Origin of the sequence: Lysinibacillus boronitolerans JCM 21713 = 10a = NBRC 103108 (genome assembly GCF_000772935.1) — a bacterium.
Taxonomy (GTDB): Bacteria; Bacillota; Bacilli; order Bacillales_A; family Planococcaceae; genus Lysinibacillus; species Lysinibacillus boronitolerans.
In genome coordinates this window covers 1-51,239 of sequence record NZ_JPVR01000053.1, presented here as the reverse complement: position 1 = coordinate 51,239, position 51,239 = coordinate 1, and the positions used below count along the sequence as shown (strand labels likewise).

The 51,239-nt window shown below is 37.1% G+C and carries 50 protein-coding genes and 1 pseudogene; 35 read left to right on the top strand and 16 right to left on the bottom strand.

Annotated features, from left to right (window positions below; all coding sequences use genetic code 11):
- Positions 1–132: 132 nt before the first annotated feature.
- On the bottom strand, positions 133–804 hold the full coding sequence (locus tag CD31_RS01870) for a LytTR family DNA-binding domain-containing protein (RefSeq protein WP_036075349.1): 672 nt from the start codon (positions 802–804) through the stop codon (positions 133–135).
- A 214-nt stretch (positions 805–1,018) separates the two neighbouring features.
- On the opposite strand from CD31_RS01870, the gene aceA reads away from it, so the two are divergent.
- Positions 1,019–2,302, top strand: a complete 1,284-nt coding sequence (gene aceA / locus CD31_RS01865) for an isocitrate lyase (RefSeq protein ID WP_004233046.1) — start codon at positions 1,019–1,021, stop codon at positions 2,300–2,302.
- A 113-nt stretch (positions 2,303–2,415) separates the two neighbouring features.
- The gene (gene aceB, locus CD31_RS01860; protein WP_036075357.1) at positions 2,416–4,014 is read left to right on the top strand and encodes a malate synthase A; all 1,599 of its coding nucleotides are present in this window, start codon (positions 2,416–2,418) and stop codon (positions 4,012–4,014) included.
- 274 nt (positions 4,015–4,288) lie between these two features.
- Here the strand turns inward: aceB and CD31_RS01855 are convergent, their stop codons facing one another.
- Positions 4,289–4,954 carry an O-methyltransferase gene (locus CD31_RS01855; protein ID WP_036075347.1) on the bottom strand — a complete coding sequence of 222 codons (666 nt, stop codon included), beginning with the start codon at positions 4,952–4,954 and terminating at the stop codon, positions 4,289–4,291.
- A 129-nt stretch (positions 4,955–5,083) separates the two neighbouring features.
- Between CD31_RS01855 and CD31_RS01850 the strand changes: the two are divergent.
- From CD31_RS01850 to CD31_RS01825, 6 genes and pseudogenes are all read left to right on the top strand, one after another.
- Positions 5,084–5,976 (top strand): annotated as a pseudogene (locus tag CD31_RS01850) (LysR family transcriptional regulator).
- A 72-nt stretch (positions 5,977–6,048) separates the two neighbouring features.
- The gene (locus tag CD31_RS01845; protein ID WP_036075346.1) at positions 6,049–6,444 is read left to right on the top strand and encodes a GntR family transcriptional regulator; all 396 of its coding nucleotides are present in this window, start codon (positions 6,049–6,051) and stop codon (positions 6,442–6,444) included.
- Positions 6,445–6,448: 4 nt separating this feature from the next.
- The gene (locus CD31_RS01840; protein ID WP_036075345.1) at positions 6,449–7,546 is read left to right on the top strand and encodes a DUF1648 domain-containing protein; all 1,098 of its coding nucleotides are present in this window, start codon (positions 6,449–6,451) and stop codon (positions 7,544–7,546) included.
- 73 nt (positions 7,547–7,619) lie between these two features.
- Entirely contained in the window at positions 7,620–8,291 is a 672-nt protein-coding gene (locus CD31_RS01835) for a response regulator transcription factor (RefSeq protein WP_036075344.1), read from the top strand.
- Positions 8,288–9,661 (top strand): HAMP domain-containing sensor histidine kinase, encoded by a 1,374-nt coding sequence (locus CD31_RS01830; protein ID WP_036075343.1) that lies wholly within the window; start codon positions 8,288–8,290, stop codon positions 9,659–9,661. The genes CD31_RS01835 and CD31_RS01830 overlap by 4 nt, the downstream gene beginning before the upstream one ends.
- A 73-nt stretch (positions 9,662–9,734) precedes the next feature.
- On the top strand, positions 9,735–10,142 hold the full coding sequence (locus CD31_RS01825; RefSeq protein WP_036075342.1) for a hypothetical protein: 408 nt from the start codon (positions 9,735–9,737) through the stop codon (positions 10,140–10,142).
- 44 nt (positions 10,143–10,186) lie between these two features.
- Here CD31_RS01825 and CD31_RS01820 read toward each other — a convergent pair whose 3' ends face one another.
- Entirely contained in the window at positions 10,187–12,127 is a 1,941-nt protein-coding gene (locus CD31_RS01820; RefSeq protein WP_244905108.1) for an SEL1-like repeat protein, read from the bottom strand.
- 238 nt (positions 12,128–12,365) lie between these two features.
- On the opposite strand from CD31_RS01820, the gene CD31_RS01815 reads away from it, so the two are divergent.
- The 3 genes from CD31_RS01815 to CD31_RS01805 all read left to right on the top strand — a co-directional run bounded on the left by CD31_RS01815 (position 12,366) and on the right by CD31_RS01805 (position 14,873).
- The gene (locus CD31_RS01815) at positions 12,366–13,079 is read left to right on the top strand and encodes a glycosyltransferase family 2 protein (RefSeq protein ID WP_016992413.1); all 714 of its coding nucleotides are present in this window, start codon (positions 12,366–12,368) and stop codon (positions 13,077–13,079) included.
- 84 nt (positions 13,080–13,163) lie between these two features.
- The gene (locus CD31_RS01810) at positions 13,164–13,424 is read left to right on the top strand and encodes a metal-sensitive transcriptional regulator (RefSeq protein ID WP_004233098.1); all 261 of its coding nucleotides are present in this window, start codon (positions 13,164–13,166) and stop codon (positions 13,422–13,424) included.
- 153 nt (positions 13,425–13,577) lie between these two features.
- A complete protein-coding gene (locus tag CD31_RS01805; RefSeq protein WP_036075340.1) occupies positions 13,578–14,873 on the top strand; it encodes a transglutaminase domain-containing protein in 1,296 nt (431 codons plus the stop codon).
- Positions 14,874–14,893: 20 nt separating this feature from the next.
- Here CD31_RS01805 and CD31_RS01800 read toward each other — a convergent pair whose 3' ends face one another.
- The 7 genes from CD31_RS01800 to CD31_RS01770 all read right to left on the bottom strand — a co-directional run bounded on the left by CD31_RS01800 (position 14,894) and on the right by CD31_RS01770 (position 23,059).
- Entirely contained in the window at positions 14,894–15,841 is a 948-nt protein-coding gene (locus CD31_RS01800) for an N-acetylglucosamine kinase (protein WP_036075338.1), read from the bottom strand.
- Complete coding sequence (gene argH / locus CD31_RS01795) at positions 15,838–17,352, bottom strand: argininosuccinate lyase (RefSeq protein ID WP_036075335.1); 1,515 nt, start codon at positions 17,350–17,352, stop codon at positions 15,838–15,840. The genes CD31_RS01800 and argH overlap by 4 nt, the downstream gene beginning before the upstream one ends.
- Positions 17,353–17,379: 27 nt before the next feature.
- Positions 17,380–19,086, bottom strand: a complete 1,707-nt coding sequence (locus CD31_RS01790; RefSeq protein ID WP_036075333.1) for an ABC transporter permease — start codon at positions 19,084–19,086, stop codon at positions 17,380–17,382.
- A 12-nt stretch (positions 19,087–19,098) separates the two neighbouring features.
- Entirely contained in the window at positions 19,099–20,169 is a 1,071-nt protein-coding gene (locus CD31_RS01785; protein ID WP_036075331.1) for an ABC transporter ATP-binding protein, read from the bottom strand.
- 83 nt (positions 20,170–20,252) lie between these two features.
- Positions 20,253–21,359, bottom strand: coding sequence for an extracellular solute-binding protein (locus CD31_RS01780; protein ID WP_036075329.1), 1,107 nt, complete (start codon positions 21,357–21,359; stop codon positions 20,253–20,255).
- 198 nt (positions 21,360–21,557) lie between these two features.
- Positions 21,558–22,472, bottom strand: a complete 915-nt coding sequence (locus tag CD31_RS01775; RefSeq protein ID WP_016992408.1) for an EamA family transporter — start codon at positions 22,470–22,472, stop codon at positions 21,558–21,560.
- 23 nt (positions 22,473–22,495) lie between these two features.
- Positions 22,496–23,059, bottom strand: coding sequence for a GNAT family N-acetyltransferase (locus tag CD31_RS01770; protein WP_036075326.1), 564 nt, complete (start codon positions 23,057–23,059; stop codon positions 22,496–22,498).
- A 156-nt stretch (positions 23,060–23,215) separates the two neighbouring features.
- Here CD31_RS01770 and CD31_RS01765 point away from each other — a divergent pair, with 156 nt between their 5' ends.
- From CD31_RS01765 to CD31_RS01745, 5 genes are all read left to right on the top strand, one after another.
- Positions 23,216–24,163: a carbohydrate kinase family protein gene (locus CD31_RS01765; RefSeq protein ID WP_016992406.1), complete on the top strand. Its 948-nt coding sequence runs from the start codon at positions 23,216–23,218 to the stop codon at positions 24,161–24,163.
- 20 nt (positions 24,164–24,183) lie between these two features.
- Complete coding sequence (locus CD31_RS01760) at positions 24,184–24,615, top strand: protein-tyrosine phosphatase family protein (RefSeq protein ID WP_036075324.1); 432 nt, start codon at positions 24,184–24,186, stop codon at positions 24,613–24,615.
- A 117-nt stretch (positions 24,616–24,732) separates the two neighbouring features.
- Positions 24,733–24,936 carry a PLDc N-terminal domain-containing protein gene (locus CD31_RS01755; RefSeq protein WP_016992404.1) on the top strand — a complete coding sequence of 68 codons (204 nt, stop codon included), beginning with the start codon at positions 24,733–24,735 and terminating at the stop codon, positions 24,934–24,936.
- Positions 24,933–25,817 (top strand): ABC transporter ATP-binding protein, encoded by an 885-nt coding sequence (locus CD31_RS01750; protein WP_036075321.1) that lies wholly within the window; start codon positions 24,933–24,935, stop codon positions 25,815–25,817. Before CD31_RS01755 ends, CD31_RS01750 begins: the two co-directional genes overlap by 4 nt.
- On the top strand, positions 25,814–26,596 hold the full coding sequence (locus CD31_RS01745; protein WP_036075318.1) for an ABC transporter permease: 783 nt from the start codon (positions 25,814–25,816) through the stop codon (positions 26,594–26,596). Before CD31_RS01750 ends, CD31_RS01745 begins: the two co-directional genes overlap by 4 nt.
- A gap of 51 nt (positions 26,597–26,647) precedes the next feature.
- On the opposite strand, the gene CD31_RS01740 is transcribed toward CD31_RS01745, so the two are convergent.
- A complete protein-coding gene (locus tag CD31_RS01740) occupies positions 26,648–27,301 on the bottom strand; it encodes a GAP family protein (RefSeq protein WP_036075315.1) in 654 nt (217 codons plus the stop codon).
- Positions 27,298–28,068 (bottom strand): MerR family transcriptional regulator, encoded by a 771-nt coding sequence (locus CD31_RS01735; protein ID WP_312124578.1) that lies wholly within the window; start codon positions 28,066–28,068, stop codon positions 27,298–27,300. Before CD31_RS01735 ends, CD31_RS01740 begins: the two co-directional genes overlap by 4 nt.
- A 174-nt stretch (positions 28,069–28,242) precedes the next feature.
- Between CD31_RS01735 and CD31_RS01730 the strand changes: the two genes are divergently transcribed.
- Positions 28,243–28,947: a CBS domain-containing protein gene (locus CD31_RS01730; protein ID WP_016992401.1), complete on the top strand. Its 705-nt coding sequence runs from the start codon at positions 28,243–28,245 to the stop codon at positions 28,945–28,947.
- Between the two features lie 25 nt (positions 28,948–28,972).
- Here CD31_RS01730 and CD31_RS01725 read toward each other — a convergent pair whose 3' ends face one another.
- Positions 28,973–29,692, bottom strand: a complete 720-nt coding sequence (locus tag CD31_RS01725; RefSeq protein ID WP_016992400.1) for a DUF421 domain-containing protein — start codon at positions 29,690–29,692, stop codon at positions 28,973–28,975.
- A 101-nt stretch (positions 29,693–29,793) separates the two neighbouring features.
- On the opposite strand from CD31_RS01725, the gene CD31_RS01720 reads away from it, so the two are divergent.
- On the top strand, positions 29,794–30,999 hold the full coding sequence (locus CD31_RS01720) for an MFS transporter (protein ID WP_036075309.1): 1,206 nt from the start codon (positions 29,794–29,796) through the stop codon (positions 30,997–30,999).
- Positions 31,000–31,027: 28 nt separating this feature from the next.
- On the opposite strand, the gene CD31_RS01715 is transcribed toward CD31_RS01720, so the two are convergent.
- Positions 31,028–31,714: an adenine nucleotide alpha hydrolase family protein gene (locus CD31_RS01715; RefSeq protein WP_036075307.1), complete on the bottom strand. Its 687-nt coding sequence runs from the start codon at positions 31,712–31,714 to the stop codon at positions 31,028–31,030.
- A 564-nt stretch (positions 31,715–32,278) separates the two neighbouring features.
- On the opposite strand from CD31_RS01715, the gene CD31_RS01710 reads away from it, so the two are divergent.
- Genes CD31_RS01710 through CD31_RS01680 form a run of 7 tightly spaced genes read left to right on the top strand, consistent with a single transcriptional unit; the run spans position 32,279 to position 38,054 of the window.
- On the top strand, positions 32,279–34,690 hold the full coding sequence (locus tag CD31_RS01710; protein ID WP_176408540.1) for a Na+/H+ antiporter subunit A: 2,412 nt from the start codon (positions 32,279–32,281) through the stop codon (positions 34,688–34,690).
- Positions 34,680–35,102, top strand: coding sequence for a Na(+)/H(+) antiporter subunit B (locus CD31_RS01705; RefSeq protein WP_016992399.1), 423 nt, complete (start codon positions 34,680–34,682; stop codon positions 35,100–35,102). The genes CD31_RS01710 and CD31_RS01705 overlap by 11 nt, the downstream gene beginning before the upstream one ends.
- 3 nt (positions 35,103–35,105) lie before the next feature.
- A complete protein-coding gene (locus CD31_RS01700) occupies positions 35,106–35,444 on the top strand; it encodes a Na(+)/H(+) antiporter subunit C (protein ID WP_004233143.1) in 339 nt (112 codons plus the stop codon).
- Entirely contained in the window at positions 35,437–36,942 is a 1,506-nt protein-coding gene (locus CD31_RS01695) for a Na+/H+ antiporter subunit D (protein WP_036075303.1), read from the top strand. The genes CD31_RS01700 and CD31_RS01695 overlap by 8 nt, the downstream gene beginning before the upstream one ends.
- Positions 36,942–37,424, top strand: a complete 483-nt coding sequence (locus tag CD31_RS01690; RefSeq protein WP_016992398.1) for a Na+/H+ antiporter subunit E — start codon at positions 36,942–36,944, stop codon at positions 37,422–37,424. The genes CD31_RS01695 and CD31_RS01690 overlap by 1 nt, the downstream gene beginning before the upstream one ends.
- Complete coding sequence (locus CD31_RS01685) at positions 37,424–37,708, top strand: Na(+)/H(+) antiporter subunit F1 (protein ID WP_004233151.1); 285 nt, start codon at positions 37,424–37,426, stop codon at positions 37,706–37,708. Before CD31_RS01690 ends, CD31_RS01685 begins: the two co-directional genes overlap by 1 nt.
- Positions 37,686–38,054 (top strand): Na+/H+ antiporter subunit G, encoded by a 369-nt coding sequence (locus CD31_RS01680; protein WP_016992397.1) that lies wholly within the window; start codon positions 37,686–37,688, stop codon positions 38,052–38,054. The genes CD31_RS01685 and CD31_RS01680 overlap by 23 nt, the downstream gene beginning before the upstream one ends.
- 231 nt (positions 38,055–38,285) lie before the next feature.
- Here CD31_RS01680 and CD31_RS01675 read toward each other — a convergent pair whose 3' ends face one another.
- Both CD31_RS01675 and CD31_RS01670 read right to left on the bottom strand, forming a co-directional pair.
- Positions 38,286–39,008, bottom strand: a complete 723-nt coding sequence (locus CD31_RS01675; protein WP_244905107.1) for a DNA-binding response regulator — start codon at positions 39,006–39,008, stop codon at positions 38,286–38,288.
- Between the two features lie 5 nt (positions 39,009–39,013).
- Entirely contained in the window at positions 39,014–42,022 is a 3,009-nt protein-coding gene (locus CD31_RS01670; protein WP_036075295.1) for an ATP-binding protein, read from the bottom strand.
- Positions 42,023–42,445: 423 nt separating this feature from the next.
- On the opposite strand from CD31_RS01670, the gene CD31_RS01665 reads away from it, so the two are divergent.
- From CD31_RS01665 to CD31_RS01620, 10 genes are all read left to right on the top strand, one after another.
- A complete protein-coding gene (locus CD31_RS01665; protein ID WP_036075293.1) occupies positions 42,446–43,240 on the top strand; it encodes a transporter substrate-binding domain-containing protein in 795 nt (264 codons plus the stop codon).
- A gap of 131 nt (positions 43,241–43,371) precedes the next feature.
- The gene (locus tag CD31_RS01660; protein ID WP_036075291.1) at positions 43,372–44,031 is read left to right on the top strand and encodes an amino acid ABC transporter permease; all 660 of its coding nucleotides are present in this window, start codon (positions 43,372–43,374) and stop codon (positions 44,029–44,031) included.
- Positions 44,024–44,746 carry an amino acid ABC transporter ATP-binding protein gene (locus CD31_RS01655; protein ID WP_036075289.1) on the top strand — a complete coding sequence of 241 codons (723 nt, stop codon included), beginning with the start codon at positions 44,024–44,026 and terminating at the stop codon, positions 44,744–44,746. Before CD31_RS01660 ends, CD31_RS01655 begins: the two co-directional genes overlap by 8 nt.
- Before the next feature lie 605 nt (positions 44,747–45,351).
- Complete coding sequence (locus tag CD31_RS01650; protein ID WP_016992394.1) at positions 45,352–45,585, top strand: GNAT family N-acetyltransferase; 234 nt, start codon at positions 45,352–45,354, stop codon at positions 45,583–45,585.
- Positions 45,586–45,650: 65 nt separating this feature from the next.
- Positions 45,651–46,715 carry a hypothetical protein gene (locus CD31_RS01645; protein ID WP_036075287.1) on the top strand — a complete coding sequence of 355 codons (1,065 nt, stop codon included), beginning with the start codon at positions 45,651–45,653 and terminating at the stop codon, positions 46,713–46,715.
- A 19-nt stretch (positions 46,716–46,734) separates the two neighbouring features.
- On the top strand, positions 46,735–47,847 hold the full coding sequence (locus CD31_RS01640) for a hypothetical protein (RefSeq protein WP_036075285.1): 1,113 nt from the start codon (positions 46,735–46,737) through the stop codon (positions 47,845–47,847).
- Positions 47,848–47,874: 27 nt separating this feature from the next.
- Positions 47,875–48,993: a hypothetical protein gene (locus CD31_RS01635; protein WP_036075283.1), complete on the top strand. Its 1,119-nt coding sequence runs from the start codon at positions 47,875–47,877 to the stop codon at positions 48,991–48,993.
- A gap of 45 nt (positions 48,994–49,038) precedes the next feature.
- The gene (locus tag CD31_RS01630; protein ID WP_036075281.1) at positions 49,039–49,515 is read left to right on the top strand and encodes a GNAT family N-acetyltransferase; all 477 of its coding nucleotides are present in this window, start codon (positions 49,039–49,041) and stop codon (positions 49,513–49,515) included.
- 94 nt (positions 49,516–49,609) lie between these two features.
- On the top strand, positions 49,610–50,305 hold the full coding sequence (locus tag CD31_RS01625; RefSeq protein WP_036075279.1) for a phage tail protein: 696 nt from the start codon (positions 49,610–49,612) through the stop codon (positions 50,303–50,305).
- A 239-nt stretch (positions 50,306–50,544) separates the two neighbouring features.
- A partial coding sequence (locus CD31_RS01620; protein WP_036075278.1) for a discoidin domain-containing protein occupies positions 50,545–51,239 on the top strand: 695 nt, incomplete at its 3' end.

Here is a 51,239-nt window from a genome sequence, read left to right as displayed (position 1 = left end):
AGTTGGGGGCTTCCCCCTGTGAGAGTAGGACGTCGCTAGGCAAATGAAAGACCAGAGAATTTCTTCTCTGGTCTTTTTTGTTGTACTGAAATTAAGAAAGTAGGCTGTTCCCGGAAAAGGACAGCCTTATACTTAAAACTCAAGAGCATTCCGAAGATCATTTAGATAAGATTGACTCACTGGTAACTCACTTCCATCAATTAAAGTGACAATAAAATTTGATGTTAAATCGCGTGCCATTTTTTTTATGAAATGTATATTTACAATGTAAGATCTATGGATACGAATAAAATATGATGGTAATCGTAATTGAAGTTCTTTAAGTGTAATACTCGTTTTATACTGATCACCCTCTACATAAAACCATGTTTTTTTCTGTAGGCTTTCAATATGAGATATTTTATTAATTGCTACAGGATTCCATTCCTCCTCTTGCTTTCCAGTTAAAAATTGATATGGTTCGGCTCTTTTTGTTGTAAATGATGACGGTAGGACAATGACAAGAGCAGCAGGCTTATTTTGAATGTATATGGGATAACCAATGCCGTAATATGGCGTATCAAATAGGGAATTATCTAAAATAGCATCTGTTTTTTTTTGAGTCTGTAACACTTGGTCCGCAATACTCCCAGGTAATACTTGTTGCCCTATCTCTAAATGAATACTTTGGTGACCAGAGTGAAAATAAACATAAGAATGTTCAACAGCAATCGCAATGGATGAATCAGCAGGTATCCAGTCTTTTAACATAAAAATATATTGTTGTGAAATATCTTTTACGAAAGAATTTAACTCATTGTTCATTGTGAATATCCCCCTTGTTTGTAAACAGTCTTCCAAATTTCATCCTTAAAAAAGGTAGTTTTATCCTTAAAATTTGATCTTTTATCGAAAAATAATGAAAATTCAAATAGTCTGTTATATATTAATTTACAACAAATAAACCTGTTATGGAACAGATAATTAAAAGTTTTTTAACAGAGTATATTGTACACAAAGGGGAAGGTGGAATTTCAATATGTCAACTCGTCAAGAAAGAATCGAAGCTTTAGAAAAACAATGGGCTGAAAACCCACGTTGGGCTGGTATTGAACGCACATATTCAGCTGAAGAGGTTGTTAAATTACAGGGGACAGTAGTAATTGAACAAACACTAGCGCAAAAAGGTGCTACTCGACTTTGGAATTCATTACATGAGGAACCGTTTATCAATGCATTGGGGGCATTAACGGGGAATCAGGCAGTACAACAAGTAAAAGCTGGCTTAAAGGCTATCTATCTATCAGGCTGGCAAGTAGCTGCAGATGCAAACCTGTCTGGTCAAATGTATCCTGACCAATCATTATATCCAGCTAACTCTGTACCAGCAGTAGTAAAACGAATTAATCAAGCACTTCAACGTGCAGATCAAATTGATCATGCTGAAGGACGTGTTGATCAATTTGATTGGTTCGCGCCAATCGTAGCAGACGCAGAAGCAGGTTTTGGTGGGCCTCTAAACGTATTCGAGCTTGTAAAAGGTATGATTGAGGCTGGAGCAGCTGGTGTTCACTTAGAAGATCAATTAGCTTCTGAAAAGAAATGTGGACACCTTGGAGGTAAAGTATTACTTCCAACACAAAATGCTGTTCGTAACTTAGTAGCTGCACGTTTAGCAACAGATGTTATGGGTGTAGATACAATTTTAATTGCACGTACAGATGCTGATGCTGCTGATATGGTTACATCAGATATTGATCCACGTGATGCAGAGTTCATCACTGGTGAACGCACACCCGAAGGCTTCTTCCGTACAAAAGCTGGAATCAAACAAGCAATTGCTCGTGGTTTAGCTTACGCGCCATATGCAGATTTAATTTGGTGTGAAACTTCTAAACCATCACTTGAAGAAGCTAGAGAATTTGCTGAGGCTATTCATGCTGAGTTCCCAGGTAAAATGCTTGCATACAACTGCTCACCTTCATTCAACTGGAAGGCAAATCTTTCAGAAGAAGAAATTGCAGAGTATCAACGTGAACTTGGTAAGTTAGGTTATAAATTCCAATTTGTTACTTTAGCAGGTTTCCATGCACTTAACCACTCTATGTTTGAGCTTGCTCATGACTATAAAGATAATGGTATGGCTGCATATTCTAAGCTACAGCAAGCAGAGTTTGCTTCTGAGTCTAAAGGCTATACAGCTACACGTCACCAACGTGAAGTAGGTACTGGATACTTTGATGAAATCTCTCAAGTTATCTCTGGTGGTACTTCTTCTACAACTGCAATGGCAGGTTCTACTGAAACAGAACAGTTTGTATAAGTCTTAGTTTAAAATACGTGTTTTCCTAAATTCATAATCATAGAATAGTCTCCTCCGCTCCTCCTAAAGCGGAGGATGACGAAACTAAAATGGCAAAGGTGGGTAAACAGCTAATGGAACAAGCAACGACAGGTAAGCTTAAAATTGTTGGAGAACAAAACGAGCAAACTAATGAAATTTTGACACCTGAAGCTCTTGAATTTGTTCTTGCCCTGCACGAAAAATTTGATGCTCGCCGCAAGGAGCTGTTGGAGGCTCGACAAGAACGCCAAAAACGACTTGATGCGGGAGAGAAGCTGGATTTCCTGCCAGAGACGAAGCATATTCGTGAAGGTGATTGGGTAATTGCACCACTTCCAAAAGACTTGCAAGATCGCCGTGTTGAAATTACAGGGCCAGTTGATCGGAAGATGGTTATTAATGCGTTAAATTCTGGAGCAAAAATGTTCATGGCATGCTTTGAGGATGCATCTTCCCCAACATGGGAAAATATGATTGGTGGTCAAATTAATATGCGTGATGCTATTAATAAGACGATTGAATTTACACAAGCATCCAATGGCAAAACATATAAATTAAATGATGAGACAGCAGTGCTGTTAGTACGTCCACGAGGTTTACACTTGCTTGAGAAGCATGTACTAGTGGATGGAGAGCCGATTTCAGGCAGTTTCTTTGACTTCGGTTTATATCTATTCCACAATGCCAAAAACGCACTTGCACAAGGTACAGGGCCATACTTCTATCTACCAAAGCTTGAAAGCCATTTAGAGGCTCGACTATGGAATGATGTCTTTGTGTTTGCTCAAGATTATATTGGTATTCCACAGGGGACAATAAAAGCTACTGTATTAATTGAAACAATTTTAGCCGCGTTTGAGATGGATGAAATTTTATATGAGCTACGTGAACATTCAGCTGGTTTGAATTGTGGTCGCTGGGATTATATTTTCAGCTATATTAAACGTCTACGCAATCAAGCTGACGTTATTTTGCCAGACCGTGGGCAAGTAACGATGACAGTACCTTTCATGAAAGCCTATACATCTTTATGTATTCAAACATGTCATAAGCGGAATGCACCAGCAATGGGCGGAATGGCAGCTCAAATTCCAGTTAAAAATGACGATGAGGCGAATGCAGTGGCATTTGCAAAGGTGGCAGAAGATAAACGTCGTGAGGCAACAGAGGGGCACGACGGTACATGGGTAGCACATCCTGGTATGGTTGCAACAGCGATGGAGCAATTTGATGCAATTATGACAACGCCTAACCAAATTCATAAAAAGCGTGAGGATGTACAAGTATCTGCCGAAGATTTAGTAGCTGTACCAGAAGGAACAATTACAATTGAAGGTCTACGTATTAACTGTAGTGTTGGTGTACAATATATTGCTTCATGGCTTCGAGGTAACGGGGCTGCACCAATTAATAACTTGATGGAGGATGCTGCAACAGCAGAAATCTCTCGTACACAAGTATGGCAATGGATCCGTCATCCGAAAGGAATCTTAGATGATGGACGTGGTATTACATTAGCATTTGTTTTAGAAATATTGGAAGAAGAACTTGTGAAGATTAAAGAGGCTGTTGGGGAACAAGCTTATAACAGTGGTCGCTATGAAGAAGCTGCTGAACTGTTTAAATCCTTAATTGAACAAGATGAATTTGCAGAATTCTTGACACTTCCAGGGTATGAAAAATTAGCGTAAAATACAAATCTACTATCCAACATATCAAACTTTCCTAATAACTATCTATGGATTGCACTCGGGTACAGTCCAGCCTATTCCACTAACATAACGTGACGGGGTCTGTTCCCCCGTTTAAAGAGATGAGCACGATTGAATTAAAAGGGGTCTATAAATAAAAGTTAAGAGATTTTAAGGGTTTAAAGATGTCTTACTAGCTTAGATGGGGAGCGGTAAGGCATCTTTTTATTGTACATCCGCGTAACTGTTTTAAAAGTTACGCGGCTTTTCTATTCTAATTTACTATGGCTAGTACAAAGCCATCATACCCTTTCACACCAACTGTTTGTATAGCTGTTGCTTCAATTCTAGGGTCTGCTTTTAGTAAATCCACAAATTCCTGTACGCCTCTAACGCGTTCATCCTCACTATTTTCATCAGTTACCGCACCGTTACGCACAACATTATCAGCGATGATAACAGCCCCAGCCTGTGCTAATTTTAACGCCCACTCTAAGTAAGCAGGGTTATTAGGTTTATCAGCATCAATAAAGATAAAGTCGAATAATAGTCCAGCTTTTTTTAAGTTTGGCAATGTATCTAGGGCATTTCCTACAATTACCTCAATCATTTGTTCATAGCCTGCATTCTCTATATTTTGCTTGGCGATTTTGGCGTAATCTTCATTAATTTCTAAAGTCACTACCTTTCCTGCTTGAGGAAGAGCTTGGGCTAAGCAAATACTGCTATAGCCTCCAAGTGTACCGATCTCTAAAATATTTACCGCACTTTTCATTTTAGCGAGTAAATATAATAGTTTCCCTTGAGTAGGAGATACATCAATTTCTGGAATACCTGCAGCTTTATTAGCCTGTAGTGCACTATTAAGGTGTTCGTTTTCTGGTAGGAGCTTAGTCATGAAATAATCATCTACATTATGCCAAACATTTAATTCTGTCATTGTACAGCCTCATTTCACTATTTTTTTAAAGTGCAAGCTTGCCAATAAAGTGTATGATAGAATGAATCATAATAAAAATATATTATTATTATTTATACATAACTAAAGATTATGAATTGAGGTTAAATCATGAATAGTCATGGCTTAAAATTGTTTTATCAAGTTGCGGCTACAGGCAGTTTTACAAAAGCTGCAGAAAAGCTATGTATCAGTCAACCTGCCGTTTCAAGTCAAATCAAACGTTTTGAGCATGAAATTGGCGTCCAGCTATTTCAACAACAGGGACGTGGTGTAGTACTTACTGAATTCGGTGTGGCACTAGCAGAAAAAGCTCAAAATCTTATTGCTCTTGAACAACATATTGAAACATTTATAGAAGATTATCGACTTGCAAGAGCAGGAAATTTACACATTGTTGCAACCTACTTACCTGCTAATTTTTTAATTCCTAAATGGGCAGCTACTTTCAAGGCTGCAAATGAACAGGCGAATTTAATGATTACAACGACCAATACAAAGGATGCCTTTGAACAGTTAATAAACTATAAAGCGGATATGGCTATTTATGGTGGGGGAATGTCTGAAAGACCTAAGGAAATAGTGTGGGAGGAATTATATGAGGATGAATTATGGTTTGTAGTATCGCCAAATCATCGTTATGCACATCAATCTATTAATTAGTCGAAATGTTTCAGGAGCCTTTTATTATGAGAGAAGTAGGGAGTTCGATGAGGGAGCATCTTTTCTCATTATGTCAAACATACCAAGTGAGACCACCAAAAATCGCACTCCAATTTAATGGCATTCATGAAACCATTCGCTCAGTCATGGCAGGCTATGGTGCAAATTTTATTTCTTCTCTTGCGGTTAGAGAGTATGTAGAGAGTGGGCAATTGGCGAGGGTTTATGTCAAGGATATACATGCCATTAAACATAAAATTGCGATTTGTACGAGGAATAATGAGAAGCAGAATTTACTTGTGCAAAGATTTATTGAAACCATTAAAAATTCTCCCATTTAAAAATTTGTATCTCATGCAAGGTGGAGAGAAATTTGTTATATTAGTTGTATAACAAATATGGAGATGATAAACATGCTTATTCAAATAGAATTTCAATCAGACGTACCTATTTATGAGCAGGTGACACGTCAAATTATTGAAGGAATTGCTAGAGGAGAAATGAAACCAGGTGATACTTTACCGTCTGTGCGAAGTTTAGCTGCTGATCTAGGTGTTAATATGCATACTGTTAATAAGAGCTATCATGAATTAGAGGCAAAAGGGATTATTACCATTCGACCAAAATCTGGAGCTATTATATGTTCTACAGAGGAGAGAGCTTTAACACCTGAGCAACTACGACAAATCGAAAAGAATTTGAAACCTGTTGTGGCAGAAGGAATGGTGCTCGGCGCAACAGCTGAACAAATTGAGCACATGATGAAAAAAGTATTCGCTGATTTGCAAATTCCAGCAGAGGGAGTGTAGCAAAATGCTACTTGGTGTTTTTACAACCATTTACATCATGACATTAGCTTTGCAAATAGTGGTTCCTTATATTGTACGAGAGACAATCGTTTTTGGAGTCACTGTGCCTGAACAAAAGATTAAACATCCCATCCTAGCTCAATTGAAAAAACAGTATGTTCAATTCGTAGGAGGCACAGGGATAGTATTTCTAATCATCATGATTATTAGTTACAATCAATTAGCGCCTTCTGAATCCATGCAAAGTATTGTTTTATTAAGTTGTTTGTTTAGTATGCTTACAGTAAGTATGGTGCTGTATTGGATAAATCATCAAAAGGTATCCACTTTGAAAAAACAAGAGCAGTGGGGCGTAAATATTAAACAAGTACGGGCAATAGATTTAACTGCACGAAGCCGCGATGAAATGCTTCCTTGGTCTTTTTTTGCTGTACCGTTAGGAATATCAGTATTTTTGATCATTTACACAGTACTACATTACGATCAAATGCCAAATGATATAGCAGTACATTGGGGGCCGAGTGGAGAAGCAGATGCCTGGAGAGATAAGACCTATTTTACGGCTATTTCACTGCCATTGATAATGCTAATGATGCAATGTATGATGTGGGGAATTACCGACTCCATTAAACGTTCTGCAATTAAATTAGCTGTAAATCACAAAGAGGAATCGTTGGAGGATCAGCTCAAAACGCGAAAATACATGAGTTGGCAAATATTAATGATAAGTTATGCATTAACAGCTTTATTAACAATTTTGCAATTAAGCAATATCTATCCTTCTATGACAGTAGGCTATAAGCTATTACCTGTATTTATTTTGTTCTTAGTTGTTTTGCTGGGCTCATTACTTATATATGTTTTGAAAAAACATAAACACAAAGTACGCTATGAAGCAAATATAGATTCACAGGTAATGGACGTGGATGAGGATCGCTATTGGAAGGGTGGCTTAATTTATATGAATCGACAAGACCCTTCCATTTTTGTGGAGAAACGCTTTGGGGTAGGATGGACTATGAACCTTGCCAATCCTAGAGGCTATATTGTTATTGGTTTACCTTTTCTCTTATTGCTGTTGATTTCTATATTTTCGTTATAAAATAATAGTAATTTGTGATGAAAAAATTCGTTCTATATGATCGGATTTTTTCTTATTAACTGGAGGTGGGCAGATGAAGATCCTTGTTGTTGATGATGATGTTCATATTTTACAACTAGTAAATATTTATCTTACAAGGGAAGGTTATCAAGTGTTACTTGCTGAAAATGCACAGCAGGCACTAGCCTTACTTGAAGGGAGTCTGCCTGATTTAGCTGTGGTCGATGTAATGATGCCAGGAATGGATGGTTTTACACTAACAGAGTCTTTAACCCAAGATTATGATATTCCTGTTTTATTATTAACAGCAAAGGGGGAGCTAGAGGATAAAGAACGTGGCTTTTTAGCAGGATCTGACGATTATGTTGTAAAGCCCTTTGAACCAAAGGAGTTATTATTTCGTATAGCCGCGATTTTGAGGAGATTGGATAAAAAAAATCAAGTAACCATTCAAGTAGGCAAACTAGTAATTGATCGTCGAAGCTTTGAGGTTGTAATAGAGGGAAATACACTTATATTACCTTTAAAGGAATTTGAATTACTGGCTTTGTTAGCATCACGACCCCATCAAGTGTTTACTCGTAGCTATATTATGGAACAAGTATGGGGCTATGACTATGATGGAGATGAGCAAACGTTAAATACGCATGTGAAGCGGATTCGTGAAAGATTAAATCGATATGACACGGCTGTTGAAATTACAACAGTAAGAGGTGTTGGCTATAAGCTAGAGGAAACAACATGAAAACGTTATATAGTAAATTTGTTGTAACAACAATGCTGGTAATGATTGGAAGCTTATGTTTGGGCTTTTTAGTAACAAATACCTATTACCATCAAGTTGTAAAAGAAAAAAATGATACGAAAAACGTTAGCATAGCACAGGATATTGTGCATTATATTGAGACAGACAAACCAGAAGATTTAAATAGCTATTTGACAACATTGGGCGAGATTGGCTATCAAATTTATGTAACAACTGGTGAGGAGGGGCATTTTTTTGGCGGTCCATATCGTGATAAAACATTGTCAGCATCTGTTGTTGAGCATGTTTTAAACGGAGAAACCTATCATGGTATGCGAGATTTCCCTAAAGAAACCTTTGTAACAGGCTTTTTTGCTAATGAACTAAATAATACAATTGGTGTGCCATTTACCTATGAAAACAAGCCCTATGCTTTATTCATAAGACCTGATATTCGTTTATTGTTTTCTGAGGTGCATACAATACTTGCAGGATTAATGTTGGTTATGACGGTACTGAGCCTACTTGCCATGCTATTATTTGCTAAAGCATTAATTCGCCCCATTACAAAGCTAACAGCAGCCACTCAACAGCTAGCACATGAAAAATTTGATACAGTTCTAGATATTGATCGTGCAGATGAAATTGGTCAATTAGCGGCAAGCTTTAATAGGATGACTGAGAGACTACAGGAAAATGATCGTACAAGGAAGGAATTTATCAGTAATGTATCACATGACTTCCAATCACCTTTATTAAATATTCAAGGGTATGTTGATTTACTGAAAAATCCTTCCCTTACTGAGCAGGAAAGACAGGAATATGCAGCAATCATTGAGCTAGAAACAAAACGCCTATCTACATTGACCAAGCAATTATTATTATTAACATCGCTTGATCAATCGACAAGAATCGTAAAACGTGAGTCTTATCGGTTAGATGAACAGCTAAAGGAAACCGTACGAAAGTATCGTTGGCAAATGGAAGAGTCACAGCTTCAAGTATCATATAAGCTAGAGCAAATTATTTTTGATGGCGATGCAGGGCTTTTACAAAATGTATGGGATAATTTACTGACAAATGCCATTAAATATAATGTAGAGGGTGGGCAAATACGTCTACATGTACAAAGAAAATCTGCCTCACTTGAAATTCTTGTTGAGGACAGTGGAATAGGAATGACTGAGGATCAATTAGCAAAAGTATATGACCGTTTTTATCGCGCCGATGCGTCTAGAACCAAGCAAGGGACGGGGCTAGGCTTAGCGATTGTCAAACAAATTGTTGAGCTACATGGAGGGACCATACAGATGGAAAGTAAAGTGCATGCAGGCACAAAGGTTTATATCCATCTACCAATTTTGTCATAAGGAGTTCATGTAAAGTTCATGTTCACGCGATAAACTGCTACTTAGTTGAAACAAACATAGGGGGAGTTATCGTATGGAACAAAAGTGGAGCATACGCCTTATTCGATTAGCGGCAATTTTTGCCTTAATTGGCACATATTTAGGCTCACATATGTCGGGATCAGGTAGTTATGAATATAGACCGATACATGCACATATTTTACTTGTTGGCTGGCTTAGTATGTTTGCCTGGGGTATTTTTTATCGAGCCTTCAAAGTGAAATCACAAAAATTAGTAACCATTCATGGTTGGACAGCTATTGTGGGTGTTCTGGGCTTAACATTAGGCATGTGGTTTTACAATATAAATCCATTTAATTTCGGTAGTACTTTTACATTAGTCTTCTTTATTGTAGGAGGAACTACGCTATTGATTAGCTTTGCTTTATTTATTGTTGTAACATTCATGATTCAACAACAAAAGGATAATTTCAGTCATTAATAAAACCTACCGTATCTTATGGGATGCGGTAGGTTTTAATATATTTATTTAATTTCTTCAAGTGATTTTTTCAGCCATCTTGTTGCCTCTTGATAGTCTTGTGCAACACCATGCCCTTTTTTGTAGAGCATACCAAGCTGGAATTGAGCTTTTTGATGCCCTTGATTAGCAGATAGTCGATAAAGCTGGGCAGCCTTTGCAAAGTCCTTTGGTACGCCCTGTCCATGAATATGCATTTGGGCTAATTGGTATTGTGCCTTCATATGTCCTTGTGACGCAGCCTTTTCAATCCATTTAGCTGCCTCTGTGTAATCCTGTTCTACACCTTTACCTTTATCAAATAAATTGCCAAGTTGATACTGCGCGCCTGCATGCCCTTGAATGGCTGCTAGGCGATAACATCTACGTGCCTCCTCAAGATTCAAGGTAACTCCTAATCCCTGTTCATATAGTAGGCCTAATTGATATTCAGCTTGAATATGTGACTGATCTGTTGCCGCACGCCACCATTTAGCGGCCTCACTATAATTTATAGGAATGCCTGTGCCTGACGTCAGTAATAGACCAAGCTCATACTGTGCATCTGCATAGCCTTTTTCAGCCGCAACCATAAAATAGGACATTGCTTTGGCTGGTTCTCGCAGGTGATATACATAAAGACGTCCTAGCTCGAAGCCAGCGCTGATATGACCATTGTCAGCGGCCAGCAGTAGCCACTTCTCTGCTGACACAAGATCCTGTTCTTTTTCATACAGTAGACCAAGACAGTACTGAGAATTTAAATGTCCTTTATGTGCTGCTAGCTTGAACCATTTTAAAGCTTCTAGATGATCTTTCATCATTCCATGCCCAGTGTTGTAGAGCATTGCCAGCTGAAACTCTGCGTTCACATGGTCCTGTAAAGCAGCCATATGAAACCATTTTGCCGCTTCTTCTAGGTTTTGAGGAATGCCACGCCCTTTAAGATGCATATAGCCGAGATTATATTGAGCACTTGCATCCCCTGCTAAGGCGGCCATTTCAAAATAAGCGATGGCCTTTTCATAGCTTTGCTCTACACCTGAGCCATGATGATAAAGGAAACCTAGATTGTTTTGTGCACTTGTATTACCTTGATTGGCTGCTAACGTGTACCACTTGGCAGCTTCGTTAAAATTTTGAGATAGACCTAAGCCTTGATTATAGAGCACACCTAAATTGTATTGGGCGTCTGCATTCTCTAAATCAGCTGCTATTTGGTAATGACGTGCGGCTTCCAAATAATCCTGTAAAACACCGTGGCCTAGATGATAAAGTACGCCGAGGCTATAGTGAGCATTTGCGTCATTTTGTGCGGCAGCTCGTTCATACCACATTTTTGCAAGACAATAGTCTCTTTCTACTCCCCGCCCATGATTGTAAAGAGCACCTAAATTATATTGAGCACTTGCATCCCCATTTTGGGCAGCTACTTCAAACCATTTGGCAGCATGTTCGTAAGCCTCTGGAGATGGATGATGCTGAAGTATGTTTTTATCAAATATTGAAGGAAGCTCTGAGATATGAGAAGAAGGGCGAGCAGATCTGAAACTACGATCATAGCGCTTCATAAACCATTCAACAATATCGTGCAGATAGTCCAAAACAATTTTAGCTGCTTTGGCTTCTACAATGTCATTACTAGCATGGCTAGTCATCTTATGAATTAAATTCATTAATAAATAAATCCGACGTGGGTGAATTTGCGCTACAAAACTTCGATTATTTAATAGCATTCGAACATTTTTGATTTTAGGTTCGGTATGCATTTCTAATCGATAAATCTCATATAAAATTTCCTCTAATACAAGAAGTGACTTTTGTAAGGATTCTGCTGGGGTTGAAATGGCGAGCAAACTAGCATCCTGTAAATTTTTAGCTAATATTGTGAAGGACAGCTGTCTTAATTTTTGACATTGTTCTTCAAGATTTTCGTAATGCATGACGATAGTACTCACCTCTTTCATTAATTACCTCCGCGTCATTGCAAGCATTGGCACAAATATACATTGCGTCCTAAATCCATTTGAACTTTTTTACAAAGCGCCGCTTTATCTCTTTGTTCATATATCGGAGAAAAATCGATATTATTGATATGTTTTAATGGGATTCATCAGTTGAATTGTTGCTGTTACATGATACTATTTGATATAAGGGAGATTCGTAGCTACGGAGGACCTGTCAGCCTTTAGTTGGGGGATCGAAATGAAAAATATTGCAGCTATTATACCAGCATATAATCCACAACAATCACTCATTACTTATGTACATCAATTATTAGCAACGACTATTACACAAATCATCATTGTCAATGATGGGAGTGATCAAAAATATAAGGATATTTTTGAAAACTTAAATAAAATTGAACGCTGCCAAGTACTGCAGCATGATTGCAATATAGGGAAGGGTGGCGCACTTAAGACCGCCTTTGCATATATAAGAGAACAACAAGCCAGGTGTCATGGTATCCTTACAGTTGGGGCACATGGGCAACATACTTTACAAGATGTTAAGCTTGTTTTAACAATGACAAAGGTGTTTTCTGAAGGGATTGTGCTAGGTGTACGTAACTTTCATTCAGCTGATAGTACATTTCTTTCTTACTGGGGAAATCGTGCAACAAGCTTATTTTTTGAGTTACTGTATCACAAGAAATTAATGGATACACAAACAGGTTTGCGCTATATTTCGATTAATGAGTTGCCTTGGCTAATAAAAGTAAAAGGTGAACGTTATGATTATGATACAAATATGTTAATTGCTGCACTTAAAAGAAAGTGTCCAATTTTCGAGGTAGAAATTGGACAATTACGTATAAAGAAGAATTCAATAATCCAATACGATGAAATAACAAACGCTGGTACCATTATTACGAGAATGCTCATGAATTATTTAAAGCCAAGGAATAGTAATGGCTAGGTTTAAATTTAAAATAACGAGCTAGGATAAAGAATAACGATCACTCATTAGAGCGTAGCGAGTATAAGAAAAGGAGCAATGGTTATGGAATATTCAGATCAAGTAAAAAATCGTGTGAAACGGATGGAAGGACAGCTACGTGGCATTTTGAAAATGATGGAGGAGGAAAAAGACTGTAAGGCAGTCATTACACAATTATCAGCAGTACGCTCTGCTGTAGACCGTACAGTTGGGGTTATTGTTAGTACAAACCTATTGGAATGTGTTCAGAATGCTGAAGGGGATGGCGAAAAAATGAATGAAGCCATTCAGGAAGCAGTTAATTTAGTTGTGAAAAGTAGATAAAAGCTATGAATTCGTAACAAAAATACAAAGTAGAGTAATTAAAGACTTTCGGAAATCAACAAACAAATATTAACAAGCGCAAATGGACCCTTAAATGAGTTCTTTGTGCTTTTTTTGTATATAATGTAAAGAAGACGGTTGGAGGTGAGGAGTTTGTGGAAGAAATTAGCTATAATTGCCATTATTATTATTTTTATTGATCCCATTTATACGGCTGGTAAGGCTGCTGTTCAGCAGGTGATCGATTGGACAAATAATGATGAAATAGAAACTATGCTACTTTCAACAAAGGAGAAAATCGTAGATGTTACGGCAAGACTTTCAGATAATGCCTCAATTGAAACAGCCCTGCCTATTGAAGATATACATGAAGCGGAGGTAGCCCCTGCAGCTCCACCCATTCAGAAACCTGAAACAAAGTTAGTCGTGACAAATGCCAAGGAAATGGCTGATGCGATGTATGCGTATTATAATAGCTTTTCACCAAAGTTTGAAATTCAATATAAAGGGAATACACAGCGAATTGAACAAATTGTAGAAGAGGCCTATAACAATGCTATCAAACGAGATGACTATGTTTACGGCCATGTAAGTAAGCATTCAATTCGATATGAATATGGGCGAAATAAAGCAACTATTTATGGAGAACAGAGCTATTTAATGACGCCAGAGCAGGCTGCATATGTAGAGATGAATGTTCAAGAAATTATCGCTAAGATCAGTAAAAAATCTATGACGGATGTAGAAAAGGTACGAGCTGTCAATGACTATATTGTTGCCAATACTTCCTATACAGATCAAACGAATTCTAGCCCACACAGCGCCTATACTGTTCTTGCCGAGCATGGAGGAGTATGCCAGGGCTATGCTTTACTTGCTCACTCCATGCTTCAAAAATTGGGTATTGAAACAAAATATATCGTGGGCTATGTAGGTCAAGAGGGACATGCGTGGAATCTCGTCAAACTTGATGGACAGTGGTATCATCTTGATACGACATGGAATGATCCGGTACCCGATCGTAAGGGCGCAATACGCTACCAATACTTTTTAGTAGATGATCGTACAATGGCGAAGGATCACACGTGGATTGCTGAAGACTATCCTAAGGCAACAAGCACAATGTATAGTTATTATCATGATATTGACTTCCCAGCACAAGTTGGTGATCAATTGTTTTATAGTAATATTGCAGATGACAATAAGTTATATGTACTAGATATGAAAACTGGTAAGACGAAGCGTGTCACAAATTCCCGTGCACAATATATCGTGTATTCGGATGGCTGGCTCTACTTTAGTAATTATTCCCGAGGGGCGTATTTAACAAAGATTCGTCCAGATGGTAGTGGCGAAGAGGTACTAAATAGGGAGGATACGAAGGATTTATTTATAAAGGATGGCTATCTCTATTTTACGACAAATGAATTGAAGAGAATGGCACTTTAAAACAAGAAAAGGGCTATGACTTATAAACAGTCATATGCCCTTTTTGTACGTTCAATTAGATAAGTAATAGGTTGATGCTGACAAAGTGAAATGTCCACTTGAGGATACATGAAGGTAATTTGCTCTGTAAAAATCTTTAAAATGAGTGGATTATGCTTGATGGCACCACCATTACAATAAAAAGTAAATGGTTCATTCTGATAGTCAATTTTTTTCAATACAGCGCTCGCTAGAAGGACTAGTTCATGTGCAGCTTGTTGAGATATTTCGATGGCGCAAGCATCTTCTTGCTCGACTGCCTTTGCCACAAAGGAGCCCATCTTGGCCAGTTGTGCATTTGTATAGGAAGGGTGGAATAGCCATTCGGCGAGCTCTGTAACATCCTGTATACCTAAAGATTGATAGACAGCTTCCTTTAAGATTGTTGGTTTACCACGACCATCCTCCATTTTAAATATAGCTCTTACTACCTCCTGCCCTAACCAATATCCACTTCCCTCATCGCCAGCCCGATGTCCCCAGCCCCCTGCACGTACAATTTGTTGTCCATCATAGGCATAGGCAATAGCTCCTGTTCCAGCAATGAGCAGAGCACCTGCCTGTCCAGCAGTCACACCTAGGAGTGTGGCCTCTGCATCATTTTCAATAATCAATGTATCGACTTGTAGCTGTGTGGTCTGAAGAGCGTTTTGAACAATGGCCACTACTGCTGTATGATCCTTCGGCGAATCAATTCCAGCTAATGCAAAGGTAGCTACAGCAATTTGAGAATTAGGATACTTTTGCAAAAATGTTTCAACATTTGCTAAAAGCTCTTGTAATATTGCTGTAGCTGATTCAACACCAATGGCTTGATAATTAGAGCCTTTAGCGGATGTAGAATATTCAACGTCACCAGATTCAGCATGAACGACTGCACATGCTGTTTTTGTCGCCCCACCATCAATAATTAATAACCATTGCTTCATTGATTCCATTCCTCTAGAAAGGCGGCTAGTTCTTTTTCTGCTTCCATAATGGAACTTTCTTTTAAGCGAATCCACTCATAAAAATCATGTGCATTCAGTTTGGAGCGTTCAAGAGCAGCTTTCATAGTGGCTGGAGCGGGACCACCTAGTAATGTTCGCACACCAACAAAAGATTCTGGTTTTAATGTCTTATAGAAATCCTCTTCCGAAATAGTTAATTCCTTACCCGTGATCAATTTCGATTGTGTATTTGCAAGTCCCCATGTAAGACTAGCTAATGATTCTTCTCCGTGAGCAAGCAGAACTTTAATACATTTACTAACAATACTATGTGCTTGACGGAATGAAATACCCTCTGAACGGACTAATGTATCAGCGAGCTCAGTGACATTTGCAAAGCTATTTTCAGCGCGATTTTTCAACTTCTTCTTATTGACATCCATTGTGACAACAAGCGAACCAAACAACTTATAAATGCCAATTAAGCGGTCAATGGCACGCCATAAATAAGGCTGCATATCATCCTCGGTGTCTACGATATCTCCAAACGGTGTATTATGTACCATCTGTAATACTGTACTTGCATCTCCTACAACCGCAGATAGTAATGAGCGTGTATGTTCTATAGAAACAGGATTACGCTTTTGAGGCATAATAGAGCTTATTTGCACATATGGACTTGCGAGTGTAAACGCATTAAACTCCTGAGTAGCCCATAATAAAAAGTCTTGAGAAGTTCGGCCAAGATTGAGTGCAGCAAGCTGTACAATACTTGCAGCCTCAGCTATATAATCTGCGCCTGCAACTGCATCCCATGCATTTTCGATAATATCATCAAAGGCTAGTAGCTCACGCATACGCTCTCTACTAATATTAAAGCCTGTCGTTGTTAAGGCAGCGGCTCCCATACTGCTACGATTGACTGTTTTATAGACATGTTGCATGCGTTCAAAATCACGCTCTAGTTGGTCGATGACAGCCTTTAAATAATGGGCGAAGGTTGTAGGTTGTGCCTGCTGTGTATGTGTGTAACCAATCATAATGGTATCGATATGTTCCTCTGCAGCAGCGATTAAATCATCGCGTAATGTAAGTAATTCTCGCATTAATAATAATAGTTTTTTTCTTAATGTCATTCGATAAATGGCGATACCCATATCATTTCGGCTTCTGCCAATGTGAAGATTTCCAGCAATATCACCAGCAAGCTCTATTAATTTATTTTCAATGCGGAAAAATAAATCCTCATATTGGGGACTGTAATCCTCTAAACGATAATAATTTAAGTCTATTTTTTTTAGAGCGATCCCAATTTGCTTTGCTTCATCTTTTTTTACAAGTCCTTGTTCTTCTAACATTTTCAAATGAGCAATATTGATTTGTAGCATGATTGTTAAAAAATTTTTCTTCGCCTCATCATAAGCTGGCTGTAAAACGATTTTTCGATAGATGTTAGATGGGAATATCATCCCATCTTCCTGCTGTGTTTTGTTGCGAAAATCTTCAAACATTGTCATGGCCCCCTAATAGATTGGCAGCTAGATGGCTGTACCAGCACTGCCTTTTGATAGTTTTTCAGAAATAATAAGGACAACTAAAATTAAACAAATTTGTAAGACACCATAAGCACAGGCGGTCCCAAATTTAAATGCATATAATTTTTGGAATATCGCTACAGACAATGGAATAGTGGATGTACTGTAAATTAGAATGGATGCAACAAATTCACCAAAGCTTTGCACGAGGGCTAAGAGTGTCCCTGCTAAAATCCCGGTGAATGTTAAAGGCACGACAATACGTCTAAATGTATACCACCAATTGGCCCCTAAGCCACGTGATGCCTCTTCAATCGATTGATCTAGCTGTACAAGAGAGGCGGATGTTGATCGAAAAACAAGTGGTAAATGTCGAATAAAGTAGGCTAATGGCAAAATCCAAAATGTCCCGATCAATACTTGATTAAAACTAAAGATACTTTCTGTACTAAAGGCAGCAATTAAATTAACAGCAACAACTGTTCCTGGCAAAGCCCATGGTACCATTATCAAAATGTCGAGCAAGGTTTTCCCTTTAAAATTTAAGCGCACCATAGCATAAGCAGCCGCGACACCGAAGATGATATTACCCAGTGTTGCAATGACACCCATTTGAATGGAGTTCCAAATTGGTCGCCATGTGCGTTCATCCGTAAAAAGGGCAATATAATGATCGATTGTATAGTCGGTCGGGAGAATTTGCGTTTTCCAAGCGCCATCCACAGAAAAGGAGATCAATATCAACACTAAAATAGGCAGTATCAATATTAATGTGCCAGCAAAAGAGGCAATTGTTGCTAGAATCTTTACTTTTTTTGAGGATACCTCTGAACGATGAACGCTAATGCCCTTACTCAGGTTTTGATAATTTCGGCGATTTTGATACCAACGCATAATGATTAAAAAAGTGATAGATACAAAGGATAATATCATCGACTGTGTTGCAGCCATCTCAAGATTCCCATTTGTCCGTGATAAATAAATTTGCATCGTCATAGTGCGCTCCACACCAAACATCAAAGGTGCAGTATAAGAAGCCATAGAAATCATAAACACCAATAAGGATGAGGCAACAATAGAAGGTGTGAGCATTGGTAAAATAACCTTTGTCCATACGCGAATACGCCCCGCCCCCAGACTAGTAGCTGCCTCTTCAAGAGCAGGATCAAGGCCCTTAATTGCAGCAGAGGCTGTTAAATAGAAGTACGTATACATTGTGAATGTATGAACGACGATGACTCCCCATATTCCCTTCAAGGCAAAAGGCACGTGATCCAACCCAAATAGATGCTGAAAAATTCGTGGGAAAATCCCGCTATCTCCATATAAAAATGAAAAGGACAGTACCCCCACTAAAGGAGGAAGAGCCATTGGAACCAAAACTAAAACAGACAATATGCGTCTCCCAGGGAAATTATAGCGTTCTAGTAAAAAGGCCATTGTTACCCCGACAAGTGCACAGCAAATAACACTGACAAATGAAATATAAATACTGGTCCACAAAGCTTCTAAATTTGCTGGACTAGCGATATCAAAAAATTTCTTATAATGAAAGAATGCTTCATCACCTGCAAAGCTTTGGATGAAGGTTTGATAGAAGGGATAAACCACATAGGCGAACAACACTAAAAATAATGGCGAAATTAAAACATAGACAAACCAATTGGCATGAAATATTCGCGTCCACGCACTTACAGACTGTTTCTCCATATTGGCTTCCTCCTATTCCCCTAAAAAATACAGTGAATCTTGTGCCATATGGATTGTAATATCTTCACCAATCTTTTTGATTTGGTCATAAGAATTAATAAGCATTACTTTAAGTGAGAACGCTGTAAAATCTACAATGTAATTAACGCTAATACCTGTAAACTCAACAAATGTAATTTTTCCTGATAATGTGTTTTCACCAGTACCAAGTTGAATCGATTCTGGACGAATAGAAATAAATACTTTGTCTCCAATCATATGCGTTAAAGAGGGAGAGCTTTGTTGCTTTCGCCCAGTTAAAATATGTCCATTTACTGTTCGTACTTGTACATTTTCCCCTTTAATAGCTTGGATTGAACCTTCAATTAAATTAGTTTCACCAATAAAATTTGCCACAAAACGATCTTTGGGCTGATGATAAATTTCTTGAGGAGTCCCAACTTGTTTAATATTTCCATCCTCCATGACCATAATTCGATCAGACATGGACATGGCCTCCATTTGATCATGTGTAACGTAAATGGTTGTGACTCCCAACTCAGATTGGATGCGTTTGATTTCAATACGTGTTTCCTCACGCAATTTTGCATCTAGATTCGATAGAGGTTCATCTAGCAGTAAAATATCTGGCTCTATCACGAGTGCTCTAGCTAAAGCAACCCGCTGCTGCTGCCCACCAGATAGCTCATTTATTTTTCTGTTGCCGTAAGCAGCAAGATGCACTTGTCCTCTAATTCGATCAACCCTGTGTTGAATCTCAGCCTTTGAAAATTTTCGAACCTGTAAACCAAATGCAATATTCTCATCAACCGTCATATGGGGGAAAAGGGCATAGTTTTGAAATACCATGCCGATATTACGCTTATTGGGCTGAAGTCGAGTGACATCTCGATCATCGAAAAGAATTTTGCCTTTAGTAGGGTAATAAAAGCCTGCAAGCATCCTTAAAGTGGTTGTTTTGCCACAGCCGCTAGGACCGAGAAAGGTAAAAAATTCACCAGCTTTTATTTCAAGATTTAAATCTTTCACGCCATACACTTGACCAAATTGCTTCGAGACATTTTCGATTCTGACACTTCTCAATCATAAACTCCTCTCCAACAAAGAATCTAGATGATACAGGAAGGTAAAAATTCGCTACATAAGCCGAATTTTTACCCGTTCTACTATTTACCTCGCCCTTTAATATTGTTATCCCAGTATTCCATCCATTCAGCTTCTTTGTCAGACATTAGCTGCCAATCAATATCGAAAGTCTTTAAATCTAATTCTTGATACCATTCTGGCATGGAGGCTTTATCGATATCAGAACGTGTAGGAATTTGATAATAATCATTAGCTAATTGTGTTACCATCTCTTTTTCAAATAAAAACTCTACAAACAGTTTCGCATTTTCTAGATTTTTCGCATTGTTTACAACTGCTACACCATCTACTAAAATAGGGGCTCCACTTTTTGGATAAATATAATCAAAGGGATAATCTGTCGTATATTTTTTTAACAAAATATCTTGCAGATTCCATAGAGAGACACTGCCTTCTTGACGTGTTAGCTTTAAATACAAAGCATTCGGGTCTTGTGTGTACTCCTTTGTATTGGCATCTAATTGTAGTAACCATTCATAGCCTTTATCAGGTGAATCGGCACCTTGTCGTACAATCATCGAAGAATAAATCGTACGCATTGTGCCTGACGCAAGTACACCTCTGATTAAAATTTGATCCTTCCATTTAGGATCTAATAAATCATCCCAGTCCTGTGGACCAGTTTCTTTTGTTAGTAAATCACTATTAATCATAATTACTTCTGGTAACAGCATCTCGCCGAACCATCGTCCTTCTAAATCTTTGTGTGCGCCATCAATTGAGTCAATAAAGCTCGGCTGCCAAGCATGTAGTAAGTCTTCATTTGCACCAACAATGAGAGCTGATTGCGTTCCGCCCCACCAAAAATCTGCTTGAGGATTGGCTTTCTCTCCACGAAGACGTTCTAAAATTTGTTGAGCACCCATCGTTAGAAATTCTACTTCAATGTCTGGATATTTTTCATTAAACTGATCGATCACATTTTGCACCATTTCTTCGTCACGTCCAGTGTAAATTACTAGCTTGCCTGAAGGCGACGATGCTACTACTTCTGTTTTTTTACCATCAGATGCCTCGTCGTTATTTGCTGCATCATTTGTGGATTTTTGCTGATCTTTGCCGTTACAAGCAGTTAAAACAAAAAGCATTAACATAAGGAAAAAACCAAGAATATAGGCTTTTTTCATCAACTTCCCCTTTCTTAAAGTAAGTTACTTGCATATTGCAGTATAATACCGAAGGGGAATATTAATGTTAGAATTATTAAAAAATTACATTTGCATTCATCATAACGAAGTGCATACTGGTAAGCAATGGCATTTTAATAAAGTTCAAAAAAACTCCTTAAAAAGGAATCCTTCCATTTTTAAGGAGTTTTTGTCGTTTTATGAATGTGCTTCTGATAGGCTATCTTTTTGTTGACGCTGTGCAACAATGGTTGGCAGCATCATGCCAGCAATCACCAGAACAATCCCGATAATTTGTACGAAAGTTAAAGGTTCATGCAATACAATAACAGAAACAGTAACGGCCACTGGTAATTCGATGGCGCTTAAAATAGAAGCAAGCGCACCACCGATTTTAGGAATAGCAATCGAAAATAGATAAATCGGTAAAATGATACCGAAGAGACCTAGTGCTAGTCCATATTTCCACAGGCCTTGCAGGAATAGTTTGCCGTTCCAAATAACCTCAGGGCTTAGGAAAATACTGATCATAATAAGGGCTACAGAGGAAACGATTAATACCCTTGATGTGGTAGTAACACCCTCGACAGGTCGAGAATTAAATTGAATAAAACATGCAAAAGTAACGGCTGCTGTAAAACCGAATAGCCACCCTTGAATAGGGATGTCACTTAAATCTACATTTAATACACCAGCAGCTAGAATCGTTCCTATAAATAAGATGACGATTGAAATTACTTCAGGCCTACTTGGTAATCTTTTATGGAGGGCACAATCAATTAGTAAACCAATCCATGTAAATTGGAATAACATGACAACTGCAAGAGAAGCAGGAAGATACTTCAAAGATTCTCCGTACACGATACCTGTCGTCCCAGTAAAAATTCCCGCACATATTAAAATAAGTAAGCCCTTCTTGGACGGTCTTGGTAATTTTCTGTCTGTAAAAATAAAGATCGATATTACGAGTATAAAGCCAATAATATACTGGCTTGATACAGCCTCCGCTGATGTAAAGCCATGCTGCATAGCTACTTTCACAATAGTCGACAAGATCCCGTAACTACTAGATGCAATGACAATCAAAAGAGGGTAAAGCAAATTGTTTTTCATATATTAGTTATTCACTTCACTTCCTAAAACTGTTTAACCATATGGTAAAAAGGCTCATCAATTATTGACCAAGGCTCTGTAATAACAAAGCCTAGTCTTTCATAAAGACGGCGAGCATCTTCTTTTTGGGTTTCGACATTTAATGATAATTTTGTATAGCCACGCTGCTTTGTCAGCTCTTCAGCAAATTGTAAAAGCAATGTTCCGATTCCTTTACCACGTGCAGCTGGTGCAACGCAAACTGTATCAATGTAAGCCTCATCTTCATGTGCTTCTCGATCAATAACAACGGATGGTGCATTTTTTGCATCAAGCCATTTAACAAGGTTAGCATCCATGTGAACGGCTTGTGCGCCGTGATAATAAACGAGAATTCCTAAAATCTGTTCATTTTCAGTAGCGACAAAAGTATTTAAATAAGAATGTCGATTGTCTTCTCGTTGAAAAAGAACAGTCAGTTCTTGCATAACAGCCTCCGCTGAATGCTCGCCAGTTAAGCGATTAGCAATATCGCCAATGGCATCGATAATTAGAGGCACAACGGCATGGGCATCCTGTGGTTGCGCTTGTCGAATTGTAATACTCATTTTGATAATCCCTACCTTTCTATAGGCAAGTATAACAAAGATAGGGGATGACTCAAGCTATCCATCCCCTTATGAATAAATGCCAAAAGTAAAAACCTTTATAGAATGACAATTTTCGTGTTAATCTATAATGACTAGACTTTCAGGAGGACTATCATGACAAAGCAAGAGAAGGATTTTATATTAGTCTATGGAGATGCTTTTATTGACTATATTGCTGATGATGTAACAAACACATCTTTTACTAAATATATGGGTGGCGCAACGGTCAATGTTGCAGCGGGTATTAGCCGCATTGGTGCGCCTTCAGCGTTGATTACAATTACAGGGGATGACGAGGGCTCGCAATTTGTACGAGATGGGCTTGCCCAAGAGGGTGTAAAACTGGATTATGCCGTATTTGATCCAGCAAAACGTGTGAGTGGTGTATATGTGCATCTAACAGAAGCATGTGAACGAATTTTTAAGGATTACGTTGATGAAACACCCGATTTACAAGTTGAACCATCACAGCTAAATGAAGCAGCCTTTAAGCATGCATCTGCTTTAACGGTGTGTTCAGGCACGATGTTCCATCCAACAGCCCTTGCTACAACACGAGCAGCAGTAGAAATGGCTAAGGACAAGGGGGCAATTATTGCAATGGATGCAAATATTCGCCCATTACGTTGGAGCAGTGAAGAAATTTGTCGAGAAACGATTACATCATTTTTCGAGGATGTCGATATTTTAAAGGTGACGGATGATGAGTTATTCTTCCTGACAGAGACAAGTAGCTTAGAAGAAGGGATCGAGCAATTAAATAGCTATTTGGTGCCTATTATTTTAATCACCGTAGGAGAGAATGGTACTTATGCCGTTCTTAATGGTGAGGTTATCCATGTACCGACTGAGAAAGTAGTGCCTGTGGATACAACAGGTGCGGGAGATGCATTTATGGCAGGTGTCCTACGTGATGTCCATTACAATGGCTTACCTACAACAAAAGAAGAACTAGTGCGTTGTACAAGCTTTGGCAACAAATTAGGCGCTTTTGCCGCAACAAAAGCAGGTGCTTTAACGGCACTACCATATTATGAGGATATTAAGCATTTACTAAAATAAACATGTGAGGCGTGGAGAATATGGGGAAAGACTACGATGTTTTAGTAAAGGATCAACTGTTCTTTGGCGGTGCAAAAGATGCAGAGGCTGCATTTATACAAGAATCGGTTGATGTTGTGATAGATGTTCGTGTTCAAGGGCTATCCCCTCAAGACCAGGAGACAGTTCCTTATTCTTATAAACATATGCCTATAGCAGATGAAGATAGTGAGGTAGCATCATCCATCCAACGAGTTGCGCAAGAAGTTGCTATGGCCTATGAGACAGGGCAGAAAGTATATGTTCACTGTGGAAGTGGTGGGGGACGTGCAGGCGTTGCAGCTACCGCTATATTAATGGAGTTGGGAATGGCTGAATCATTAGAGGCAGCAGAGGCAGCTGTCAAAAAAGCTCGTCCAGAGGTAACAATACGCCCTAAAATGGAAGATGCTCTGCAAAAACTTTATAAGTAATAGAGAAGATGTACTCATTGAGGTACATCTTTTTTTAGGTATAGGAGATATTTTGTTCTATACATATTAGAACAAAGTTGTTATAGTTAGTGTATAACAAATAATGAGGTGATCTGTATGATGGAGGAATTAGCAAAAGTTCCATGGGCAGTTATAGCACCGCTCATCATCGTTCAAATTATTTTGATGATCGTAGCACTTATTGATTTACGTAAAATTCATGCAACAAACGGGCCTAAAATTCTTTGGGTATTTATCATTATCTTTGCTAATCTATTAGGGTCAATTGCGTACTTTATAGTGGGGAGAAAGCAGTCATGACAACTTTACTTCAAGTTACAGGTTTGACCAAGCAATTTGCACAGCACAAAGTTGTAGATGATATTCATTTCAACTTGGAGGAAAAAACTTCTACAGCTTTAATCGGTCCAAATGGAGCTGGCAAGACAACCACTTTATCTATGTTAACGGGGCTCTTAAGACCGACTGCTGGAAGTGTAAAGATGCTAGGTAATGATTTACATGCGAATATAGGTTTTTTACCGCAATATCCACAGTTTCATCCTTGGCTAACTGCGCTAGAGTTTACAGAAATGGCTGCAAAGCTGAATGGTGTAGCAGCCAAAAAGGCTAAATTAGAAGCACAAAAAACCCTAGAATTCGTAGGGTTGGGGACCGCCCAATATAAAAAAATTGGCTCTTTTTCTGGTGGGATGAAGCAACGACTTGGTATTTCCCAAGCAATAGTGCATAAGCCTAAATTACTGCTATTAGACGAACCTGTTTCAGCATTAGATCCAGTTGGCCGTAGAGAAGTACTTGATTTATTAAAAGGACTACAGCAAGAGACGACTATTTTATACTCAACACATATCTTAAATGATGCTGAAGAAATGACAGACCAACTATTATTCTTGCAAAATGGAAAACTCGTAGAACAGGGAACATTACGTGAGGTAAGGCAACGTTTTGATAAGCAAAATTATGTCATTGAGTTTGGTAGTGAAGAAGAGGCTAAGCTTTTTGCAAATCCATCTAATCATGTAATCGGTTGTTATGTCTATATTGAGATAGTGAATGAGGAGCCAACGATGAAGAAGTTGCTTCAACGATTAAGTGAATGTCCGTATACAATTAGAAAGGTAGAGCGACAGACAGCATCTTTGGAAGAAATTTTCATGGAGGTGGCGAAAAAGGCATGAGAGGATTCAATGTACTTCTGCAAAAGGAATTTAGAGAAGCGTGGCGGAGTTGGAAGTTTCTATGGATTCCTCTTGTGTTTGCTCTGCTTGGAATGAGTGATCCACTAACAAACTATTATATGATGGATATTTTAAATGCTGTTGGGAATGTACCAGAGGGCTTCGAAATGTTGATGCCAGAATTAATGCCACTTGATTTAATTCAAGCTTCGATCGGGCAGTTTCAAACGATAGGCTTATTGGTGATGATGGCTTCGTTTGTAGGGGCTATTAGTAAAGAACGTGCTAATGGTATGGCAACATTATTATATGCTCGGCCCATTTCATTTGCCGCATATTTTTTAAGTAAATTTGTTGTTATGAGCACCATTTGTTTTGTTAGTATTTTAGCTGGGTTTGCTGCAAGTGTCTATTATACAAGTATTCTATACGGAACGTTGGATATTGGTGCACTGTTAGTAAGCTTTTCTACGTACTATATTTGGTTGCTATTTGTGATAGCTGTTACATTAATGATGAGTGCCAGTTTTAAAACAGTTATTGCTACTACATGTGCATTTACAGTGATTTTTGTTGGGCAAATCATCGATATGATTATAGGAATCTTTTGGACGATATCACCCTGGAAGCTAGCAAGTTACGGAATTGCAAAATTTCGAGGAACAATAGAGATGTCAGATTACTGGTGGAGCTTAGTAATTACGCTAGCATTGACAATTATCTGCATCGGCATTGGTATCGTGATGATGAAAAGAAATGCGTCTATGATAAAAATCTGAAGAGAAAACGGTAAAAACCAACTTATAATGGATTTTTACCGTTTTTTTGTTTTAAATCATCCCACCATTTATAAGTAAAATCAATCCCACAAAGAACATAACCCAAGAAAGGGTTGAACTTGTTCTTTGATCAAAGAGCGTTTGAATTTTTCTTAAAGGCTTATTCATAAATCGGCGGAATAATAAATGGAAGCATAAAAGGATAATTCCTGGTGCAATCATTATCAAATTGTAACCAGCTAATATTGGTAACCATTCATAAAACTCTATTTGATTACTCGTTAAAATACCTATTGCTGCGAAATAAGGAAGAGCGGTTGCAACTTCTAAAATAGAAGTTGTGAAACCTAAAGCTACCATAGAGCTCACATGTAAAGATTTTGGTTTAGGTGCTCCATTTGTCTTTCTCTTTGGTACTAACCAACTGCCAATAAATAAAGCTGCCCCCACAATGGTCATGATTAATCGAGCTGAGTAGCTATCTAGCAAATTAGAAATTGGGTTGAATATGACTCCTAGACCTAACATTAAAAAAATCCCAGTACTAAAGTAAAACAAGGCTACAGTCATTAAATAGGTTAATAAAAGGCGGATTTGCTGTTTTTTAGCCACAAGCAATACATAGACGGATACTCCAATAATAGAAGGACTAAACATGTCTAACAATGCTAAGGCACCAATCACAAGCATTATTTCTATGTTCATGGTTGTGACCTTCCTAACACCTGTTTTTTTGTTTCATAAACATGAAAAGCCTGCTCTATAAAGTGTAGAAATTCTTCCTCTAAAGGATAAAAACCCATTTGTTCAGATTTGTGTGCGGATTTTCTTATTGTCCACATCTTCTCTAAAAACTCATCATTTCCGTTATATTCTATTTCAGCCTTTTCCATCATTCGTTTGATAATAATCTGCACGGAATCAGCTTCAGGGCTTTCCTTATGAAGCTGCTTTAACTGACCTAATAAACCAATCCATTCTAAAGAATTAGGATCATTTTGATTTAAATTGGGTAATTTCTGAAAAAGCTCCATTTCGGCAGCTACAAAAATCTGTTGGCGGAAGGCTTGCTTATTATCTCGTTCTTGATTGGAAAGCTTAATGTATTTTTGGATAAGGGACTCTGTTAGCCCACCTTCGATAGACGAGGCATTTTTTAATCCAAGGATGGCGTTCTTCATCTGCTGTAGTTTCTTTTGTTCTTCTGCTAGAAAAGCTAACTGATGGTCTAAACTTGCTTCCCAATTCCATGAATTATTGATAAGTGTCTGAATTTCCTTCAACTTGAAGCCCAATGCCTTTAAAAAAACAATTTGTTGTAACATTTTGAGCTCATTCTCACCATAAATTCTGTGTCCTCCCTCAGTCTTTGCTATAGGAAGTAACAAGCCGATCTCCTCGTAATAACGCAATGTTCGAACAGAAATGCCAGTTTGTTTTGATACATTGTGAATCGTAAGCAACGTAATCACTCCTCCTCTCTGTTAATGACATTATATTAAATGACGTAACGTCACTTTCAAGCGGAATTGTAAAACTACTTTCTTGGAATCTCTATAACTTAGGAATATAATGGGTGTGTAACTCGAAATTTGTCAAATAACTCGGAAAATATATAGACTACTATAGAAAGAGGGGACATGAAATTGGGAACTGAGAATTCCGATCGTTTCCTGACAGCGTTTAATCGAATAGATCATAGACTACGAGATATTGTAGGTGCTAAGGATTTTATGCCTTTTTATCGGCTGATTGATCAAGCAAAGAAAAAGGATGTCTTGGTGAAGAAATATGAAGATGATCTCCGCTCATATGCAGACTTACGAAATGCGATTGTGCATCATCGTACATCATTACATTATGTGATTGCAGAGCCACATACTGATGTTGTAGAACGAATTGAATACATAGATGCTACCCTTGCTAAGCCGACGCTTGTAGGGCAAATGTTCCGTAAAAGAGTATTGATTTTTCAAGAAAATGATTCTTTAAAACATGTTTTAAAAGTGATACGTCAGCGCAAATATACACAATTTCCTGTTTATTATAATAAGCAGTTTAAGGGGCTAATCACAACAGTAGGAATCACAAATTGGCTTGCGTCAAAGATGGGTGGGGATCATCTACCGAAAAGAATTCCAACCCTGCATGATATCTTATTGCATGAGAAAAATAGCGTGAATTACAAATTTGTCAGTAGATCTATATCCATCTATGAGGCTGAGGAAATATTTAAACAAGGAGTCGAAAGAGGGAGACGCTTTGAGGCATTATTAATAACGGAGCATGGTCAACCACATCAAAAATTACTCGGTATTATTACACCATTAGATATTGTCAAAATTGATTAATAAAAAAACGAGACTAGACAAGCAATTAAGGGCTTGAATGTCTCGCTTTATCTTTTAAGCTGATGTACAAGGAACCATTTGTTTGGACTTGAGCAAAATAAACTTCTTCTACAGACTGCACATTTTGCTTTTTCAATTTCTTCATTACCCAGTCTTCTGTCAGCTCAAGTTCAACAATATTTTCGGTAATAAGTTGACCATCAGAAATAACTTCGGTAGGAAGATAGGTAGGTGGTGTTACATCTGCTTTAACATCCTGCTTTGTAGCCACTTGTTCGGAGGTTTTTTGTAGCACACTGAGTTTCCCATTCGTTTCTAGTAAGGCATACTCAACGTCCTGTACGGAGAAAATAGCTTGTTCACGAAGCATCATTGTAAGCTCATCTAGATGAAGACGATTTTTTTGTAGTGCTGATTCTAATATAAGACCCTTTTGAATCACAATCGTTGGCTTATCATCAATGAGAACGCGGGCCTTTTTAGATTTAATCGTTATAACGGTCATTAAATACGTTAAAGCACTCCACCAAACGAGGGAAATCATACCATCCAAAAAGGGTGTTTCTTCCTGAGAGGCAATTTCTGAAGCGATCGACCCAAATGTAATACCTGTAATGTAATGGAAAAACGTTAACTGGCCTAATTGTTTTTTACCTAGTAGACGTGCCAGAATTAGTAAGGCAAAAAACGAAAGTGTTGTTCGTAGAATCATTTCCCAAAAGTGAGCATGAATAAAGCTTTCCATGCATATATCAACTCCTTTTACAGCTGTCGAATTATAGCTTGTGCAAAATGGTCGATAGTATGCGACAATCATGTGTAAATAAAAAAGAGTGAGGTGGCAACATGAATAAACAATTAAACGTAACAAACCCAATCTATCCAATTATGATTGCTATCGGTGTTGCTCACCTTATTAATGATACGATGCAAGCTGTTATCCCGGCGATGTTTCCGATATTTAAGAGTGAGTTAGGATTGACCTTTACACAAATTGGGCTGATTTCTTTCGTATTAAACATATTTGCTTCTGCATTACAGCCTGCTGTAGGCTTTATCAGTGATAAAAAACCAATGCCCTATGCTTTACCCATCGGTATGATTAGTTCGTTTATAGGGATTGCCATTATAGCATTCACAACGCAGTATTGGATTATTATTATTGCGGTATTATTTATAGGCTTTGGGTCAGCTATCTTTCACCCTGAGGGATCGAGAGTTTCCTTTATGGCAGCTGGATCTAAACGAGGTCTTGCGCAGTCTATTTATCAAGTGGGGGGAAATTCAGGGCAAGCACTTGCACCATTAATTAGTGCTTACATCTTTGATATTCTTGGGCAACGTGGGGCTGCGATCATATTAGTCATTGCAACATTTGGTATCATTTTATTAAGTAAAATTGCTACATGGTATAAAAAACAGTTGGAGCAGGAGCGTACCACTAAGAAAAAGAGAGTACTCGTCTCAACATTGCCTCCATTAACAAAGAAACAAGTTGGAATTGCATTAACTTTATTATTTACAATTATTTTTGCACGATCATTTTATACAACAAATATAACGAGCTTTTATGTGTTTTATTTGATGGATCACTATGATGTCAGCCTGCGACTAGGGCAAATATTAATATTCACCTTCATGGCATTTGGTGTAGTAGGTACCTTTTTTGGAGGTTCTTTATCAGACCGTATTGGTAGGAAAAATGTCATTATTCTTTCTGTAGTAGGCCCTATGCCATTTTGTTTAGCATTGCCATATGTACCATTATGGGCCGCTATGCTATTTTTAGTTATTATCGGTACGTTGATTATGATTAGCTTCTCCGTAACGGTGGTCTATGCGCAAGAGTTAGTCCCAACAAAAATTGGCACAATGGCTGGTTTAACTACGGGCTTTGCATTTGGTATGGGCGCAATAGGGGCAATGGTTATCGGCGTTTTAATGGATCATAAAGGCATTGATTTTACAATGATTGTCGTTTCATTATTACCTTTATTATTACTAGTTGCCTTCTTCTTACCGAAGGATAAACCTGCTTCAGCTGCTGTCTAATAAAAAAACGCGTAGATACGCGTTTTTTTTATTGTCTTAATGGAGCTAAAAATTCTGCTGGTAGTTTCTCCTGATCAATTACATAGCCCTCTGAAATATGAACTTCATGCATTTTATCGTTGTAAGTAAATTTAAAGATGCCGTTGTCAAAATCTGTGCCAATTTCTTTGAAGAATATACCTTCAATCGATACATACTTAGGACATGTAAATGCTACTTTAAAGTTCTCCTGTTCTTTAATTAAGTAAGCACGTACTCCTTTTTCATAGGTTTCATTTGCATCATCGTCTGTTGGGCGTTGAACAGCTACAATATGAAAATCAACAAAAGGAACTTCTTTTAACAGTACGTTTAGGAACGAACCTTTCGTGATTTCCTCCCAACGGCTTTGTGCGCTTTGCCCTACGATAATTTGCGAAATACTATAATTCTTTGCGACCTCTGCAATAACTTTTTGTATGGGGCGTTTTTCATTATCTTGCAAAATAAATTTTTCAACCTCAAGCTCATCTGATAACTTTTTCCATTGCTCTATATAACTAGATTTTTCTGCGTCAAATGCATCAAGGGGTTGCGAATCGACTGAAAGAATATAGAGTGGGCAATCAAGCATTGTGGCCATCTTATGACCACGACGAATCAAACGTTCGCCATTTAAGCCGTAGTAAACACAAACTAATATACTTTCATCCAAACGCCCTTTTACATGCTTCATAAAAAATGTACACCTCTTATCTGTTGGTATTTTGTTAATTTCACTGTTGATTATGAAAAAATTATCCTAAAACAGCTAAAATCAATGCTGTTACAGTGCATTATGCTCATTTATATTGTATACTTAAAAATGTATAAAAGTTAACGAAAATATATTGGAAAACCCTTGAAGGATTAAGCTTAAATCAATAATTTGAGATTATTTAATTTATGCATTCTGTGCATCTATGTTAATTTGCTTTCATATGCCACACTATTATGCAGTGAGTTAAATAGATAGTCAAGTGTCTTCATTGTACTGATATTAACTGAGTTATAACTGTATAAATTATCTGATTTTCCACAAGTTATTTAGGCTTGCATCGGGTTAGAAGTGACTAAATAACTAAAATAACCATTTTTATAAACAATTAGGCACTTTGATACCCCACCACATTCCATTAAAAAATTTCAAGAATACATCTAATATGTTACTTAGCTTGAACAAATTTCTAAAGTCTTAGCACTTTACATGTCAATCACCACAAAAATTTGCTAGATGATTTTGATAGTAGGAGGTTTTCATTTGGTCACAGTTCTCATTGCGATACTTTTGCCATTTGTTTGTGCTGCTCTAATTCCATTGCTTTACAGGCGACTAAGGCGTGTCACACATCTTGGCTGGTTTGTTTTATCTGTTCCATTCATTTTGTTTCTTTTACTTGCTCGCTATATTCCTCAATTAGCCGAGGGTAAAACGTTTATTCATACATATGAGTGGATTCCCTCTTTTAATATAAATTTCACCACTTACCTAGATGGACTCAGTATGATTTTTGGTCTGCTGATTACAGGTGTAGGTAGTTTGGTCATTTTATATTCTATTTTTTATTTATCAACGAAAGAATCTCTTCATCATTTTTACTGCTATTTATTACTATTCATGGGCGCTATGCTTGGCGTTGTTTTTTCAGATAACCTAATGGTATTATACACATTTTGGGAATTAACGAGTGTGTCATCATTCCTATTAATCGCATTTTGGCATCATAGAAAGGCATCTCGGGCAGGGGCCAAAAAAGCGATGATGATTACAGTCTTTGGCGGACTATCAATGCTTGCGGGTTTCTTAATGCTCTATGTAGCTTCTCATACATTTAGTATTCGTGAAATTGTAGCCAATGTAGAGGTTATACGAGATCATGCCTTATTTACCCCAGCGCTTATTCTAATTTTACTAGGAGCTTTTACAAAATCGGCACAATTTCCATTCCACATTTGGTTGCCTGATGCTATGGAGGCCCCAACACCTGTTAGTGCTTACTTACATTCCGCAACAATGGTAAAGGCAGGCATTTATTTAGTTGCTCGTTTTTCACCCGTTTTTGGTGGAGAGGCAGTGTGGTTCTGGCTAGTTAGCGTAATCGGCCTAGTTACATTATTCTGGGGCTCATTTAATGCTGTCCGTCAGACGGATTTAAAAGCATTATTAGCCTTTTCAACAGTGAGTCAGCTTGGTTTAATAATGAGCCTCTTTGGTCTTGGGTCTGTTGGTCATTATTATGGCTATGAGAAAAACTCAATTCTATACACCCAAGCAAGCTTTGCGGCATTATTTCACCTTGTGAATCATTCGACCTTTAAAGGTGCTTTATTCATGATGGTTGGAATTGTCGATCATGAAGTAGGTACTCGTGATATTCGTCGTCTAGGTGGCTTAATGTCTTTCATGCCTATCACTTTTACAATCGCAGTGATTGGTAGCTTCTCAATGGCAGGATTACCACCATTTAATGGCTTTTTAAGTAAGGAAATGTTTTTTGCAGCAGTATTAGCTATTCGCGATGTAGAAGCATTTTCTATTGCTGATATAGGGTTACTTTTCCCAATCGTAGCATGGGTGGCAAGTATTTTTACCTTTGTCTATAGTTTGATTTTAATTAGTCGTACATTTTTGGGTAAACTACAGCCAGAGAAGATTGATAAAAAACCACACGAAGCTCCACTTGGCATGTTACTATCACCGATTATTTTATGCTTGTTGGTAGTTGGTATCTTTTTCTTCCCTAATGTATTAGGTCACTATATTTTAGAGCCTGCAATGGCAAGTATTTATCCTACATTCCCAACTACAAGCGAGCTAACACCACATATTCATGCATGGCATGGCGTCAATGCAGAGTTATTGATGACAGTAGGTGTCATTATTATTGGGATTATCTTATTTAAAACATTAAAAAGCTGGAAGCCCCTTTATCGTCTATTTTCACAAAAGTATACGTTTAATACGTATTACAATCGAATGATAGAGATGAGTGAAAATGGCTCACAGAAGCTTACAAATAAATATATGACAGGTAATTTAACACATTATTTTGTCTATATATATGTATTTTTTGTTGCACTTATAGCTGGTTATTTTGTTTGGTCAGATGCCATGACCTTTAATTTTGACAAAGATTCCGCTATAGAATCCTACGAGTTAATTCTTGTATTTGTTATGATCTTTGCAGCTGTTTGGATGATTTTTGCAAAGGGTCGAGTGACAGCCATGTTGCTAAATGGTGTATTGGGCTATTCTATTGCCTTCTTCTTTGTTATTTTCCGTGCGCCAGATTTAGCTTTAACACAATTAGTTGTTGAATCGGTTACAACAGCTTTATTCCTTTTATGTTTTAAATATTTACCAGATTTAATGCCAGAGGTACCGCGTAAAAGGGTTCAATGGTCAAAAGCATTGATTTCTATTTTTGTTGGTGCAACCGTAACAATTGTTGGCTTAGCAGTAGTACACTATGATCGCTTTGAACCAGTGTCTACTTACTTCAATGATGCTTATGAATTGGCTGGCGGTTCCAACATCGTTAATACAATACTAGGGGATTTCCGTGCTTTTGATACGATGCTTGAGGTTGTTGTTCTTCTAATTGCTGGCTTAGGGGTCTATGCTCTGACAAAGCTTAAGCCACGAAAGGAGGAAGCAGATCATGAAAATTAACGATGTGATTTTAAGGACCATCACCAAGGTTGTCGTTTTCATTATTTTAACACTCGGTGTGTATTTGTTCTTTGCTGGACATCACGCTCCTGGTGGTGGCTTTATAGGTGGTCTGGTGTTGGCCTCGGGCGTTGTCTTATTATATCTAGCCTACGATATAGAAACTGTGCATAAGGGGATGCCTTTCGACTTTAAAAAAGTTGCAGCTCTTGGTGTATTGCTTGCAACTGGAACTGCAATAGGCTCGTTGTTTTTCGATGTGCCATTTTTAACACAAGCACATACGTATATAGATGCTCCTATTTTTGGGAAAATGGGCTTTTCAACTGTCACTATTTTTGAAGCGGGTGTTGCTTTAACGGTGGTCGGGGTTGTTGTAACAATTATTTTAAGTATAAGTGAGGATGAGTAGCCAATGGAGTCTTTAATACTTGTTTTAGTAGGTATATTAGTAGCTGTTGCGACGTACTTAATCCTCTCGAAGCAGTTACTGCGTGTTATTTTAGGTACTGCTGTTTTATCTCATGCTGCCCACTTACTGATTCTGACTATGGGAGGTCTAAAAAAAGGGGATGTACCGTTATTAGGAGAATCAGAGGGACCATATACAGATGCATTACCTCAAGCATTAATATTAACAGCAATTGTGATTAGCTTTGCTGTCACGGCCTTTGTTCTCGTTTTAGGGTATCGTGCGTACAAAACAAATGGTTCAGGGAATTTTGATGAATTGAGAGGTACACCTGATGAGTAATATGATTGTTTTACCATTAATTGTACCGGTAATTACGGCTATTTTACTGGTGTTTTTAAAAGAACATGTGACGCTACAACGCATCATCAGCTTATTGACATTGAGTTTTATTATTATCATTAGCGTCATTTTATTAGTAGAGATTCAAGAGCAGGGAGTGATGCGCATTGATTTTAGTGGATGGGCACCACCATTTGGAATCTCATTTGTAGCCGATTCATTTGCGACATTATTAGTGTTAGTTGCAAATATTGTAGCCCTCATTTGTATGCTATATACAATTTTTACAATGGAGCTAAGATATGAAAAAATGTATTTTTATCCATTTACGCTGCTGATGATAGCAGGTGTCAATGGCTCATTTTTGACGGGCGATATTTTTAACTTATTTGTATGTTTTGAAGTAATGTTGCTTGCTTCCTACGCACTGATCAGTCTAGGTGGTGAAAAAATTCAGCTACGTGAAGCATTAAAATATGTGCTCATCAACATTGTTGCCTCTTGGATTTTCTTGGTGGCACTCGCTTTTCTGTATGGAACAGTAGGCACATTAAATATGGCCCATATTTCCATTCGTGTAATGGAGGCAGGAGCTAATCCGCTTATTACAACAGTGGCGCTTATCTTCTTAATCGTCTTTAGCTTGAAGGCTGGACTTTTATTATTCTTCTGGTTACCAGGCTCGTACAGCGTACCACCAACTGCCATTGCAGCTTTATTTGCTGCTTTATTAACAAAGGTAGGGATGTATGCACTTGTACGTACTTTTACGCTGTTGTTCCCTAATAATCCTGAAGTCACACACACAGCACTTGGCATCATGGCGGGAATTACAATTATTGCAGGTTGTATCGGTGCACTTTCTGGTCGTGATGTTAGAACAATAGCCTCCTACAATGTGCTAATTGGCGTTGGTTTTATAATAATTGGGCTAGCGGTAGGCACTGAGTCAGCCTTACAAGGTGTTATCTATTATCTAATGCACGATATGGTAGCGAAGGCTATGTTGTTTTTAGCTGTTGGTATGATGATATATGTCACTGGGGAAACAGTAATTGATAAAATGAGTGGACTTATTCGTAATTATCCCTTTTTTGGATGGTTGTTTTTTATAGCGATGTGTTCACTAGCTGGTATACCACCATTAAGTGGCTTTTTAGGAAAGGTTTTAATCGGGCAAGGTGCGATAGAGGGTGGCCATTTTGTTCTATTAGGACTAGGTTTTTTCTCTAGTTTAATTGTTTTATATTCACTACTGCGGATATTTCTTTCTTCCTTTTTTGGGGAAACCATTATTAGCTTAGAGGATGAAAAACCGTTACCTAAACGTATATTGTTGCCATTAACATTACTGGCTGTTTGCACAATTGGTTTAGGTATTGGGGCAGAAAAACTGGCACCATTTGTCACAGATGCAGCTGAAACACTTTATACACCATCTATTTATATTGATGCAGTTTTAGATGGCCAACAATGGCAAGGTGAGGTGAATAAATAATGGCGATGCAGTTTATTTTAAATTTATTTATCGCAGCACTTTGGTTACTTCTACAGGATGAAGTGACACCACAATTTTCAACATTTTTAATGGGCTTTGTTGTAGGTATGGGTATTCTATATGCGATGCATCGCTTTTATGGTACTCAATTTTACATGCGAAGAGTCTTTTCCATCATCAAGTTATTATGGCTGTTTAACTGGGAGCTATTTTTATCAAGCTATAGTGTATTAAGACAAATCACTACACCTAAGCTAAATATTACACCTGGTATTTTCACCTATAAAACTGTATTAAAGGGTGATTGGGAGATTACAGCTCTTGCTTTACTGCTAACATTAACACCTGGCTCTGTCGTCATGGAGGTATCGGAAGAGGGAGATGTCTTTTATATCCATGCTATGGACATAGAGCAGTCTAAGGATGCCGTTATACGATCGATTGGAAAATTTGAACAAGCAATAATGGAGGTGACACGCTAATGATTAACAATATATTACTTCTTGCACTTGCTTTCTTTAGTATTTCAATTGCGCTGTCGTTATATCGTGTTATCCGCGGCCCATCAATGCCTGATCGAGCAATAGCTCTCGATACAATTGGTGTTAATTTATTATCCGCTATTGCGATTGTCTCAATTATATTGAAGACTAAAGCATATTTAGAAGCTATCCTTATTTTAGGTATTTTAGCGTTTATCGGAACGATTGCATTTACAAAATATATAGAAAGAGGTGTGATTGTTGAACGTAAATCAAATGATTGAATGGGCAGCAGTTATCCTTATTCTTATAGGTTCCATAGTGAGTGTTATTAGCGCATTTGGAATGATTCGCTTACCAGATGTCTATACACGATCACATGCTGCAACGAAAAGCTCTACATTATCCGTTTTAACCTGTTTGTTAGGAGCGTTTATCTATTTCTGGGTGCATGACGGTTTTGTTAGTGTACGGCTTATTTTAGGTATTCTTTTTGTCTTTGTGACAGCACCAGTCGCAGGGCATTTAATTTGTCGTGCAGCCTATCGTTCTCGCGTTCCATTAGCGAAGGGCTCTGGGGAAGATGAATTAAAATCAAAATTGTTCCCTGAAGAACATACGGTTAAATAGAAGGAGGACTGTTTGCCCGAAAGCAAACAGTCTTTTTAGTGCAAAAAAAAATGAAAAAGTTGAATTGCAAAATGGATCAATAGATTGTTAAAAGAGAGTGGTGAAATCCCTGCACGAGAGATGAGAGAGCAGTGGCTTGAAGGTAGTAAACATTGGACAAGTCTTAACATTCAAGTGGAGTTTAAATAAGTGAAAGGGAAGTTGAGCGGTTTAATCAACTTCCCTTTCAAATTATGCTTGAAAAACTAATTGATACCCAGAGCCTCTTACCATAACTATTTTAGCTGTGTGACCTGGAATGGTTTCAAGTTTTTTTCTTAAATTGCTGATATGAACTCGTAAGGCTTGTGTTTGCCCAAAGCTATCCTCTTCCCAAATAAGTCGATACAGCTCATCAGCTGGAAAGGCTTGATTGCAATGCTGTGCTAAAAAGAATAAAATTTGGAACTCCTTTGTTGATAAAGTTAATACAGTATCACCGATTGAAACCTTTCCTGAGTGTATATGAAAGTGTAATGTATGAATAATTTTGGTTCCTTCATTTACAGAAGCATGATCAATATGTTGCATCAACTTTTTATGTACCCTTCGTTCAAGTAGCCGCTCAATTGTTTTTAAGAGTCGGTTGTGGTCAATGGGCTTTAAAATATAATCTATAGCCTGTACATTAAAGGCTTCTAAAGCATAATTTTCGTACGCTGTAACAAAGACAATATCTATATAGCTTGAGACATCTTCTATTTTAGAAGCAAATTCAAGACCTGTCATTTCAGCCATTTCAATGTCTAAAAATAAAATATCAGGTTTTAATATATCAATATTTACGAGGCCATCCTTTGGATTCTGGAAGGTTCCAATAATCTCAATAGAGCCACTTGCCTTTAGCATGGATTCTAATAAACGAATGGCTAAAATTTCATCATCTATAATAATTGCTTTTAACAAGCTGCTCACATCCTCTAAATAGTGATTATTGGAAATCTTATTTCCACAGTCGTTCCTTTGTTTTCGAGGCTATCAAAATGGATAGTAGCGTTATCGAATTTTTTTAATCTTTTAGAAATATTTAGAATGCCAATGCCTTGACTAGCTGTTTTTTCACCATTTTGAATTTGCCTTAAAAGCTCTGAAGATATACCAATGCCGTTGTCTATCAGTTGGAAAATCATCATATGCTCTTCCTGCCTTATAACTAATTGTAGCTTGCTACGCTCTTTCCTTACTTTCAAACCATGAAGAAGAGCATTCTCTACTAGAGGCTGAAGTAGTAAAGGGGGAATAAGGCATTGGATAGGCTCATCCATGCAAATATTAAATTCTAATTGCTCAGGATATCTAGTGCGATGAATATTTACATATGCCTCAATAAGACTAAGCTCCTTTTCCAAAGGAACAAGACTGTTGGCATTTTCAAAGGCAAAACTGTTACGTAAAAATGTAGCAAAATCTGTAATCATTGCTCGTGATTTATCTAAGTCTAAATAGCTTAGGGATAGAATGGAATTTAAGACATTATAAATAAAATGCGGTTTAATTTGTGCTTGTAAAAACGCGGTTTCCATTTTCACAGCTGTTTCTGCAGACTCCTTCAATAAAAGAAGATTGCGAACCCTTGTCTTAAGCTCGGTAGCATCCAAAGGTTTATGTAAAAAATCATTTGCCCCAGATTGAAAGGCTGCAATCATATCCTCTGGGCGAATCGCCGCAGTCAACATTAGAATAGGTAGCTCTGTAGACGTGTAATTTTGTCTAACCTGTTGACAAATCTCATAGCCAGAAATAGTGGGCATCATAATATCCAAAATTAATAAATCAATACTAGGTTGCTGTGTAAGGTACTCAAAAACATGGTGTCCATTATCAATTGCTATAATGGAATAGTTTTCTTGTGTCAATATATCTATTAGCACCTTTAAATTAACAGCATCGTCATCCACAATAAGAATTTTTTTCTTTCCTATTTGTTCAACAATATGTGGGAATGTTAGGAAAGGATATTGGTATGTTTGGATTGGCATTGATGGTAATTCCTCATTTGTCGGCTGTGCTTTTCGTAATTTAATTGAAAAGGTTGCACCTTGTCCGACAATTGAATCCACAAATATTTTCCCACCCTGCCGCTCAACAAGCTCCTTTGTAATATGTAAACCTAATCCACTGCCACCGATTGAATAATTGAATTGTTGGAATGGATTAAAAATAGTTTTTAAATTTTCTGGCGCGATTCCACAGCCGGTATCCTTAATTTCAATTACTAAGAATGACTGTTTCTCATAACAAGTTATATCAATTTTTCCTTCATTTGTATACTTCACTGCATTATGAATTAAATTATATAAAATTTGGCGAAGACGATTTTCATCTGCTTGGACAAAGGTTCCCCGCTCAATGTGATTGTAGATTTTGACATTCTTGCTAATGGTATAGGAGAGCACTTCTACAGTCATATGTGTAATGGCATATAAATCAACAGAAGTCATCCGCAATGTTAATTCATTCTCCTTCAGCTTTGAAAAATCAAGTAAATCATTGACTAAATAGGATAGACGTTCAGCAATATTAAAAATAAGGGATACTTTTTCCTTTTGTTCGTCCGCTGAGATAGGTAAACTATTATCCTTCAGCATAGATTGTGAAATACCTATAATGCCATGTAAAGGGGTCTGGAATTCATGCGATGTTTTAGCGAGAAACTCATCCTTTAATTTATCTACACGTAGAAGTGCCTCTGTTAGCTTGCCTTTTTCTAAATAAGAATCTGCAAAACGATGAGAAATATATAGGGAAAGCATTGTTAGGCAAATAAATGGCAACAACGGTGGTAGAGCACTCAGTTCAAGATTAATATTTGTATTTAACGTCGCAACGATAAAATAAAGCAAAATGGCTAGGGAGCTTAAAGTTAAATACATTACACCAGTTGCACGTCGGTAAATTGCTATAATTTGCACATAGAAAATATAAACAATATTTGCGAATACATACAATGAGTTGATATTTTGAAATAGTGAATTAATTGATGTTGGAAGCAATGCAACAAGCATAAGAAGAGTACCTATTGCGCAAAACACTTTCACAACCAAACGATTCATATATTTGATTAAAGCACGGTAAAAATACAACAATATAAAAAGACCTACAGCTATACTAGAGATCATTTGTATTTTCTGAAATGGAGCGTAGGGCATATTTATCAAGGCTAGTAAAAATTTTTCGCCGTGTGTGAGAGTGTAGAGCCCACTTGCGAAACAAAATAAAGAGAAGTAAAGCTGCTCTATCCCAAATTTTGAATAAAGATAAGAGCCAAAAAAGTAGATAAACATTGTTAAAAAACCTGCTAAGGTAATTAAATCGTAGAAGAGGGCACCCTCTCGAAGCTTTGCAATACTTGATTGATCCCCTAAAAAAATGGAGCTAATAATTCCTCCTCCCGGTGCATAATCGAAATTTGCTACATGTACAATCAATTCAAGCTCTTTTTTATCAGGCGAAAAATAAGCAGTATACGGGGTATTGTGAGGTATATAGCTGCTATCCTCAGCTGGCTCTCCACTATGGCCAACTCGCTTTCCGTTAATATACAATGCGTTCGACATTCGGATATTACTCGTTTTAATCCCTAAAATATCTTCAGTATCATCGATTAAAACCTTGAGTCGATAAGTTCCACTTTCAAATACAGGTATTTGTTTCCCATCAATTGTATATTTTGTCCAAGCGGAAGGGACATCAACAAGATAGCTTTGATAAGCATCAAAGGCTTCACCATCCACTAATTGATTCGGGATAAATGCCCACTCCCCATCTAATTTGATAGGCGTATTATCGTGAAATGTATGCTGACGTAAATCCATCACACCTTTAATCGCTTGCGGCCCATGAGACTTAGGTTGAGTTAAGAAAAAGGTAATGCCTGCTATCAGCATTGAACCAATAATAATTGCGAACAACAACGATAATTTTTTCATCGTAAAAATCCCTTTCAAATGATTTATATGGATTATACAAGATAACTTACGCCATTAATATAAAATTCCTACTAACGATAAGATCTAAATATTGTGAGCTTAAATGATGATGATCAATCTCTATCTCTGAACTGTTGAAATTAAGTTGTTTTTATAATGGAGGAATAAATAACGATAAAACGGAAAATAGTAAAGTTACTTTATAAAATAAATGAAAACAAAAATAAATTGATTTATCAGAAAATTATGTATATAATATTCGGCTGAAAATTTTTTAGTTTATCTTGATTATTATTTCAAAAGAGTATATCTTAATTAGCAGATAGATTTTTTATTCTTCAATATGAATAAATATCCAATCGATTATTTTAGAGAAATGTATTCTCATACACAATAAATTATAAATAAAAGGAGTTACAGGATATGAAGAACAAATTGTTCATCATGATGCTAGTACTAGTAATAGGTGTACTTGCAGCATGTGGTACTAAAGACAATAATGCAAGCAATACAGGATCTACTACGGATACAGAGGGTAAGCAAGTATTAAAAGTTGGTACATCAGCCGATTATGCGCCATTCGAATATGTGGATGCAGCTAAAGGTGAAGAAATTATCGGATTTGATATTGATTTAATCAAATTAGTTGGAGAAAAAATAGGCGTTGATATGCAAGTACAAGATATGGACTTTAACAGTTTAGTGCCAGCACTACAAGCAGGAAAAATCGATGTCGTTATTTCTGGTATGACACCGAACCCAGAGCGTGAAAAAGTAGTTGATTTCTCAGATAAATATAATGAAACAGAGCAAGTAATCCTTGTTAAAAAGGATAGCGGTATTAAAAAAGAAGCGGACTTAGCTGGTAAAAAAATAGGTGTACAAACAGCATCTATCCAGGAAAACTTAGGTAATGAAATTGCGAAAAAGGTTGATGTAGCAGTAGAAGGACGTACACGTATCCCTGAGATCGTTCAAGATATGATGTCTAAACGTTTAGACGCAGGTATTTTAGAGGGTGGCGTGGCGAAAGGCTATTTAAAAACGAATGATCAATTAGAAGCTTTCCCTGTAGAAGAACAGCCTGAAGATTTCAAAGCAATCGCTGTTCCAAAGGGAAGCGATTTGAAAGATAAAATTAACCAAGCTTTAAAAGAGCTAGCTGAAGAAGGCAAAATCCAAGAGCTAGAAGAAAAATGGTTAGAAAAAGTTGAATAATAATCGCGTGCGATAGCTCTACTTTTGGGCTATCGCTTGTGCTTTTCATTATTATCCTTTAAGCCTCTATTAAATTTGTGTTGGGTACAAAAACACAGCTACATCATGATGAAAAGAAAGGAGGGAGCGCTGTGAATTTAGATTTTACAGCTATCGTTCCCTCTATTCCTTATATTTTAAAAGGGATAGGTGTTACACTTCAAATTGCAATCGGTGCATCCATCATCGGTTTTATCGTAGGTATACTTTTAGCATTATGTAAAATTGGTAAAGTGAATTTTTTACGTTGGTTTGCCGATTTCTATACGTCGATTTTCCGCGGTACACCACTTGTATTACAATTATTAATTATTTATTATGCAGTACCACAATTACTAGATATCCAAATTGAGCCTATTCCAACAGCTATTATCGCTTTTGGTTTAAACTCAGGTGCATATATTTCAGAGATTATCCGTGCTGGTATCAATGCAGTTGATAAAGGACAAATGGAAGCGGCACAAGCACTGGGTATTCCATATGCAAAAATGATGAAGGATATTATTATTCCGCAAGCGGTAAAAAATATTTTACCATCCTTAGTAAACGAATTTATTACATTAAATAAAGAAACGGCAGTTGTGACAGTAATTAGTGCATTAGATATTATGCGCCGTGCCTACATTGTAGGGGGTTCGACATATCGTTATCTTGAGCCATTACTTTTTGCAGGGGTAATCTATTACATCATGACGCTTGTTTTAACGTTCCTTGGTAAACGAATCGAGAAAGGAATGAGAAAAAGTGATTAAAATTGAAGATTTACACAAATCCTTTGGACAGAATGAAGTATTAAAGGGTATATCAACTGAAGTTAAAGAAAAAGAAGTAATTGCGATTATTGGACCCTCTGGATCAGGTAAATCGACATTTCTTCGTTGCTTAAACTTATTGGAAACTCCTACAAGTGGAAAAGTAACGATTGCAGGGGATGTCCTTACAGATAAAGGGACAAATATAATGAAAATACGTGAAGAAGTAGGTATGGTATTTCAGCATTTTCATCTTTTCCCACATAAAACGGTGCTTGAAAATTTAACCTATGCGCCAATCAATGTAAAGGGTATGGATAAGGCAACTGCTATCAGCAAAGCAGAAGAATTACTAAAGAAAGTAGGTCTGTTTGAGAAGCGTCAAGAATATCCAAATCGCTTATCGGGGGGACAAAAGCAGCGTGTTGCCATTGCGCGTGCACTTGCCATGGACCCTAAAGTTATATTATTTGATGAGCCTACATCGGCACTTGACCCTGAAATGGTTAAAGAGGTATTAGCTGTTATGAAAAACCTCGCCGATTCTGGTATGACCATGTTGATTGTGACACATGAAATGGGCTTTGCTCGAGAGGTTGCTGATCGTATCCTTTTCTTAGATGGCGGCAAGCTAATAGAAGATGCTTCACCAGATCAGTTTTTTACAGCGCCATCAACACAGCGTGCAAAGGATTTTTTAGAGAAGGTTTTATAAAATACAAAAGGCATTTAGCTTCCCTGTTTAGAGGAGAGCTAAATGCCTTTTGTATTTAAAGGACATTTCAAATAGAAATAGGCTCCTGCAGGAAGTTTATTGTTAAGGAGTCTTCCGGCAATTCATATTATATTGGGATAAATTTGTAACAATAACTTTTCAATTTCCCCACCCACCTCATCATAGCCCCGATGATTAGATATTCCTATTTTTCATTTAGTAGTTTCTCTCTTAATAGCGACTAAAGCGTCAATCATATGTGTTTTAAATTGGGGAGAATTGTCGCAAACCCACCCTACTTCTCGCTTATTCCTTTATAAAGCATGGAGCTTCGCCAATAGCAAACTTGTATTTGAACATTGTTGAAGTTAAAAAAGAATGCTCCTAGCCTCACTAATCATAATAAAAGGTTAAGAAAAATTAACCTAAAAAATGGAATGATTTCATAGTGAAATCTATTGACCTATAATATAATGAAAAAAAGGCTAAAAGTCACCAAATAAATGCAATAATAGTCTTTTTAGTTGGGTATTAAGGATTAGTTATTAATAGGGTTTATAAAATCTGAATTTTTAGATAAATGAAGTGAGGGAGATATGCCACACATGGTTTATGATTCTATAATCATTAAGATTTTCAATAAAAGGATTTTGCCAGGTTTCCAAGGTAATGGAGGAGGAACTTATCTAATTAGCAATCTTCAGCAAAAGGCAAAAGAAGAAAATAAACCAGTGATATTGCAAGTTCTTCATACAAATCCTGCAAGAAATCTATATGAGAGACTAGGATTTCATGTAGTGTCAACTGATGAACTCTATTTAAAAATGAGGTGGCAATAATCGTATCAAGTCTTTTGAAGCTGATTCCCGTCCATTATTAAAATCTAAAGTGAGGTGAATGTGAATTGCCAATATCAAATACGGCTTTACAGACATATGAAGAAAATTTACGGCAAACGATTCAGTGCTTTTTCAATTTAGAGGGACAAATCGAAAGTGTCATTGTACACATTGACAGCAATATCAAAAAATATATTCAAAAAAAAGAAAGAAGATTTTTATTAGCAAGTAAAAAGAAAGAAAAACATCTCGAAGAATTAAGAATACTACAATCGGATTTACAAAAATCCTTAATTGGTATTGCGCATGTCAAACAGCTACTAGTCAATGAAATAAACACTTTGCTAAAAAATAACAGAGAATTACAGCAAACATTTAAGGAGATGCTTCCCTTACTTCCATTTGCAGTATCAAGCTTTCCTTTGAAGACAAGTCTTTCTTCAAATGTTCAATTCAACATATTGCTGTCTCTCTTAATTGAAAAAGAGATAGTAACAAAATTACCCCTCCTAACTGCAACAATTGAATCGAGTCAAGTGAATGAAATAATAGTAACCCTAGAAAATTTTGATGTGAACATTAAAGAGCAAATAAATGAAGCCAAAAGCAGTGTTGCTAAATTAATGTCAATCATAACGGATACTGAAAATGAATTGGATAGGCAATTTGGCGATGTCATCTCGAATTTAAAGCAAAGTGATAGATTGACAGCATCGCCCTATACCCAACAGGACTTCATTGCTGAGATTAAAAGCAAGGGAGCACTGTTGAAAATATGGGCAGACCATTATCAAATGCTTCATACAATGCTTGGAAAAGATATGAAATTCCAAGAAGCTTTACATCTAACGGCAAAAGTATTAAGCGAAAGTTTAGAGGAACCAGCGCAAATCTATCAAAACCAGCGTACTTTACAGGGAGCTTATCTACTTGAAACAGGCGCGACCTATATGACATTAGTACAAGATGCAAATCTATCTGAACAACAGGCAAAGCTGTTAGTAGCAGCATACTTATTGCTAAACCAAGAGAGCATAACAGCAGTTGCTGAACAAGTGAACTTAGAGTTTATGGAGATTGAAGCTTTTTATAAAGATAATAAAGAATTATTTTCTTTAATTACTTCCTAATCAGAAAGGAGAAAATGTTATGCCAATTTCGGAATACCAATTAGATAACTATGTGAAGGAACTTCAACCCAGTATCAAAAATATAATTGAACTAGAAGACAAGCTTGGAAAAGCCGGTGGAGGTATAGACAGTATTTTATCCAAATTAAAGGATGAAGGATTTGATCTAGGTGCATGGCTTGGTGACAATCTATTTCGGACAGATAACCCAAAAAGGAAAGAAACAGCTATTCAACTGTTAAATGACTTAAACAATGAATTAATTAATGCAAAAATTGATTTAAATATTTTAAAGCATGATATCCAAGATGAATTAAATACTTTATTAAAAGAGTATGGGGAATGGAAAACTTACTTTGATAATAGGCTACCATTTATTGCGTTCTCCATAGCTGTACCTAAATTTCAGGCTTTTAATCCCTTTCATCGATTAATGCTAGGGTTTGTATTAACCATCGTGTTGAAGGATATATTACTACCAATATTTGAGGTATTAGGGTTAGGTGTTTTCGGTCTTGTTGTCGTGGTGGTGTTAATAGATGGAATAATTCAAGGCGAGAAAAGAATGGAGTTATTTGAAAATATCCAAAAAGAAACAAAGGCTGCGATGGAAGATGTTAATAAATTAAGGCAGGATATACGTGATGTGCAGGTGCAGGTAAATACCTTTTTTGAAGATGTGGCAAAGAGCTTTCAAGAAACAGGCTTGTTAACGAAGTCATATACAAACCATCAGGAGCTAGTATCGTTTGTAAAACAACAGGCTGGTACATTAAGACGATGGTCGGATCAATATGATTCGATGAAACGAATGATTAATAAAGGTTTAGATATTGAATTTTCAGCAGAAGTGGTTGCTGCAAATCTAGTAAATAAACAAGGTGATGAAAATGAATTAGACAATTATATCAAGCTGTTAATGGGTGCGTATCTAATTGAAATTGGAGAGTCCAATAGTGTGGTGTCTCAAAAGCTTGATATGTCCTTAGAAAGAATTAAAAAAGTAAAAGCAACCTACATGTTATTTAAAATGCATACGCCAGATGAAATTGCACAAGTCTTGGAAATGGATGTAAACGAAGTCATGACAATTCAAGAGACGAATAGCGATTTAATAGCAATTGTTAGTTAAAAAATAATTTTAGAATGGATGGATAATATGGCGATTACAGAAGCGACATTAGCAACCTATGTAGAAGAATTACAACCTTCCCTAAAAAATATTTATGAGGTAGAAGACAAGCTGGCTGAATGTAAGGAGGGAATTGATAGTATCATTTCTAAGCTATTGGACGAGGATTTAGAGATTAGTGCTTGGATTGGTGACCATATATTTCGTACAGATAACCCAGAGCGAAAGGCACAAGCAATTAAGCTTTTAAAAGAGCTGAAAAGTGAGTTAAGCGGAACAGCAATTGACTTAAATATTTTAAAGCATGATATCCAAGATGATTTAAATAGTTTGCTAATGGAATTTCTAGAATGGCGAAAGTGCTTTAAAAATATGCTGCCACTGATTTCCTTATCAATCGTTGTGCCTTCTTATAAAAAAATCACTTTAGATAAATACGTCGCGCTTACATTATTTGTAGTTAATCAATGGATTGGAAAAATAAAAGTGCTGGATAGCTTAGTTGCAAAACTTGGTACGCTTGGTGCAATAGCCGCTGTCCTTTATCTTATTACAGGTATTATTCAAGGGGAATTACGGAAAGAGTATTTTGAAAATATTCAAGCAGAAACAAATAAGGCAAAAGAGGATTTAACTAAGACAAAAGAAGAGATTAATCGTGGGCAAAGCCAAGTTAATGCTTTCTTTAAAGATCTTGCAAAGACTTTTAAGGAGACAGGACTTTTACACGATAGGGATGTAAATCATCGAGAGCTAGTTTTCTTAGTAAAGGAGCAAAACTATACATTACGCAAATGGTCGGATCAATTTAATGCTATGAAACGGATGCATGAAAAAGGGATGGATTTATCTGTGGCAGCGAGTATAGCTGCAGAAGCATTATGTAAAAACGCTGTGGACCAAAATGAGCTACAAAAAGTCACTAATACTTTATTAGGCTCGTATTTGATTGAGAGCCATACGGATTTAGCTGAAATCTCAAATACTTTAAAAGTTTCTGGAGATCAAGCAAAGAAAATAAAGGCTATGTACATGTTATTTACGAAGCACACACCATCCGAGATAGCAAGAGTTTTAGAAATGGAAGTCCACGAAGTCGAATCTATAAAAGAAGAAAATAAGGATATTTTAGCGAGAGTTGCTTGAAATTGATTGAAATTTCTGAAAAAAGGGGTGAGTAGCTTAGCAAAAATGAAAGATAAAGTGAAATTGAGAGTAGCATTACCTGAAGAGGAAGATACCCTTTATTCATTATTTGTATCTACAAGAAAAAGTGAATTTGCCATATTAGAATGGGATGAGCAACAAATAGAAGGTTTATTACGCATGCAATACGATGCTCAAAAAGCTTTTTATCAGCAACAATTTCCTAATGCTAAATATGAAATCATAATGTACAAAGGTTTAGGAATTGGTAGATTGATCACCGAGATACAGCAAGAAGCAATACGTCTGATTGATATTTTTATAATTCCCGAATATAGAGGGAGAGGAATCTGTACAGCGCTATTGAGGGAATTTCAGCATGTAGCTGCTGAATTGAGGTTGCCTATAGAACTTAATGTGTTGATGGGAAATCCTGCACAGAGGTTGTATGAGAGATGTGGGTTTGTTGTTACGGATGAAACGCCCCCATATTTACTATTGATTTGGGAGGTTGATAGATAAGTGGGTATTCGATAATAAGGGTATTTGAATTTAGTGAGATTAATTGATAGTAATTTTGAAAAATAATTTATAAGTGAGAAGGGAGAATTTAATAATGGAAGCTTTTGTCGGAACTATATTACCTTGGTCTTTAGATTGGGCTCCTGATGGGTGGTTATTATGTCAAGGTCAGGAATTGCCAATAAACCAATATCAGGCGATTTATTCATTAATAGGTGCACAATATGGAGGGAATGCTACAACTACTTTTAAATTACCCGATTTACGAGGTAGAGTGCCAGTAGGAATGGGGCAAGGTGTAGGATTAACAAATAGGCAAATTGGACAAATGGCAGGTAGTGAAAATGTGACCTTGCAAACAAGTCAGATACCACCACATAATCATACTGTTACATTAAATAATACATTTAGTGCAGGAATTAGTGGTGGAAGTATTAGTAATGGGGCTTGTGAGGTTACTGTGAATTTACCTAAGAATGCAACCACGGTACCAGGGAATACGACATCTGTGCCCGGTTCAAATAAATGTTTAGGTGTAGCAAAAACGGCTGCTAATCAAGATGTAAACATATACAGCACAAATTCACCAGATATTACACTACAGAATGATACGGTGAAGGCTACAGGAACAGTAACGGGAACAGTAACAGGAACCGTAAATGGAACGATAACAGGAACATCGAATACTGGCGTAACAGGCTCTGGCATTCCTGTTGCGAATATGCAACCTTATCTAGTTATAAATTATATTATATGTTACCAGGGTATTTATCCGATGAGGCCACATTAACAAGAAAACTAGAATTTTATAACGCTAATTATTTGTTAAGCGTAAAATATAATTTCATAGATATCTGTGGTGTACCTAATTGATTGTGATCGATATTAGAACATTTTGGACATCCTTAAAGGGGTATTTAATAGTGAGAATACAATTTTTAAAGTGCTTATATATTGGAATTTAAATCTTGATTTGTATTAACAATCCTTACAATCAAGGAGCTAAATTTATTTTGAGGAGAGGATTGAATGGATAATAAAAAGAGGTTGGAAATAACTTCCGTATTTGTGGTTGGTTTATTGCTTCTTAATTTAATTTCTTTTGGTATATTTACAGGTATGGAAGTAAGTGCCAGTTCAGATACAGGTGGTGAGAATGTTGCGTTAGGGAAAGAAGTTACAGTATCAAGTGAAGTCGAAGAAGAATGGGGTGTAGGTGGTAACGCTGTTGACGGAGACGAAACAACCTCATGGTATTCATGGACTACAAATAATTTTCCAAGTAGTGAACCTATTTCTGAAACCAATCCAGCTTGGTTAATGGTTGATTTAGGGAGTCCTCATATAATTAATCGTTGGAAAGTTATAGCCTTTTCAGTAAAGGAGAATTATCAATTTAAAGATGTTTATTTAGAAGGTAGTGAGGATGGAAAAGTTTTTACTCCTATTGACTCTTCTTTAAATAACACTACAATTGATGAAAATAGATATTCAGTTGATGAAGATGGATATACAGTAACTATTAATAAATCACTTTCTCCTACAGTGACATATCAATATTTTCGCATAAAAGTAACAAATGTCGATCCTTTAATGGCTGAGGCTGGAAAGCCAAATCCAACAAATATTTATGAGTTTGAATTATGGGGGTCTCCAGTTGGTGAAATAGTAAATTCCGAGACGCCAGCAATCGGAACGCAGCCAGCAGGAAAGACCGTGAACCA

Bases quoted from the DNA above. Each gene is read 5' to 3' on its own strand.
- CD31_RS01870 (WP_036075349.1), bottom strand. From the start codon at position 804: ATGAACAATGAGTTAAATTCTTTCGTAAAAGATATTTCACAACAATAT.
- aceA (WP_004233046.1), top strand. From the start codon at position 1,019: ATGTCAACTCGTCAAGAAAGAATCGAAGCTTTAGAAAAACAATGGGCT.
- aceB (WP_036075357.1), top strand. From the start codon at position 2,416: ATGGAACAAGCAACGACAGGTAAGCTTAAAATTGTTGGAGAACAAAAC.
- CD31_RS01855 (WP_036075347.1), bottom strand. From the start codon at position 4,954: ATGACAGAATTAAATGTTTGGCATAATGTAGATGATTATTTCATGACT.
- CD31_RS01845 (WP_036075346.1), top strand. From the start codon at position 6,049: ATGCTTATTCAAATAGAATTTCAATCAGACGTACCTATTTATGAGCAG.
- CD31_RS01840 (WP_036075345.1), top strand. From the start codon at position 6,449: ATGCTACTTGGTGTTTTTACAACCATTTACATCATGACATTAGCTTTG.
- CD31_RS01835 (WP_036075344.1), top strand. From the start codon at position 7,620: ATGAAGATCCTTGTTGTTGATGATGATGTTCATATTTTACAACTAGTA.
- CD31_RS01830 (WP_036075343.1), top strand. From the start codon at position 8,288: ATGAAAACGTTATATAGTAAATTTGTTGTAACAACAATGCTGGTAATG.
- CD31_RS01825 (WP_036075342.1), top strand. From the start codon at position 9,735: ATGGAACAAAAGTGGAGCATACGCCTTATTCGATTAGCGGCAATTTTT.
- CD31_RS01820 (WP_244905108.1), bottom strand. From the start codon at position 12,127: ATGAAAGAGGTGAGTACTATCGTCATGCATTACGAAAATCTTGAAGAA.
- CD31_RS01815 (WP_016992413.1), top strand. From the start codon at position 12,366: ATGAAAAATATTGCAGCTATTATACCAGCATATAATCCACAACAATCA.
- CD31_RS01810 (WP_004233098.1), top strand. From the start codon at position 13,164: ATGGAATATTCAGATCAAGTAAAAAATCGTGTGAAACGGATGGAAGGA.
- CD31_RS01800 (WP_036075338.1), bottom strand. From the start codon at position 15,841: ATGAAGCAATGGTTATTAATTATTGATGGTGGGGCGACAAAAACAGCA.
- argH (WP_036075335.1), bottom strand. From the start codon at position 17,352: ATGTTTGAAGATTTTCGCAACAAAACACAGCAGGAAGATGGGATGATA.
- CD31_RS01790 (WP_036075333.1), bottom strand. From the start codon at position 19,086: ATGGAGAAACAGTCTGTAAGTGCGTGGACGCGAATATTTCATGCCAAT.
- CD31_RS01780 (WP_036075329.1), bottom strand. From the start codon at position 21,359: ATGAAAAAAGCCTATATTCTTGGTTTTTTCCTTATGTTAATGCTTTTT.
- CD31_RS01775 (WP_016992408.1), bottom strand. From the start codon at position 22,472: ATGAAAAACAATTTGCTTTACCCTCTTTTGATTGTCATTGCATCTAGT.
- CD31_RS01770 (WP_036075326.1), bottom strand. From the start codon at position 23,059: ATGAGTATTACAATTCGACAAGCGCAACCACAGGATGCCCATGCCGTT.
- CD31_RS01765 (WP_016992406.1), top strand. From the start codon at position 23,216: ATGACAAAGCAAGAGAAGGATTTTATATTAGTCTATGGAGATGCTTTT.
- CD31_RS01760 (WP_036075324.1), top strand. From the start codon at position 24,184: ATGGGGAAAGACTACGATGTTTTAGTAAAGGATCAACTGTTCTTTGGC.
- CD31_RS01755 (WP_016992404.1), top strand. From the start codon at position 24,733: ATGATGGAGGAATTAGCAAAAGTTCCATGGGCAGTTATAGCACCGCTC.
- CD31_RS01750 (WP_036075321.1), top strand. From the start codon at position 24,933: ATGACAACTTTACTTCAAGTTACAGGTTTGACCAAGCAATTTGCACAG.
- CD31_RS01745 (WP_036075318.1), top strand. From the start codon at position 25,814: ATGAGAGGATTCAATGTACTTCTGCAAAAGGAATTTAGAGAAGCGTGG.
- CD31_RS01740 (WP_036075315.1), bottom strand. From the start codon at position 27,301: ATGAACATAGAAATAATGCTTGTGATTGGTGCCTTAGCATTGTTAGAC.
- CD31_RS01725 (WP_016992400.1), bottom strand. From the start codon at position 29,692: ATGGAAAGCTTTATTCATGCTCACTTTTGGGAAATGATTCTACGAACA.
- CD31_RS01720 (WP_036075309.1), top strand. From the start codon at position 29,794: ATGAATAAACAATTAAACGTAACAAACCCAATCTATCCAATTATGATT.
- CD31_RS01715 (WP_036075307.1), bottom strand. From the start codon at position 31,714: ATGAAGCATGTAAAAGGGCGTTTGGATGAAAGTATATTAGTTTGTGTT.
- CD31_RS01705 (WP_016992399.1), top strand. From the start codon at position 34,680: ATGAAAATTAACGATGTGATTTTAAGGACCATCACCAAGGTTGTCGTT.
- CD31_RS01700 (WP_004233143.1), top strand. From the start codon at position 35,106: ATGGAGTCTTTAATACTTGTTTTAGTAGGTATATTAGTAGCTGTTGCG.
- CD31_RS01695 (WP_036075303.1), top strand. From the start codon at position 35,437: ATGAGTAATATGATTGTTTTACCATTAATTGTACCGGTAATTACGGCT.
- CD31_RS01690 (WP_016992398.1), top strand. From the start codon at position 36,942: ATGGCGATGCAGTTTATTTTAAATTTATTTATCGCAGCACTTTGGTTA.
- CD31_RS01685 (WP_004233151.1), top strand. From the start codon at position 37,424: ATGATTAACAATATATTACTTCTTGCACTTGCTTTCTTTAGTATTTCA.
- CD31_RS01670 (WP_036075295.1), bottom strand. From the start codon at position 42,022: ATGAAAAAATTATCGTTGTTGTTCGCAATTATTATTGGTTCAATGCTG.
- CD31_RS01665 (WP_036075293.1), top strand. From the start codon at position 42,446: ATGAAGAACAAATTGTTCATCATGATGCTAGTACTAGTAATAGGTGTA.
- CD31_RS01650 (WP_016992394.1), top strand. From the start codon at position 45,352: ATGGTTTATGATTCTATAATCATTAAGATTTTCAATAAAAGGATTTTG.
- CD31_RS01640 (WP_036075285.1), top strand. From the start codon at position 46,735: ATGCCAATTTCGGAATACCAATTAGATAACTATGTGAAGGAACTTCAA.
- CD31_RS01635 (WP_036075283.1), top strand. From the start codon at position 47,875: ATGGCGATTACAGAAGCGACATTAGCAACCTATGTAGAAGAATTACAA.
- CD31_RS01630 (WP_036075281.1), top strand. From the start codon at position 49,039: ATGAAAGATAAAGTGAAATTGAGAGTAGCATTACCTGAAGAGGAAGAT.
- CD31_RS01625 (WP_036075279.1), top strand. From the start codon at position 49,610: ATGGAAGCTTTTGTCGGAACTATATTACCTTGGTCTTTAGATTGGGCT.